Origin of the sequence: Mycobacterium simiae (assembly GCF_008370645.1) — a bacterium.
GTDB classification, from domain to species: Bacteria; Actinomycetota; Actinomycetes; order Mycobacteriales; family Mycobacteriaceae; genus Mycobacterium; species Mycobacterium simiae_A.
The window spans coordinates 1-57,671 of record NZ_VTZN01000005.1; the positions used below are offsets into that span (position 1 = coordinate 1).

The window sequence follows — 57,671 nt, forward strand, 5'->3', positions numbered from 1 at the left end:
CGCCGGAGCGCACGCGGCCCGCAGACCTTGGCGCAAAGCGAGTCAGGCTACACCGTTGCCGGCTCTTTCTTCACCGGTCCCAGCCGCCAAGGGCCGCCACCGAGCAGCTCGAGCTGTTGGTCGTGCAGCCTTTCCAGCGCGGGTCGGTGACTGACGCTGACAACGATGCAGTCCGGTAGTTCTGTCCGCAGCAATTCGTAGAGCGCGAATTCCAGGCCCGAATCCAGCGCCGACGTACTTTCGTCGAGGAAGACAGCTTTGGGTTTGGTGAGCAGGATGCGCGCGAAGGCAACCCGCTGTTGCTCGCCGGGAGACAACACCTTAGCCCAGTCTCGCTCTTCGTCTAGCCGGTCGCATAACGGCGCGAGAGCCACCTTGGTGAGCGTCTCCCGCAGTGTCGCATCGGGGATGGTCAGCGCGGAGTTCGGGTAGCACACCACGTCGCGTAGCGTGCCGAGCGGCACATATGGCAACTGCGACAAGAACATCGTTTCATTGTCGCCATCCGGACGACGCAAGGTCCCCGAGGCATACGGCCACAGCTCGGCTAGGCTGCGCAGCAACGTGGTCTTACCGGACCCGGATCGGCCGGTAATCACCAACGAGTCCCCGCAGCCTAGCCGCACATCGAGCGGATCGATCAGCCGATCGCCGGCGGGGGTGCGAACTTCGATGTCCTCAAGCACGACAGACTCGTCGTCGCTCGGCTGGGTCAGGACCGCCGGCAACGCGCGGCCCTTTTCATTGGCGTCGACCAGACCGTACAAGCGGATGATTGCCGCGCGGAAGGAAGCAAACGCGTCGTAGTTGTTACGGAAAAACGACAACGAGTCGTGAATATTGCCGAAGGCGATCGCCGTCTGGCTCACATCGCCGAATTCGATTTGCCCGGCGAACAATCGGGGGGCCTGGAGCACCCACGGCAGCGGAACGATCGTCTGGCTCACCGACAGATTCCAGCCATTGAAGGCGATGCTGCGGCGGACATACCGGCGGTAGTTATCGATAACCGGGGTGAAACGTTGGCTTAGCTGCGCCCTCTCCACCCGCTCCCCCCGATAGAAACCCACGGCCTCAGCGGCATCTCGCAATCGGACCAGCGCGTAACGGAAAGCGGCATTGAGCTTTTCGTTACGAAAGCTCAGCCAGATCAGCGGACGTCCGATGACGAACGAGATGATTGTGGCCACAAGTACGTAGCACAAAACAGTCCAAAACATTGCGCGCGGAAAATCGAAGCCAAAGATGGTCAGGGTGCCCGACAAGTTCCACAAGATCGCGGTGAACGAAATTACTGAAATAATGGACTGCACGGCGCCGAAGAGCAACGTGCTGCCGGTCCCGTGGGAGGGAGCATTCGGGGTGCCACCGACTCCAGCGGTAAAGATATCAATGTCTTGCTGAATGCGCTGGTCTGGATTGTCGATTGTTTCGTCGATGAAGAGATCCCGGTAGTAGGCCCTGCCGTCGAGCCAGTCTTTGGTGAGGTGATCGGTCAGCCACACTCGCCAGGCAATGATGAAGCGCTGTGTCAGATAGATGTCGGCCATGACCCGGGCGACGTGCATCACGGCCATGATGCTGAAGACCCGGATCGACATCCAAAATCCGCTCACCCCTGAGCGTTTCACCGCGTCATCACCGGCAGCAGTGCCTTGGAATGCCTTCTGCAAAGCTGTGTACATATCGTTGCCCTGGTAGCTGAACAGCACGTTCAAACGCACCGCCAGGACCACCGAAAGCAACAGCACACCAAGCATCAGCCACACGCGAATGCTGTGAGGTCCCACGAAGTACTCGCTGGTGATCCGCCAATACTGCGGCCCCCACGGTGTCAAGTACCTCAGCAGAACCAGCACAACCAAGACACAGACAACGCTGATCACCCAGGCTTTACCGACCCAATATAACGAATCCACGAATGCCCTAGACCAATCGATTGAGGGCGTAAACGGCTTCGGGCCCAAGGTTGATGCTCCTCACGGTCACGTTGTTCAGCTGGCTGCTCAACAGAAATCCTTCGGCGAAGGTACCCGAAGGAGGCGGCGGATAGGCTTTCCGACTATGACGGAGATGAGCACCGATGCCGCCGCTGCCCCGACCGTCCATGCCGGACGGCTCATCGCGCGCCGGCTCCAGGCCAGCAGCATCGACATGGTTTTCACGCTGTCTGGCGGCCACCTGTTTTCCATCTACGACGGCTGCCACCAGGAAGGTATCCGCCTTGTCGATACCCGCCACGAACAGACTGCGGCCTTCGCCGCCGAGGGCTGGTCGAAGGTCACCAGGGTGCCCGGAGTGGCAGCCCTTACCGCAGGTCCGGGCGTCACCAACGGCATGAGCGCGATGGCCGCCGCGCAACAGAATCAGTCGCCGCTGGTGGTGCTCGGTGGTCGCGCACCCGCCCTGCGCTGGGGAAGGGGTTCGCTGCAAGAGATCGACCATGTGCCATTTGTGGCACCGCTGGCTCGCTTTGCCGCTACAGCGCAGTCAGCCGCCGATGCAGGCCGGTTGCTCGATGCGGCACTCCGGGCAGCGCTGGGTGCCCCGTCGGGCGTGGCGTTCGTCGACTTCCCGATGGACCACGTGTTCTCCATGTCAGACGATGATGATCGTCCTGGCGCTCTGACAGACTTGCCCGTGGCCGCCCGCCCCGACGGTGACGCCCTGGACCGGGCGGCCGAGCTGCTGTCAGGGGCCCAACGTCCGGTCATCATGGCAGGCACCAACGTCTGGTGGGGACACGCTGAGAGTGCGCTGTTTCGACTTGCCGAGGAATGCCGGATTCCGGTGCTGATGAACGGGATGGCTCGTGGTGTGGTGCCCGCCGACCACCCGCTGGCTTTCTCGCGCGCGCGCTCAAAAGCATTGCGCGAGGCCGATGTTGCGCTGATCGTCGGGGTGCCCATGGATTTTCGGCTGGGATTCGGCGAGGTGTTCGGTTCGCAAACCAAGCTGGTAGTAGCAGATCGCGCCGAACCCGAGCGGGGGCATCCGCGGCCTATCGCGGCCGGCCTCTACGGCGACCTGACCGCAATCCTCTCGGCACTGGCCGGACCCGCCGGCACCGACCATCAAAACTGGATCGATGACCTTCGGACGGCCGAGACCGCGGCCCGCGACCTGGAGAAGGTCGAACTCGCCGAGGATCGAATTCCGCTGCATCCGATGCGGGTATACGCCGAGCTGGCGCCGTTGCTCGACCGCGACGCCATCGTCGTCATCGACGCGGGCGATTTCGGGTCCTACGCAGGCCGAGTGATAGACAGCTATCTGCCCGGCTGCTGGTTGGATAGCGGTCCGTTCGGCTGCCTTGGTTCGGGACCCGGCTACGCGCTGGCCGCCAAACTGGCGCGTCCCGAACGCCAGGTGGTGCTGTTGCAGGGTGACGGCGCATTTGGGTTCAGCGGCATGGAATGGGACACCTTGGTCCGGCACAACGTGCCGGTGGTGTCGGTGATCGGCAACAACGGAATCTGGGCGCTGGAAAAGCACCCCATGGAGGCGTTGTACGGCTATTCAGTGGTGGCGGAGTTGCGTCCCGGCACCCGCTACGACGAGGTGGTTCGCGCGTTGGGAGGCCACGGCGAGCTGGTGTCGGCGCCCGCCGCCCTTCGTCCGGCGCTGCAACGTGCCTTTGCCAGTGGTCTGCCGGCCGTCGTCAACGTCCTCACTGACCCCAGCGTCGCGTACCCGCGGCGGTCGAACTTGGCTTGACGGGCCGTAAGCGGCCTTGGTTTGGCCGTCGTGTCCCAGCCCAACACGCGACCTCACGTTGGTCGATGGGTCCGCGTACCGTTGGGCTGTGTCCAAGACCACCCGCAGGCAACCCGACCGTCTCAGTAGCCGGTTCTGGCGACTTCTGGGCGCCAGCACGGAAAAGAACCGCCATCGGTCCCTTAGCCAGGTGACCGCAGCAACGGAGTACGACAAAGAAGCCGCCGACCTTACCGACGAAAAGCTGCGCAAGGCGGCAGGGCTGCTCGATCTCGACGATCTCGCGGACTCCGCCGACGTTCCGCAGTTTCTGGCGATTGCCCGGGAGGCAGCCGAGCGAGCAACCGGACTGCGCCCGTTCGACGTGCAGTTGCTCGGCGCACTGCGCATGCTTGCCGGTGACGTGATCGAAATGGCGACAGGTGAGGGCAAGACGCTCGCCGGCGCAATTGCGGCCGCCGGCTACGCGTTAGGCGGCCGGCACGTCCACGTCGTGACCATCAACGACTACTTGGCCCGCCGCGATGCGGAATGGATGGGCCCGCTTCTGGAGGCGATGGGCCTGACGGTGGGCTGGATTACCGCAGAGTCCAGCAGCGCGGACCGCAGGGCGGCATATAGCTGCGACGTCACTTACGCCTCGGTCAATGAGATTGGTTTCGACGTCCTGCGCGACCAGCTGGTCACCGACGTCGAGGACCTGGTATCGCCCAATCCGGACGTGGCCCTGATCGACGAGGCCGACTCCGTACTCGTCGACGAAGCGCTGGTGCCGCTTGTCCTGGCCGGCACCACCCACCGTGAGACGCCACGGCTAGAGATCATCACGCTGATTGGTGAGCTTGTCGGCGGCAACGACGCCGACGAGTACTTTGCCACCGACTCCGACAACCGCAATGTCCACCTAACCGAGGCCGGTGCCCACAAGGTCGAAAAGGCGCTCGGCGGCATCGACCTGTACTCCGAGGAGCACGTCGGCACCACGCTGACGGAGGTCAACGTCGCCCTGCACGCTCATGTGCTGTTGCAGCGCGACGTGCACTACATCGTCAGAGACGGTGCCGTACACCTCATCAACGCCTCACGCGGGCGCATCGCACAACTGCAGCGCTGGCCGGACGGGCTACAGGCCGCCGTCGAGGCCAAGGAAGGTATCGAGACGACCGAGACCGGGGAGGTACTCGACACAATCACGGTGCAGGCGCTGATTAACCGCTATGTCACCGTGTGCGGCATGACGGGCACCGCGCTGGCCGCCGGCGAGCAGCTACGCCAGTTCTACAAACTCGGTGTGTCACCGATACCACCGAACACGCCCAATATCCGCGAGGACGAGTCCGACCGGGTCTATATCACCGCCGCGGCCAAGAACGATGCGATCGTCGCGCACATCGCCGAAGTCCACGAGACCGGGCAACCAGTGTTAGTGGGCACCCGTGACGTCGCGGAATCCGAGGAATTGCATGAGCGGCTGCTGCGTCGCGACGTTCCCGCGGTGGTGCTCAACGCGAAAAACGATGCCGAAGAGGCCCAGGTGATCGCCGAGGCCGGCAAGTTCGGCACCGTCACCGTATCGACACAGATGGCCGGGCGCGGCACCGATATCCGGCTCGGCGGATCAGATGAGTCCGACCACGACCAGGTCGCCGAACTGGGTGGGCTGCACGTGGTCGGGACTGGCCGCCATCACACTGAGCGGTTGGACAACCAGCTGCGCGGTCGTGCTGGGCGCCAAGGTGACCCCGGGTCGTCGGTGTTCTTCTCGAGCTGGGAAGACGACGTCGTGCTGGCCAACCTCGACAGCAACAAGCTGCCCATGGACACCGACGAGGACGGCCGGATCGTCAGCACCAAGGCGGCCGCGCTGCTCGATCATGCCCAGCGCGTCGCGGAGGGGCGGATGCTGGACGTGCATGCCAATACCTGGCGGTACAACCAGTTGATCGCACAGCAACGCGCCATCATCGTCGACCGGCGAAACACCTTGCTGCGTACGGCAACTGCACGTGAGGAACTTGCTCAGCTGGCGCCCGAGCGGTATGAGGAGCTGTCGGAGGCGATCAGTGTTGAGCGCATGGAGAAGATCTGCCGGCTCATCATGCTCTATCACCTTGACCGCGGCTGGGCCGACCATCTGGCCTACCTGGCCGACATCCGCGAAAGCATCCACCTGCGAGCGTTGGGCCGCCAAAATCCGCTCGACGAGTTCCACCGGCTGGCGGTCGACGCGTTCGCATCGCTTGCGGCCGACGCGATTGAAGCGGCTCAGCAGACGTTCGAAACCGCAAACATCCTCGAAGAGGAGCCTGGACTGGACCTGTCCAAGCTGGCCCGGCCGACATCGACGTGGACATACATGGTCAACGACAATCCGCTGTCCGATGACACGCTGTCCACGCTGAGTTTGCCTGGTGTGTTCCGCTGAGGCTGCCGGTGCCCCCGCGAAGTCCGAAGGTGTCGTTAGGTGCCGGTGTCGGAGCGGTGGGCTACGCGCCGAACCGTTTACCGGACCGTAGTGTTGCCGAGCTAAGGTCACGGCTCATGGAGCCGCTGCCCACGCAGGATCGCGTGCTGACGGTACCCAACATGCTGAGCATCATTCGCTTGGCGCTCATCCCGGTATTCGTCTACGTGATGCTGGTTGCGCACGTCGATGGCTGGGCGGTGGCAATCCTGGTATTCAGCGGTGTGTCGGATTGGGCCGACGGCAAGATCGCGCGGCTGCTGCCCAACCAGTCGTCGCGCCTGGGCGTGCTGCTGGACCCGGCCGTCGATCGGCTATACATGGTTACGGTACCGATCGTGTTGGCGCTCAGCGGAATCGTTCCGTGGTGGTTTGTCCTCACACTGCTGGCCCGCGACGCTGCGTTGGCTATGACGCTGCCGCTGCTGTGGAGCCGCGGATTGTCGGCGCTTCCGGTCACCTACATTGGCAAGGCGGCAACTTTTGCTCTGATGGCCGGCTTTCCGGTGGTGCTGTTGGGGCAGTGGAACGCCCTGTGGAGCCGAGTACTTGAAGCCTGTGGTTGGGCATTTCTGATCTGGGGTATGTATGCGTACCTGTGGGCATTTGTGCTGTACGCAGTGCAGATGACGTTGGTGCTGCGTCGGGTGCCTTCGATCAAACAGCGGGCTTGCCAACCCGTCGCGCCAAGGCGACGTGACGATGGCTAAGCCGGAGCTGCTGCTTGGCGGTTATGACCCCAACGCCGGCTACAGCGCCCATTCGGCGGCGCGGCCGCAGAGTAACCCGGTGCCGTCGCTGCTGCGCGCGCTGCTGTCGGAGCATCTCGATCCCGGTTACGCAGCAGCCGCGGCTAAGCGGGACCGCTCGAGCACGCCCCCAGATGGTCGTGGCATGTTCGGCTGGATGTGGCAGGCTATGGCGGCAGCGCTGGTGGCGGCGGTGTTCGCGGCCGCTGTCGCGCAAGCCCGGTCAGTTGCGCCAGGAGTGCGGGCCGCCCAGCAGTTGTTGGTTTCCAACGTCCGTTCGACTCAGGCCGCAGCAGCCAAGTTGTCTCAGCGGCGCAATCTGCTGTCCGCGAGAGTCGATGAAGTTCAACGGGTCGCTTTGGCCGACGACGCCGAGGGGCAACGGCTACTGACCCGTCTGGATGCCCTGAGCTTGGCGGCTGCCAGCACATCGGTCATCGGCCCGGGTTTGACGATAACGGTGACCGAGCCGGGTGTGGGGCCTAACCTTTCCGACGCTTCCAAGCAACGGGTCAGCGGCAGCCAGCAAATCATCCTCGACCGCGACCTGCAGCTCGTGGTCAATTCCTTATGGGGCAGCGGTGCGGAGGCAGTCTCGGTCGACGGCGCGCGGATCGGACCAAATGTGACCATCCGGCAGGCCGGGGGAGCGATCCTGGTGGACAACAACCCCACGAGAAGCCCCTACATGATCCTCGCGATCGGACCGCCACACGCGCTGCAAGATGCTTTCGAGGACAGTCCCGGTATGCGTCGTCTTAGGCTGCTGGAGATCTCCTACGGCGTCGGAGTCAGCGTGAATGCCGGCGACGGTCTCACACTGCCGGCCGGTGCGATCCGGGATATCAGATTCGCCAAGCAGGTTGGGTCGTAGTGAGACGAGTGGTGGTGGTAGTGGCCCCGATGGGAGAGCCACCGACCGGAATCCGACCGACATGATTGGTATTGCGGCCCTAGCCGTGGGCATCGTACTGGGTTTGGTCTTTCACCCCAGCGTGCCCGAGGTAATCCAGCCATATCTACCGATCGCGGTGGTCGCTGCGCTCGACGCCGTGTTCGGCGGTCTGCGTGCCTACCTAGAGCGGATCTTCGACCCAAAGGTTTTTGTGGTGTCGTTCGTGTTCAACGTCTTGGTGGCAGCCCTGATCGTTTACGTGGGCGATCAATTGGGGGTTGGCACACAATTGTCAACGGCGATCATCGTCGTATTGGGCATACGCATCTTCGGTAATACGGCCGCTCTGCGGCGCCGACTCTTCGGAGCATGACAGAGGTGATGTCAGCGTGAGCCAGGACCCCCGCGACGGCGCCAACGACGAAACCCGTGGCACGACAACCCGGCGTGGTCGCCATGAATTGCCCGCCGACCGCCCCCGCCCCGAGATCGGGCCGTTGGGCCGGATGGGAGTTTCTGCACTCGTGCGGGACGGTCGCTCGCGGATGCTGTTCGGGATGCTCGCGATCATGCTATGCCTGGTATTGGGGGTCGCTATCGCTACTCAGGTGCGCCAGACCGAGTCGGGTGATTCTTTGGAGACGGCTCGTCCCGCAGACCTGTTGGTGCTGCTCGATTCACTGCGGCAGCGGGAGGCCACGCTCAACACGGAAGTGGCCGACCTGCAGAACACCTTGAACGCGTTGCAAACATCGGGCAACAACGACCAGGCCGCCATCGAAAGCGCCCAGGCCAGATTGGCAGCGCTGTCAATCCTGGTGGGCGCCGTCGGAGCCACCGGGCCCGGTGTCACGGTGCGGATCGACGATCCCGGACCAGGAGTGGCGCCGGAAGTGATGCTCGACGTGATCAACGAGCTGCGGGCCGCCGGAGCCGAGGCGATCCAGATTAGCGATGCACAACAGTCGGTGCGGGTCGGAGTCGATACCTGGGTCGGGGGTACGCCAGGCTCGCTAACCATCGACACAAGAACGTTGTCGCCGCCGTATTCGATTCTGGCAATTGGTGATCCACCAACGCTGGCCGCGGCGATGAATATTCCCGGCGGCGCCGAGGACAGCAGCAAGCGCGTCGGCGCACGGATGTATGTGCAACAGTCCGACCGGGTTGAGGTGGCCGCCTTGCGGCAACCGAAACCGCACCAATACGCTCAGCCCGTCAAATGAGCACCGACCAGAACAGGATTACCGTGAGCGATGTCCCACCCGATCTGCATTACACCGCCGACCACGAGTGGGTTCGCCGCACCGCCGAAGACACCGTGCGAATCGGGATCACCGACTTCGCGCAGTCGGCGCTAGGCGACGTTGTCTTCGTTCAATTGCCTGACGTGGGCACCCAAGTCACCGCCGGGGAAGCCTTTGGCGAGGTTGAGTCCACCAAGTCGGTGTCAGACCTGTACGCGCCGGTATCAGGCACGATAGCTGCCGTCAACCGTGATCTGGAAGGCACGCCACAGTTGGTGAATACAGACCCCTATGGCGGCGGCTGGCTGCTGGACATCAGGGTCGACAACTCAGCCGGAGTGGAGTCTGCCCTGGCAGCGTTGCTCAGCGCTGAGGCCTACAACGGCACGCTAACCGAATGACGGTTGCTAGGTCCGGCCACAACTCTGCGCGTCAGAATGCGTACCGTGCGATTGACCTAGGAGAAGCCGGGGTTTCGGGCTTACGATCCTGCAATGGTGAGCACCTTGCCGCCGGGGGCCTACCCTCGCGCGGTACGGTCGAGACATTAGCGTTAGCAGGCTTGAGAGGCAGCAAAAGGTAGTACAGGCGGTAATCCGAGGGAGAAACCGGCCGACCGGCCCGGTCAGACAAACTCCACAGCGGCCAGTGAGGAGCAGCGGGTGACGGACATGGACAACGACCAGACCTCTGACGAAGTCACCGTGGAGACGACCTCGGTCTTCCGCGCGGACTTTCTCAACGAATTGGAGGCTCCCGCGCAAGCGGGCACCGAGAGCGCGGTATCTGGCGTAGAGGGACTCCCGGCCGGTTCGGCGCTACTGGTCGTCAAACGGGGACCCAACGCAGGGTCGCGGTTCTTACTCGACCAGCCCATTACCTCCGCCGGCCGGCACCCCGATAGCGACATCTTCCTCGATGATGTGACCGTGAGCCGTCGCCACGCTGAATTTCGTTTGGAGGGCAACGAGTTCAGCGTCGTCGACGTTGGCAGCCTGAACGGCACTTACGTCAACCGGGAACCGGTGGACTCGGCTGTCTTGGCAAACGGCGACGAAGTTCAGATCGGCAAGTTCCGGTTGGTCTTCTTGACCGGTCCGAAGCAAGGTGACGACGAGGGGGCACCGGAGGCAAGTGAGCGCACCCGATAGCCCCGCATTGGCGGGGATGTCAATCGGGGCGGTGTTGGACCTGCTGCGACCCGAATTCCCCGACGTCACGATCTCCAAGATTCGGTTCCTAGAGGCCGAGGGGCTAGTGACGCCGCGGCGCGCCGCATCGGGTTACCGGAGGTTCACCGCGTACGACTGCGCACGACTGCGCTTCATTCTCACCGCTCAACGAGATCACTATCTGCCTCTCAAGGTGATCAGGGCGCAGCTGGAAGCCCAGCCTGACGGTGAGCTGCCATCGTACGGATCTCCCTACGGCGTACCGCGATTGGTGTCGATTGCGGACGACGGCATCGAGGACGTCGGATTCGACCGGGGCGACGCGTTACCCACGCGCATCCGACTCAGTAAGGAAAATCTCCTGGAGCGCTCAGGGGTCGATGACGAGCTGCTGACCGCTCTCTTGAAGGCCGGGGTGATCACCACTGGGCCGGGCGGCTTGTTCGACGAACACGCGGTTGTGATCCTGCAATGTTCCCGGGCACTATCCGAATACGGAGTGGAGCCGCGACATCTACGCGCCTTTCGCTCTGCGGCCGATCGCCAATCTGATCTGATAGCTCAAATCGCCGGCCCGCTAGTCAAGGCCGATAAGGCCGGAGGACGTGACCGCGCCGACGACGTGGCACGGGAGGTCGCCGCGCTCGCGATCACTTTGCACACCTCGTTGATCAAGTCGGCCGTACGCGACGTTCTGCACCGCTGAGGATTAGACTTTCATCAACGGCTTGGCGTCGCGCTGAGTGGGACATGTGCGGCAGGTGCGGAGGGCAGACACATATGGCTGAAGTTCGGGTTGTCGGCATTCGCGTAGAGCAACCGCAAAATCAGCCGGTACTGCTGTTGCGCGAGGCCAACGGTGACCGGTATCTGCCAATCTGGATCGGCCAGTCCGAGGCCGCCGCCATTGCCCTGGAGCAGCAAGGAGTCGAACCGCCCCGACCGCTAACGCATGACCTGATCCGGGATCTCATTGCCGCACTAGGGCATTCGCTCAAGGAAGTCCGCATCGTGGATCTGCAGGAAGGCACTTTTTACGCCGATCTGATCTTCGACCGGGATATCAAAGTTTCTGCTCGTCCCTCCGACTCCGTGGCGATCGCGCTGCGCGTGGGAGTTCCCATCTACGTGGAGGAGGCCGTGCTGGCGCAGGCCGGCCTGCTGATCCCCGACGAGGGCGACGAGGAGGCCGGCAGCGCTGTTCGCGAGGACGAGGTGGAGAAATTCAAAGAATTCCTCGACAGCGTGTCACCGGACGACTTCAAGGCCACCTAACCCAGCCGGGCGACGATGCAGCCCGCGAAGCGGGCTGCGGAGAAGCCCGGCAATCAAACCCAGCCGGGCGACGATGCAGCCCGCGAAGCGGGCTGCGGAGAAGCCCGGCAGGCCCTTGGCAGGAGGACTAGCAACGTCACGGATGCGTCTCATCACTCATAGTGCATTCTCGACACGCCTGGAGGATGGCGTCCAGGATGCCGCGCACGGGCCATACTTTGTTGAAGACTTGAACGTCAACTGGCGCACCGCAACAGTTCACAGCGTATGCTCTGAAGGCACTCGGACATGAAAAATAATGTGGTTGCCGTGACAGCCAGTGACGCAGCTAGTGACAAGAGCGCGATCGGCGAGAGGAAACACCGTGAGCGAGCAGCCACGTCAAGAGCAGCTGGATCTTGCAGACCAGGCGGGTACCGCGACTGACAGTGGCAACAGTGGCACTACCGACAAGGGTGGCGCGACCGAGCCCGTGCAACCTGGCTTGTTCCCCGACGATTCGGTACCCGATGAGTTGGTCGGCTACCGCGGGCCCAGTGCCTGTCAGATCGCCGGCATCACCTATCGCCAGCTCGACTACTGGGCACGCACGTCGTTGGTTGTTCCTTCGATCCGTAGTGCGGCAGGATCCGGAAGCCAGCGACTTTACTCGTTCAAAGACATTCTGGTTCTCAAGATCGTCAAGCGGTTGCTCGACACCGGCATCTCGCTGCACAACATCCGAGTTGCCGTCGACCATCTGCGTCAGCGCGGTGTCCGGGATCTGGCCAACATCACTTTGTTCTCTGACGGCACGACGGTGTATGAATGCACGTCGGCTGAGGAAGTCGTCGACCTCCTGCAAGGCGGCCAGGGTGTGTTCGGGATCGCCGTCTCGGGCGCGATGCGCGAGCTCACCGGCGTTATCGCCGACTTTCACGGTGAGCGGGCCGATGGTGGTGAGTCGATCGCCGCACCAGAAGACGAGCTGGCTTCCCGCCGCAAGCAGCGCGACCGTAAGATCGGCTGACTGCGGGAGGTCATAGCATGCGGCTCGGCATGCGCTGTCGCGACGGGAAGCGGCGGGCCGAGTAAACTGAATCACGCATCGCTCTGGCGCGGGAGAGTTCTGTGGCCGCCAGCTACAGACGCCGAAGGAGCAATACCTCTCCGACAACCTCTCAGGCACCCGGACCGCGTTAGATGACGATGCCTCTGGAAAGCGGTGATGCCCGTTGTGGTATCACCCGCCGATGGGGAAAGGCGCCGACAAGCCGGTGGTGCCGAATCTCTCAGGCGCCTGGTGCACGGGTGAAGACAGAGGGAGAGGGCCGCTAGTCCGTTGCCCTTCAGGAGTTCACCGTGTCCGAGCATTCAACGTTTGCCGACCGCCATATCGGGCTGGACATCGATGCCGTCAGGACCATGTTGTCAGTCATCGGTGTCGACAGCCTCGATGACTTGGCAGTCAAGGCCGTCCCGGCCGGGATCCTGGATACCCTCACCGCAGCGGGCACCGCGCCGGGATTGGACCGGTTGCCGCCCGCCGCCAGTGAGGCCGAGGCGCTGACCGAGCTGCGGGCGCTGGCCGACGCCAACACCGTCGCAGTATCGATGATCGGGCAGGGCTACTACGACACGTTCACCCCGCCGGTGCTGCTGCGCAACATCATGGAGAACCCGGCCTGGTACACCGCCTACACGCCCTACCAACCTGAGATAAGTCAGGGTCGCCTGGAAGCGCTGCTCAATTTCCAGACGATGGTCACTGATCTGACCGGCCTGGAGATCGCCAACGCGTCGATGCTCGACGAAGGCACCGCTGCCGCCGAAGCCATGACGCTGATGCACCGCGCCACCAGCAGCCCCTCGAACCGGCTGGCCGTCGACGTCGACGTGTTCACCCAAACCGCCACGGTATTGGCCACCCGCGCCAAGCCGCTGGGCATCGAGGTCGTCACCGCCGACCTGCGCAACGGCCTGCCCGCAGGCGAATTCTTCGGCGTCATCGCCCAGCTGCCCGGCGCCAGCGGCCGGATCACCGACTGGAGCGCGCTGGCGGCGCAGGCCCACGATCGTGGCGCACTGCTGGCCATCGGCGCCGACCTGTTGGCCCTGACGCTGATCACCCCGCCCGGTGAGATCGGCGCCGACGTCGCGTTCGGCACTACCCAACGTTTTGGCGTACCAATGGGATTCGGCGGCCCACATGCCGGGTATCTGTCCGTGCACGCTAAGTATGCCCGACAGTTGCCTGGACGGCTGGTGGGGGTTTCCGTCGACAGCGATGGGAACCCCGCCTACCGACTCGCGCTGCAAACGCGCGAGCAACACATCCGCCGCGATAAGGCAACCAGCAATATCTGTACTGCCCAGGTGCTGCTGGCGGTGATGGCCGCGATGTACGCCAGCTACCACGGCGCCGAAGGGTTGACCAGCATCGCACGCCGGGTGCATGCCCATGCCGAAACCATCGCCGGTGCGCTGGGTGATGCGCTGGTGCACAGCAAATTTTTCGATACCGTGTCGGCACGCGTGCCGGGGCGTGCTGACGAGGTGATCGCGGCAGCTAAGGCCAAGGGCCTCAACATGTGGCGGATCGATGCTGACCACGTGTCGGTAGCCTGTGACGAGGCCACCACCGACGCTCACGTCAAGGCGGTTTTGGCGGCGTTCGGCGCCGCAGCCGCCGAACCGGCCGGCGCGGATATTGCGACGCGCACCTCGGCGTTCCTGACCCATCCCGCGTTCACGCAATACCGCACGGAGACGGCAATGATGCGCTATCTGCGCGCGTTGGCGGATAAGGACATTGCGTTGGACCGCAGCATGATTCCGCTCGGCTCATGCACGATGAAACTTAACGCCGCCGCCGAAATGGAGTCGATCACCTGGCCGGAGTTCGGGCGCCAACATCCTTTTGCGCCGGCATCGGACACGCCGGGGCTGCGCCGGCTCATCGCCGACTTGGAGAACTGGCTGGTGGCGATCACCGGTTACGACGCAGTCTCCCTGCAGCCGAACGCGGGTTCGCAGGGGGAGTACGCCGGTCTGTTGGCGATCCAGGCCTATCACGCCAGTCGGGGCGAGTCGCATCGCGACATCTGCTTGATCCCTTCCAGCGCACACGGCACCAATGCCGCCTCGGCCGCACTGGCCGGCATGAAGGTCGTTGTGGTGGGCTGTCACGATAACGGTGACGTTGACCTTGACGATCTGCGCGGCAAGGTCAGCGATCACGGTGACCGGCTCGCCGCACTGATGATCACCTACCCGTCCACCCATGGGGTGTACGAGCACGACATCGCCGAAATCTGTGCGTCGGTGCACGACGCCGGGGGCCAAGTGTACGTCGACGGCGCCAATCTCAACGCTCTGGTTGGTCTGGCCCGACCGGGCAGATTCGGCGGCGACGTCAGCCACCTCAACTTACACAAGACGTTCTGCATCCCACACGGTGGCGGCGGTCCGGGCGTCGGCCCCGTGGCGGTGCGTTCGCATTTGGCCCCATTCCTACCGGGCCACCCTTTCGCCTCCGCGTTACCACAGGGCCACCCGGTATCTTCGGCCCCGTATGGGTCGGCTTCGATATTGCCGATCACCTGGGCGTATATCCGCATGATGGGCGCCAAAGGCCTGCGGGCGGCATCGCTTCATGCGATCGCGTCGGCCAACTACATCGCGCGCCGCCTAGACGAGTACTACCCGGTGCTGTACACCGGAGACAACGGGATGGTCGCCCACGAGTGCATACTCGACCTGCGCGGTATCACCAAGGCGACCGGCGTCACCGTCGACGATGTAGCAAAGCGGTTGGCAGACTACGGTTTTCACGCGCCGACGATGAGCTTCCCGGTGGCTGGAACGCTGATGGTGGAACCCACCGAAAGCGAGAGCCTGGCCGAGGTCGACGCATTTTGCGACGCGATGATCAGCATCCGCGCCGAGATCAACAAAGTCGGTGGTGGTCAGTGGCCAGCTGACGATAACCCGCTACGGAACGCACCGCATACCGCTGAGTGCTTGCTGGTGACCGATTGGGGCCACCCCTACACCCGGCAGGAGGCCGCCTACCCACTCGGCGTTACGTTCCGGCCCAAGGTCTGGCCACCGGTGCGCCGTATCGACGGCGCATACGGCGACCGCAACCTGGTGTGCTCCTGTCCGCCGATGGAGGCGTTCGCTTGACGGCTTTCAGCCGAATCGGTCGACGATCGCGGCGGCAATCCGGTCGGGCTCATCCTCTTGAATGAAGTGCTTGGCGTGTGGCAACTCGACCAGGACGTGATCGGGAAATGTCGCGCGCATCCGAGGCAGCATCAGTCCGGGTCTGAACGCGAAGTCCTTCATGCCCCATACAAAAAGGGCGGGCTTGGTGCCCAGTTTGGACGGCACTTCCCGGGCCAGCCGCGACAAGAGGGGGCCAGCCGCCAAGATTTCCTTCGGCATCCTGGCAACCCCCGCCCGGTCCGCCGGAGTGGGCTGCACAGCGCGGTAGTGTTCCATCACCGCGTCACTCGGCGGGCGCTGCGTTCCCGCCGGTATTAATCGCTCCACGAAGAAATTGCGCTGCACGATCGCGTACTGCAGCGGCGGGCTGGACATCACCCTGCTGAACACTTTCATCGTCAGAGTGTCGGCCGGCCAGAACCAGGTGTTGCCCAACACGATGCCGCGTACTCGATCAGCTCGCTCGACCGCGACCGCTGTGCTGATCGGACCGCCCCAGTCCTGACCCATCGAGACGTAACCTTCCAGACCGAGGTGGTCGACAAACTCGCCCACCACCTGTGCATGCTCTTCGATCTTGTACCCGAAACCCGCCGGGCGCTCCGATAGGCCGAACCCGAGATAATCCATTGCGATACAACGGAAACGTTCCCGCAGCGCCACGATGATGTTGCGGTACAGAAAGCTCCATGTTGGGTTGCCATGGCACAGTAAGATCGGTGGGCCTTCGCCCTCATCGATGTAATGCATGCGTCCGCGCGAGCTGTCGAACCAGCGCGACTGAAAAGGGTACAGCTGGGGATCCGGGATGAAATCACGGTTCATTGCCCTCGTTAGCCTCCTTCGATGCTGTTCATGATGGTATGCCCGATCTGTGACATCACCGAGTGTTCGAGACTGGCGTGACCGTGGCCGCTGGCTACACACCGCAGTGGGGAAAGTGTTTCTGCGATCGGGGCCGGGGCAAGACCCGACTGTCCTGCTACTGCACGGCTATCCGTCCAGCTCCTTCGACTTTCGGGCGGTGATTCCGCACCTGGCCGGTCAGGCCTGGTTGACGTTGGACTTTCTCGGCTTCGGCTTGTCCGACAAGCCTCGTCCGCACCGCTACAGTCTGCTGCAGCAGGCTGATCTGGTGCAGCGCGTGGTCGCCCACGCCGCAACCGGCCCGGTCGTGGTGCTGGCACACGACATGGGCACGTCGGTGACCACCGAACTGCTCGCTCGGGACCTCGACGGGCGCCTGCCGTTTGACCTGCACCGCGCGGTCCTCAGCAACGGCAGCGTCATCCTGGAGCGCGCCAGCCTTCGTCCGATCCAACAGGTGCTGCGAAGTCCGCTGGGACCCATCGCGGCCCGAATGATCACGCGCGGCGGGTTCACCCGGGGTTTTGGCAAGTTGTTCTCGTCCCAGCATCCGCTGTCACCGGACGAAGCCGACGCCCAGTGGGAGTTGTTGTCTTACAACCACGGCCATCGGATACCACACCTGTTGATCAGTTACCTGCAGGAGCGGGTGAAGTATGCGCAGCGCTGGCACGGTGCGGTACGTGACTGGCCCAAACCGCTCGGCTTCGTCTGGGGCCTGGATGATCCGGTAGCGACAACGAACGTGCTGGACGGACTACGGGAACTGCGACCGCAGGCCGCCGTCGTCGAACTGCCCGGCTTGGGCCACTACCCGCAGCTCGAGGATCCCGCGGCCTATGCCGCGGCGGCGCTCTCGCTCTTGGTCGGCGATCGGGGGCTACCCGGCTCAGCTTAAGAAATTGTTGATCGCGGCCGCGAGCTCCGGGGTGGCCGAAGTCGGCAAGTTTTGGTAGGTGCCACCGCTGAGTTGGGCGACGGCTTCCCAGGTTGCTCGGTCCGGATCAGCACCGAAATCGATGATGTTGACCGCGATGGGCTTGGCCGGGTCCGCGCTGGTGCGGATGAAATCCTGTAGGCCCGCTCCGTCGAGGGTTTGATCGGTGTGCGGCCCCCCGGTCATCACCAGGATCGAATTAGCTTGGCCAGCACGGAAATTGGTCTGAACATCCTGGTAAATGATGCGTAGCGTGGTGAATGACACCGCGCCGCCGCTGGACGGATACTGCTTGTCGAGCGCAGCGATCAGTGCTGCCGAGCGGGGCTGGCCGTTTACTGGGTCAGCCAACGTTCCGGTCGGCACCTCGACGCGACCCTCATGACCGTCGAACGTCCACAGTCCTATGGCCGCACTTGGCGGTAGCGTCTTGAGCCGATTTTCCAGCGCCGCAATCACATTGGCGAGCCGCGTCTTGCCACCCTCGTCGCCAGGCTGCGACTGGTCAAGCATAACGGTGGCCGCCACCCCGATTGACGGTGTGGCCATCACATCAGCGAGGGTGGCACGCATCCCGTCATCGCCGATCGACAGCGCAGCCGGCAGGGCCGCGAAGCTGGTGACTGGGCTGCTCGGCGGTTTGACGCCGCCCACCCGGAAACCCGCCTTGGCCAGCTTCGCGAGTTGTTCGGGTTTTTGCATGTAATGGACAAAAGCACTAGCGGCTGTAGTTTGCTCCTGCGACAGCCACGAGCCGCTGAGCAGCACCGTTGGGTAGTCGGCTATCGCAACCGGCCCGGGCGGCTGCCAGAAAGCCAGCGTTTTCTTCGCATCGGATAATGATTGGGCGCGCTGGAACAGCTGCTGTTCGGTGGTGACCACCGCGTGTACCGGCGCGGCTGCGACGTCGGTTGCCTTGATCAGCGTGTTCATTGCCTCGCTCAGCGACTCCTCGGCCAGCTTGGGCTGGGCAGCCATCAAGGTCCGCACCGCGCCGGTGCCTGCGGTCGGGGGCGCTCCTGCCGGTGCCGATGCGGCCGCAATGGCTTCGCCGGCCAAGAACGCGGCATCGCCGTTGCCTCCGATTGGCATCGCAAGGCGCAGCGAACCCCAGGCCGGCAAGTTCACGCTGGCCATCGAGTTGGGGTCGGCCTGCAAGGCCGGCAACGTCACCCAATTTTGGCTAGAAAGCGCCTGCGCAAGTTCGGGGCGGATGGCAAGCTGCACCGGTGACGTCACCAATGAGCGGCTGTCACTGATGGTTTGGTTACCGGTAGCCGCCGACAGGCGTGCCGCCGAGATGGTGCTGCCGGGGATCCATAATCCTGGCTGCCCGCCCAACTCGGAGGGCCACTTACCGATGAAACCACTGAGGACAGCGTCTGAATCAGCAGCTTTGACAGCCACCGTCACACACCGATCGCCAATCGGGCCCGCCGAGGCGTTGTAGCTGTCGGCGAATTCCTTGACCCGGTCAGCGATCGAGGGGTCGGCGACGACGGCGACGGTGTCTTTGCCGCCAACGCAGCGTGCCGCCGCAGAGTGCGACCGGTGTGACAAGGCGTCGCCGAAAAAGCGCCACACGATCACCCCGGCTACTACCACCACGACCACGACCAGAGCCACGATCACGCCGATACTAACTCCGCGCCGTCCGCCCGTGCTACGGTGGCCGCCCTGCCAGCTGCTCAGTTCCCGGTGGCCCGGGGTGCGATACAGCGGCGGCGGGGGAGTTGCCAACGGCCCGGCACCCTCTGGTAGCGAGCTCGCCGGGCCCGACCCGAAGTCGGGGTACTCGTCTGCCGCGACGGGTGGCTCATGATCTCCGACGACCAGCGACTGTTCATCCTCGGCATAGGGGTTCTCCCCTGAGACATGGCCTTTGCCCCAGTAGCGACCTTCACTAGAGAAATCGTCCGACTCGGCCTCGCCGTAGTCGCCGAAGGATTCTGCGTCCGACGGCTCGAACGACGACTGATTGTCCCCGTCCTGATGCTCCGCTGCGTTCTCGTCGGATGGTCCATTAGCGGAATCCTCCGGATCGGGCAAACTGTGCCTACCCATACCGGTGTCAGCGTCCTCTCCGTTTGAAGGTGCCCGACGTCGCGCCGGCATCAACCACGGATATGGTCCGATTGGTCCGGCTCTTCAGCGGGCCGCTAACGGCCCGCATCGTCACCTATCCGTGCCTTCAGCTCGCGTCGACGGCGATGCAGGATCGGCTCGGTGTAGCCGTTGGGCTGCTGGGCGCCGGTCAAGATTAGGTCCTGGGCGGCTAGGAAGGCGATGCTGTCGTCGAAGTCGGGCGCCATGGGGCGATATGCGGGATCCCCGGCGTTTTGCTTGTCCACCAAGGGCGCCATCCGCTCCAGGCTGGCACGCACGTCCTCGCTGGTGATCACGCCATGTCGCAGCCAGTTGGCTAGCAATTGGCTGGAGATCCGCAGAGTGGCTCGGTCTTCCATGAGTGCCACGTTGTGGATGTCAGGCACCTTCGAACAGCCGACGCCCTGGTCAATCCAGCGCACCACGTACCCCAGGATCGACTGACAGTTGTTGTCGACTTCCTCGCGGATCTCCTCGGGAGCCCAGGCCAGTTCCTTGGCCAACGGAATCGTCAGCAACTGGTCGATGGTGGTACGCGGCTTGCCCTGAAGTTCTTCCTGCACCGCGAAGACATCCACGTAGTGATAGTGCATGGCGTGCAGGGTGGCTGCGGTGGGGGACGGCACCCAGGCTGTGGTGGCGCCGGCCCTGGGCTGGGCGATCTTCTGCTCCACCATGTCAGCCATCAGCTCGGTCATCGCCCACATGCCCTTGCCGATCTGGGCCTTGCCGGTGAAACCGGCGGCTAGGCCGATGTCGACGTTGGCGTCCTCGTAGGCCTTGATCCAGGCGGTGTTCTTCATCGCACCCTTGCGGATCATCGGGCCGGCCTCCATCGACGTGTGGATCTCGTCGCCGGTGCGGTCCAGGAACCCGGTGTTGATGAATACGACACGGTCCGCCGCGGCTTTGATGCACGCCTTGAGGTTGACGGTGGTACGCCGTTCCTCGTCCATGATGCCGACCTTCATGGTGCCCTGCGGCAAGCCCAGCACGTCTTCGACCCGGCTGAACAGCTCGCACGTGAATGCCACCTCGGCTGGGCCGTGCATCTTGGGTTTCACGATATAGATGGAACCGGTGCGACTATTCGCCAACGGCCCGTTAGCTTCTCCAGTTCTAAGACCGTGTATAGCGATCAATCCGGTGAATAGCGCATCCATGATGCCTTCGAAGACTGCGCTACCGTCCGCCCCTGCATTTTCGAAGACGATGGCGTCGTTGGTCATCAAGTGGCCAACGTTGCGGACAAACAACAGGCTGCGTCCAGGCAGTGTCAGCTCGCCGCCATCGGGAGTGGTGTAGGTGCGGTCGGAGTTGAGCACGCGGGTGAAATTCTTGCCGTCCTTGGTGACCTGCTCGGCCAGGTCACCCTTGTTCAGGCCGAGCCAGTTGCGGTATCCGTGCACTTTGTCATCCGCATCGACCGCCGCGACTGAGTCCTCGAAGTCCATGATCGTGGTGATCGCTGATTCTAGGATCACGTCATTGACACCAGCCCGATCGGTGGCGCCGACCAGGGATTCCGGGTCGATCAGAATTTCGATGTGCAGCCCGTGGTTGACCAGCAGCACCGACGTCGGCGACTCGGCCGAGCCGGTATAACCGGCGAGCTGGCTAGGTTCAGCCAAACCTGAGGACGAGTCCGCCAGAGCCACCACCAGCTGGCCGTCTTCGACTCTGAAGCTGGTGACATCGGCGTAGGAACCCGCGGCCAGCGGCACGCTGTCGTCAAGAAACTTGCGGGCGTAGGCGATCACTTTGCCGCCGCGGATCTTGTTGTAGCTGGTGCCTTTTTCGGCGCCGTCGGTTTCCGGGATGACATCGGTGCCGTACAACGCGTCGTAGAGGGAGCCCCACCGGGCATTGGCGGCATTCAACGCAAATCGCGCATTCAGTATCGGCACCACCAGCTGCGGACCGGCGGTCTTGGTGATCTCGTCGTCGACGCCGGACGTAGTGATGGTGCAATCTTCTGGTTCGGGCAGCAGGTACCCGATGTCGACGAGAAACTGGCGATACGCCTCCGGATCCAGGGGTTCAATGACGCGATGACGGTGCCACTTGTCGATTTGCGCTTGCAGCTCGTCGCGTGCGTTGAGCAAATCCTGGTTCTGCGGGGTGAGGTCGGTGATCACCTTGTCGACGCCGGCCCAGAAGCTGTCTTGGTCGACGTCGGTGCCGGGCAGGGCCTCGTTGTTCACGAAGTCGTAGAGCACTCTAGCGACGCGCAAGTTGCCCGCCGACACTCGATCTGTCATCGGTTCTCCTCCATAATGGCCATCGCTTTGGCCCCGCTGGGTCCTACTGGCTCCCGCTAGCTATGGCCATCAGCCTACCGACCAGGAGCCTGACGAGCCTATCCGGCCGCCCGCTGGAGCAGGTCACGGCGCGCCCACGCCTGGACCGCGGCAAAGCCCGGCGCCCTACCGACCGGCCGCTGGCAACATATGCGGGTAGCCCGGTTGCCGCAGGTACCCCGCCAACCGCAGGCCGCGGTAGGTCAATCCCAGGCCGCCTTGTCCCGCATGGTGCCGACTAAGTCCTCCACCAGATCCTCGAGCGCCACCATTGCAACCACCGCGCCGTCGTCGGAGGTTACCAACGCCAAATGGCTATTGCTGCGCCGCATCCGTGACAGACCATCAGGCAGCGGCAGTGCTCTGGGCAGCTGCGGCAGCGGACGGACCGCACCCAGGTCGATAACTGTTCGCGGATCGTCGCCAAGTGCCAACACATCTTTGATGTGTAGGTATCCAAGGAACTTGTCGTCGTGGTCCAACACCGGGAACCGCGAGTAGCCGGTATCGGCCAAGGCCTGTTCGACCGCACCAATCGTGGGCCCAGAACCCGCAACAGCGGGCCGTACGACCCGAACTCTGGCGAGCGGGACTGCGACATCGCCGACCACCCGGGTGCGAATCCGCAGTGCGCGGGTCAGCCTGGTGTGCTCCTCGGGATCCAAGAGACCTTCGGACACCGATTCGGCGATCATCTCGGACAGTTCCACCGTGGATACCGTGATATCGAGTTCATCTTTTGGCTCCACGCCCATTGCCCGAAGTATTGCGTTTGCGCACTTGTTATACACGTGGATGAGCGGGCGGGCCGCGCGCACGTAGGGCAGGTAGATCGGCACAAGCAACATGGCCGTCCGTTCCGGACCCGCCAGCGCGATGTTTTTTGGCACCATCTCACCCAATAGCACGTGCAGCGTCACCACGATGGCCAGTGCGATCGCGAAGGACAACGTGTGCATCAACCGTGGATGGATACCCGCCAGCCCGAACAAGGTGTGTAGCAACTCGCCCGCCGCTGGCTCGGCGATGCGGCCAAGCAGGATCGAGGACACCGTGACGCCCAGCTGCGCTCCCGCCAACATCGACGGCAATTGTTCGCCGGCTCGGATCACGATCACCGCACTCGTCCGGCCCTGCTCGGCCAACGCCTCCAGGCGGTCCCGGCGGGCCGAAATCAGTGCGAACTCTGCTCCAACGAAAAACGCGTTGGCTCCGATTAGCAGGACCGCCAACGCTATTGCCAAGCCGGGGCTCATTGATCGCCCCGTCCTGCGCCGGTATCGCCGTGGGCGCCAAGCTCGGCCAACTCGAGTTGGTCGATCCGGCGGCCGTCCATCTGAACAACCGTGGCCCGCCAGCGCACCGTTTGATCGGGCAGGCCGTCCTGATCCAATGCGGGAAGGTCAACCGTTTCGCCGGCCTCCGGAAGGTGTCCCAGCTCTCGAAGTACCAAACCGCCGATCGTCTCGTAAGGCCCCTCGGGGGCTCGATACCCAATGGCGGTCGCCACTTCGTCGATGCGCAGTAGGCCCGAGACCCGCCATCCGCTACCGGCCGCCACCACATCTGGGGTCGCGTCATCGTGTTCGTCGCGGACATCACCGACGATTTCTTCGATCAGATCTTCGACAGTGACCATGCCCGCCGTGCCGCCATACTCATCGACAACCATCACGGTCTGCAGCGGGTTGGCCCGAATCTCGGCCAGCACTGCATCCCCGTCCAGCGTTGACGGCACCGCCGCGACCGGTTTCGCGATCGTCGTCAATCGCGTACCCGCCCGTTTGGCCGGCGGAACTTCGAACGCCTGCTTGACATGGACGATGCCGACCGTCTCGTCAAGGTCACCTTGCACGACGGGGAAACGGGAAAACCCCGACGTGGCGACTGCCTCGACCAAGTCAGCGATAGAGTCATCGGTCTGCAGCGCCACGATCTTCGACCGCGGAGTCATCAGTTCCTCGGCTGTCAGCGCGCCGAACTGCAGCGATCGGCGCATTAACGACGCGGTGGAATCATCCAGTGAGCCGCTGCGCGCGGAGGAGCGCACCAGCGACACCAATTCTGGCGGTGTGCGGGCAGACCGCAATACCTCGGCTGGTTCCAGGCCCAGCCGGCGCACGATCCAGTTTGCGGCGCCATTAGTCAACCGGATTGCGGGCGTGAAGAGCACCGAAAATAGCCACTGGGGAAGCGCTACCGACCGAGCGGTGCGCAGCGGCCGCGCTACAGCCAGGTATTTGGGGACCAGTTCACCAAACACCATCGACAGCGATGTCACGACTACCAACGCCAAAAACACCGTGACCGCGTCGGCTAGCTGATCGGATATGCCGATCACCGTGAGAGCTGAATATGGCAACGCGTCAACCAACGGTTCGGTCAAGTAACCAGTCGCCAGGGTGGTGATGGAGATACCCAACTGCGCGCCCGACAGCTGGAACGACAACCTGCGGTGTGCACGCAGAATGAACCGGTCCCGGGTGTTGCCGCCCCGGGCATTCGCCTCGACGGTGCTGCGGTCGAGCGCAGTCAAGGAAAACTCGGCCGCGACGAAAACCGCGGTGCCGACGGTGAGCGCCAAGATCGCCACAATGCTCACGACGGTGCCGGTGAACATCATGGGCAGCCCGGGTGTCGTGCTGGGGACGGCCTGCCCCGGAAGCCAACGGCTTCGGCGGGTGCCTGTGGCACGTCACACCTTTCGCTCGGTCCTGCAGCGCGGCGCGGCAGGAGTGAAGTCCATATGGTAACGAAACCGTCTGGCACGACCCAGTCCTCGCAGTCGCGGCTTTTCACCAGCCGGCAGGCAGGGGATGACCCTCGGCGAACCCCGCCGCCGACTGCACACCGATCACGGCCTGCTCGTGAAGCTCCGCCAGGTTCAATGCACCAACGTAAGTGCAGGTGCTGCGTAGCCCGGACGTGATGTGGTCGATCAGGTCCTCGACGCCCCCGCGGTGGGGATCAAGTTCCATCCGTGACGCCGAGATGCCCTCTTCGAACAACGCCTTGCGGGCGCGGTCGAAGGCGCTCTCCGCGGTGGTTCGAGCGACTACCGCCCGCTTGGACGCCATCCCGTAGCTTTCCTTGTAAGGCTGGTCGTCGTGGTCACGCATGAGGTCGCCCGGAGACTCGTAGGTGCCGGCGAACCACGACCCGATCATGACGTTCGACGCGCCCGCTGCCAGCGCCAGCGCGACGTCACGAGGATGGCGAATACCGCCATCGGCCCAGACGTGGCCGCCGAGCTGCCTTGCCGCAGCGGCGCACTCGACCACCGCGGAAAATTGTGGGCGTCCGACGCCGGTCATCATCCGGGTGGTGCACATGGCGCCGGGGCCAACACCCACCTTGACGATGTTCGCTCCGGCGCTCAGCAGATCTCGCGTTCCTGCTGCCGACACCACGTTCCCCGCTGCCAGCGGCACACCCAAGCCCAGCGCCGACACCGCGCTGATGGCATCCAGCGTCTTAACCTGGTGCCCGTGTGCGGTGTCGATGACCAGCACGTCGACGCCTGCCTCGACCAGGGCATGGGCCCGGGCGGCCACCTCGCCGTTGATGCCGACGGCCGCACCGACCCGAAGCCGGCCAGCATTGTCAGTAGCCGGCGTGTAGATACCGGCGCGGATGGCGCCGGTGCGAGTCAACACTCCCGCCAATGTGCCGTTCGCGGTAGTCAGTACCGCGACGTCGATGGGGGCGTGCTCTAGCAGGTTGAAGATCTTGCGCGGCTCGGTGTCCATTGGAGCGGTCACGAAGTCCGGTGCGGCGATATCGCGCACCCGGGTGAAGCGGTCCACACCCAGGCAGGACGACTCCCGTACCAAGCCAATCGGGCGGCCCTCGAACACCACCACCGCCACACCGTGCGCGCGCTTGTGAATCAGCGCCATGGCATCAGAGACCGAGTGATCGGGCTCCAGCACTACCGGGGTGTCGAGCACCCGGTCACGGCTTTTGACGAACTGCACCGTCTGAGTCACGGCTGGTATCGGCAAATCCTGAGGCAAGATCACGATGCCGCCGCGACGGGCCACCGTTTCGGCCATCCGCCGCCCGGCTACCGCGGTCATGTTGGCGACGACCACCGGAATAGTGGTGCCCGAGCCGTCGGTAGTCGACAGATCCACGTCCAACCGCGATGCCACCTCCGAGCGATTCGGCATGATGAACACCTCGTTGTACGTCAGGTCGTACCCGGGTCTGTGCCCGTCCAGAAACCTCATTGGTGATGCAACTCGCTAGGCCGATACTTCGCTTCGGTCTCCACTCCATTGGGTGTGGAACTTACCTGGTTCGTCGATCCGCCCGTAGGTGTGCGCGCCGAAGAAGTCGCGCTGAGCTTGCGTGAGTGCGGCTGGCAGCCGCTCGGTGCGCAGCGCGTCGTAGTACGACAGAGCCGACGAGAACCCGGGGGTTGGAATACCCAGCTGCGCGGCGGTCGACACTACCCGCCGCCAGCTGTCGATGCCCGATTCGACCGCGCCGCGGAAATAGGGCGCGACGAGCAGACTAGCCAGTTCAGGCTCGGCATCGAACGCTTCCTTGATGCGGTTGAGGAACTTGGCCCGGATGATGCAGCCGCCACGCCAGATGGTCGCCAGGTCGCCTGGTGTGATGCCCCAACCGAACTCGGCGCTACCGGCTTGAATCTGGTTGAAGCCCTGTGCGTAGGCCACGATCTTCGAGGCGTACAAGGCTTGGCGGACGTTTTCGGTGAAGGTGTCAGGATCGGTGGGCTTGTCGCCGAGCTGTCCAGCAGCCAGCCCGCGCGCGGCCGCACGCTGCTCCACGGCTCCCGATAGTGCACGGGCGAAGACTGCCTCAGCGATCCCGGTCACGGGGACCCCGAGGTCCAGGGCGGACTTGACCGTCCAGCGGCCGGTGCCTTTTTGTTCGGCTTGGTCGAGGATGACGTCAACGAGTGGCTTTTTGGTTTTGGCATCGGTTTGGCGGAGCACCTCGGCGGTGATCTCGACCAGATAACTGTCTAGGTCTCCCTTGTTCCACTCGGTGAATACGTCGGCGATCTGCGGGGCGCTCAACCCCAACCCGTCGCGGAGCAGCTGGTAGGCCTCGCCGATGAGCTGCATGTCGGAGTACTCGATGCCGTTGTGCACCATCTTGACGAAGTGCCCAGAGCCGTCCGGTCCGATGTGGGTGCAGCATGGCACACCGTCGACATGCGCGGAGATTTCCTCGAGCAGCGGGCCCAGCGATTCGTAGGATTCGGCAGGTCCGCCGGGCATGATCGACGGCCCGTTGAGGGCCCCCTCTTCGCCGCCGGAGATTCCAGCCCCGACGAAGTGCAGTCCACGTGCGCGCATCGCCTTTTCCCGCCGAATGGTGTCGGTGTAGAGCGCATTACCGCCGTCGATGATGATGTCGCCGGGTTCCATGGCGGCGGCGAGCTCGTTGATAACAGCGTCGGTGGGGTCGCCGGCCTTGACCATGATCAGCACGCGCCGCGGAGGCTGGAGCGTCGCCAGGAATTCCGGGATGGTCTCCGAGCGCACAAACTTGCCCTCCGACCCGTGCTCTTTCAGCAGCGCATCGGTTTTGGCGACAGACCGGTTGTGCAGGGCCACGGTATAGCCGTGCCGGGCGAAGTTCCGGGCGATGTTCGAGCCCATCACGGCCAGGCCGGTGACGCCGATCTGCGCAGTGGCGGTGATCGATTCCGACGAACTCATGTCTCGCCTCTCGGTCGGGCCGGGTCAAATTGAGGAACGGGTGCCGGGGTTCTTCGGCGAAGTCTCTCCGACCCACTGTGGCACAGGGGCGTCGCGTTGCTTCACGGTGTGTCGTCCTGCGTTTAGCGGCTGAACAGCCGCTGCAGCTCGGTGAGCCACGGTACGGCCAGCGCAACGGTGGGCACCACCAGTACCGCGGCCGCCGCCAGGTATGCGGCCGCGGACAACGCCAGGCTGTTGGGGCGGCCCGACAATCGCCGCACCCGCAGCACCGTGCTGGGACCTCCCGCGGCCAGCGCGCCAGACGGCGCTCCCGAAGCCGCGCAGGCGACCAGAGCCCGGGCCAGCGGTGCTCGACCAGCAGCGCGCACGGCGGCGTCGTCGGCCAGCAGCTCCACAAGTAGCTGCACCGCGCGCAGCGCGTTGGCGCTGCGGACCAGCCGCGGGAAGGCCGCGTGCACCGCGGTGAAAGCTTCCAGCACGAGGTCATGGCGGGCACGCAGATGTGCCCGTTCGTGGGTGAGGATTGCCGCGACTTCGTCGCTGTTCAGCGTGTTTAGTGTCCCTTCGCTGACCACGACCCGGCTGCGCACGCCAGGCAGGCAATACGCAAGCGGTTGCGCGACGTTCAATACCCGCAGGTCGCGCGTCCGCGCGCAGGGCTGCGTCAGCGCTGTGCCGTGTCCCACGCCGACCAGGTCGACCACCATGCGGTGGTGGGCTCGGCGTCGGCGAGTGGCGATGCCCACTCGCACGACGGCAACCATCAGCCGCACCCCGACCAGCACGGTAAGTGCGAAGACAGCAAGATATGCCGCCCAGAGCGGCCAGCCGAGCCGGCTGTGAGCGTCGACAACGCCGGCGGTGGGCCGCCCGTCCGCGCCGGGCATGAGCAGCCGGCTAGCGATCGCGATGCCCGCGCTGAACGCTGAAAGCACCGCGGCCAGGGCGATGGCTTGCCACAGCACCATCACCGCGCGCGGGGCGCGCAGGGGCCACACCGCTCGGGCCAACAAGGCTGGTGTCGGGCCAGCCAGCAGCACCGCGAGGAGGGTGAAGGCCAGCGCTGACACGCTGCTAGTTTCCCTTAGTTCTCCGCCGGAGCGCTAGCGGTTGGCCCAACGCGATGGCTCGCTTCCAACTCGGCCAAAGCACGCCGAAGCGCTGCTGCCTCGTCGGCGCCGACCCGCTCCACGAAGTGGACCAGTGCGGCCTGTCTACTACCGGAGTCCTCGGCCTGGGCCAGCGCATCGACCATGAGACCCGCGACCAGCTCGTCGCGCCCGTGTACGGGCGCGTAGCGGTGGGCCCGATCGTCGCGGAGTTGGGAAACCAGATTCTTTTTCGCCAACCGCTGCAGAACGGTCATCACGGTCGTGTAGGCAAGGTCTCGTCGCGCCGACAACGCGTCGTGAACCTGGCGAACAGTTTGGGGTTCCGGCGTGGACCATAGATGATCCATGACGGCGCGTTCCAAATCCCCCAGCCGCATCAGTTTGGCCATAGTTCGTTATCTCCATCAGCGTTGAGACCAGCGTACTCCCGCTTACTACTGGGTGTCGTACGCACTGCCCACGGAAGTCGGAATCGGCCGCGGCGGTCTTCGCACTGCGATGCTTGCGAAATTAGGGCAGCCTTGCCTATGCTGAAGGGCGGTCGAGCAGAAATGGCCGCGCCGGAGTCCTGAGGGCTGCAGTGACCCCCGGTCTACTCGATCGGCGAGCCCCGTGTCTGCTGCACGGGGCTCGCCTGTTTCTGATCCAACGGTGCCCGGGCGCTAACCGACCTACGGGGATCGGCCCGAGACGCCTATGGTGTAGACACAAGAACGTGCCATCGCCGCCGCGCCCGGATGCCTCCGTTATCCCGCCGAATTTCGACGCCCCGTTTGACACCCAATTGGGTCTGCAGTTCACCGAACTCAGCCCCGATGGCGCCCGCGCGCAGCTCGAGGTCCAACCCAAGCTGTTGCAGCCCATGGGCATCGTGCACGGTGGTGTCTACTGCTCGATGATCGAAAGCATGGCCAGCACGGCCGCATTCACCTGGCTTAGCGCCCATGGCGGCGGCGGCGTGGTCGGCGTCAACAACAACACTGATTTCTTGCATGCCATCCGGTCCGGGATGGTGTACGGCGTCGCCGAACCATTGCACCGGGGACGGCGCCAGCAGCTGTGGCTCGTCGTCATCACCGACGACACGGATCGGGTAATAGCCCGGGGTCAGGTGCGGCTACAAAACCTGGAGCCGCCCGCCGGATAAGGGCTGAACGTGGCTCAGGGTGTCCGGGTGTCAATCCCATCATGGCGTGGCAGGATCAGAGGTCATGCGTCTTTCGCCGCACGAGCAAGAGCGGTTGTTGCTGTCTTATGCCGCTGAGCTGGCCCGGCGGCGCCAGGCGCGCGGCTTGCGGCTCAACTACCCCGAAGCGGTGGCGATGATCTGCGACCACGTTCTGGAAGGCGCCCGCGACGGCCGCACGGTCGCCGAGTTGATGGTCAGTGGTTGTGCTGTGTTGGACCGTGATGACGTGATGGAAGGGGTGCCGGAGATGCTCGCCGACGTACAGGTGGAGGCGACCTTCCCAGACGGCACCAAATTGGTCACCGTCCACCACCCGATCCCGTGATTCCCGGCGAGATCCGCTACGGCGTTGGCGACATCGAGATCAATGCGGCCGCGCCACGCCTAGAGATTCAGGTCGTCAACAACGGTGACCGCCCGGTGCAAGTCGGAAGTCATGTCCATTTCCCGCAGGCCAACCCGGCATTGGCGTTTGATCGTGCGGTCGCACACGGCTATCGCCTCGACATTCCGGCGGCCACTGCGGTCCGCTTTGAGCCCGGCGTGCCGCAGATCGTCGCGCTGGTTCCGCTGAGCGGGCGGCGCGAAGTGCACGGGCTGACCCTGAATCCGCCCGGACGGTTGGACGTGTGATGGTCCGGCTGTCGAGGGAGCGCTACGCGCAGCTATTTGGCCCGACCACTGGCGACCAGATTAGGCTGGCCGACACCAACTTGTTGGTGGAGATCACTGAAGACCGTTGCGGCGGGCCGGAATTGGCCGGGGACGAGGCGGTGTTCGGCGGGGGAAAGGTGCTGCGCGAGTCGATGGGCCAGGCACGGGCCACCCGCGCCCAGGGCACGCCCGATACCGTGATCACTGGTGCGGTGATCGTCGACTACTGGGGAATTATCAAGGCCGACATCGGTATTCGCGACGGCCGCATCGTCGGGATCGGTAAGGCCGGCAATCCGGACATCATGGCCGGCGTGCACCGGGACCTGGTAGTGGGGCCGTCCACCGAGATCATCGGCGGCCACGGGAGAATCGTGACCGCAGGTGCCGTCGACTGTCACGTGCACCTCATCTGTCCGCAAATCATCATCGAAGCACTCGGGGCCGGCATCACCACCATCGTGGGCGGCGGCACCGGGCCTGCTGAAGGCAGCAAGGCCACCACGGTGACGCCTGGGGAATGGCACCTGGGCCGGATGCTGGAAGCTTTGGATACCTGGCCGGTGAACTTCGCCTTGCTCGGCAAGGGCAACACCGTGAACCCGGACGCGTTATGGGAGCAATTACGCTGTGGTGCATCAGGTTTCAAGCTGCACGAGGACTGGGGGTCGACGCCGGCGGCAATCGACACCTGCCTGACCGTAGCCGAGGCCGCCGGAGTCCAGGTAGCACTGCATACCGACACCCTCAACGAGACGGGTTTCGTCGAAGACACCCTCGCGGCGATCGCTGGTCGTGGCATTCACACCTACCACACCGAAGGCGCCGGCGGCGGGCACGCACCTGACATCATCACTGTCGCATCACACCCGAATGTGCTGCCTAGTTCCACCAATCCCACCCGCCCGCACACCATCAACACACTCGACGAGCACCTGGACATGTTGATGGTGTGTCACCACCTCAACCCCCGGATCCCTGAGGACTTGGCGTTCGCCGAGAGCCGGATTCGCCCCTCGACCATGGCCGCTGAAGACCTTCTGCACGATATGGGCGCGATCTCAATGATCGGCAGCGATTCCCAGGCCATGGGTAGAGTCGGCGAGGTGGTGCTGCGCACCTGGCAGACCGCGCATGTGATGAAGGCCCGCCGCGGAGCGCTGGCCGGCGACGAAGCGGCCGACAACACCCGGGTCCGCCGCTATGTCGCCAAATACACCATTTGCCCGGCCATCACGCACGGTTTGGACCATCTCATCGGCTCAGTGGAGGTGGGCAAGCTGGCCGACCTGGTGTTGTGGGAGCCGGCGTTCTTCGGAGTCCGACCACATGCGGTGATCAAGGGCGGTGCGATCGCCTGGGCGGCGATGGGTGACGCGAACGCGTCGATACCAACCCCGCAACCGGTGCTGCCCCGGCCGATGTTCGGCGCCGCCGCCACAGTAGCGGCGGCCACCTCGGTGCACTTCGTGGCGCCACAGTCCATCGAGGCACACCTAGCAGACCGGCTCGCGGTCAATCGACCGCTAGCGGCAGTGGCCGATGTGCGCGCTCTCGGCAAGGCCGACCTGCCGCTCAATGACGCGCTGCCCAACATCGAGGTCGACCCCGACACCTTTACCGTGCGCATCGACGGCGAAGTCTGGCCAGCCCAGCCGGCCGCCGAACTTCCTATGACACAACGGTATTTCTTGTTCTGATGGCCCCGCTCGCGACGCTTCTGACTCTCGCCGATTCGCGACTGCCCACCGGCGCCCACGTGCATTCCGGCGGACTTGAAGAGGCCGTCGGTAGCGGCACGGTGACCAACTTGGTCACCTTGGAAGCGTTCCTCAAACGACGAATCCGAACCCACGGGTTGGTCACGGCCTCAATCGCGGTCGCGGTACAACTGGGCGATCTGGCTCTCGATGACGCCGACCAGGAAACAGACGCCCGCACACCGGCTCCCGCGGCTCGAGAGGCATCACGCAAGCAAGGCCGTGGACTGGTTCGGTTGGCCCGACTGATCTGGCCGGACCCGACGTGGGACGATCTGGGCCGCCGGCCGCATCTGGCGGTGGCAGCCGGGCGCGTGGGCGCGCTGAGTGGCCTGCCCACCGAAGACAATGCGCTGCATGTCGTTTACACCACGATGACCGGCTCAGCCACGGCCGCCCAGCGGCTGCTGGCGTTGGATCCCGCGGAGGTGGCCGCATTGACCTTTCGACTATCCGGACTGTGCGAACAGACCGCGGTCGAGGCGACCGTTGGACTGGCTGACTTGTCTGATCCGCTGCTCGACACGTTGGCGCAGCACCATGCCGAGCGTGAGCGTCCGCTCTTCTTTTCTTGAAAGGCCCTACGTGACAACACATTCGCACGCTCATCCGCATTCTCATACCGACCGGCCCAAGCGGGTCCGCCAACAAGGCGAGCCGCTGCGCATCGGCGTCGGAGGTCCAGTCGGCTCCGGAAAGACAGCGCTCGTTGCGGCGCTATGCCGGCAATTGCGCGACGAGCTGTCGGTGGCGGTGCTGACCAACGACATCTACACCACTGAGGACGCCGACTTCCTACGCAAGCATGCGGTCCTGCCCGACGACCGGATCGCCGCGGTACAGACCGGCGGCTGCCCGCACACCGCGATCCGCGACGACATCACCGCGAACCTGGACGCCATCGATGACCTGATGGCCGCGCACGATGCCCTCGACCTGATCCTGGTCGAGTCCGGAGGCGACAACCTCACGGCCACCTTTTCTTCGGGCCTGGTGGATGTACAGATCTTCGTCATCGACGTGGCCGGTGGCGACAAGGTGCCGCGCAAGGGCGGGCCGGGGGTGACCTATTCGGATCTTCTGGTAGTGAACAAGACTGACTTGGCTCCCTTGGTGAACGCCGACCTGCAGGTGATGGCCCGCGACGCCGGCGCGGTACGCGGTGGGCGGCCAACCGTACTGCAATCGTTGACCGAGGACCCGGCGGCGACCAAAGTGCTGGAGTGGGTTCGCGCTCAACTGGCCTCGAACGTTTAGTGGCGGCTGATGCACTCCCAGGTCGTGCTGGTCGCGACGCGTAACCGCTTGCCGCGCATCGAATACCGCGGCGGCATTGCGGCCCGTTGCATCGCGCCCGACACCGTATATCTGCTGTCGACGGCGATGAATCCGCTGGGCGGTGACTCCGCCAACATCCGGGTGATCGTGGAGGAAGACGCTAGGCTGCGGCTACGCAGCGCAGCGGCCGCCGTGGTTCTGCCCGGCGCCGAAACATCAACATCGAGGTCCAGCTGGGACATCGAGGTGACCGGAACCCTTGATGTAGACCTAGCGCCGACGGTCGTTGCCGCCGCGGCCAGGCACATAACGAGCGTGGTGCTGAACCTGCACAGCGCGGGTCACATCCGCTTTCGCGAGCGCGTGCAAATCGGCAGATGCGGTGAGGAGGAGGGGTTTTGGTCGGGGTCACTGCACGCCGACCGAAATGGTCGTCCAATGCTGCGCCACCGGGTGGAACTGGGCGCCGGATCGCTGGCCGATGACGTCATAGCGGCGCCCCGTGCCACCATCAACGAGCTGCGCTATCCGGCAACAACATTCACTGCCGCCAGGCATGGTGCCACGCTGCTAACACTGGCCGGCGGAGGCACGCTGAGCACATGGCAGGGTGATCGGTTACCGGCTAGCTCGCCCTCTTCGCCGCCGGGCGATGCGCCTCGGCGGCCAACACTTCCAGCTGTTCAAGCCGAGTGCGGGCGAAGGCCTGCTGCTCGGTGATAGTCAGCTGGCCCCGTCGAGTACTCAGAAACGTCACCGTCCACGACAGCAGCGTGCTGACCTTTGTTTTGAACCCAACCAGGTAAACCAGGTGCAGGACCAGCCACGCCAACCAGGCAATGAAGCCGCTGAGTTCCAGCGGACCGATCTTGGCCACCGCCGAAAACCTAGACACCGTCGCCATAGAGCCCTTGTCGAAGTACTGGAATGGCTCGCGCTCGGCGGGGTCGGCCCCAGCGAGCTCAGCCTTAATCGTGCTAGCGACATACTTGGCGCCTTGGATGGCGCCTTGCGCGACACCCGGCACTCCGTCAACGGCAGCCATATCGCCGATGACGAAAACGTTCGGGTGGCCAGGAATAGACAAGTCGGGCAGCACCTGGACTCGGCCAGCCCGGTCGAGCTCAACGGAGGATTGCTCGGCTAGATCCCGGCCCAAATGGCTGGCCTGAACTCCGGCGGACCACACCTTGCATGCTGATTCGATGCGCCGGATAGTGCCGTCGGAGTCTTTCACGGTGATGCCGTTGCGGTCGACGTCGGTGACCATGGCACCCAGCTGAATCTCCACGCCCAACTTCTGCAACCGAGCGGCCGCTCGCGCGCCCAACTTCTCGCCGAACGGCGGCAACACCGCCGGGGCCGCGTCGAGCAGTATCACCCGCGCCTTGGTGGAGTCGATATGCCGGAAAGCGCCTTTCAAGGTGTGGATGGCCAATTCAGCTATTTGCCCCGCCATTTCAACGCCGGTGGGTCCGGCCCCAACGACGGTGAACGTCAGCAACTTGGTACGCCGCTCCGGGTCGCTTGAACGTTCGGCCTGCTCGAACGCGGCAAGGATCCGGCCCCGCAATTCCAGCGCGTCGTCGATCGACTTCATACCCGGCGCGAACTCGGCGAAATGGTCGTTGTCGAAGTACGACTGGCCTGCCCCCGCAGCGACGATCAAGCTGTCGTACGGGGTCTCGTAGGTGTGGCCAAGCAGCTCCGACACAACGCACTGCTTGGCCAGGTCAATATGGGTGACGTCGCCGAGCAGCACTTGAACGTTGCGCTGCCGGCGCAGAATCACACGGGTGGGTGGGGCAATGTCTCCTTCGGAGACGATGCCGGTCGCGACTTGGTAAAGCAACGGCTGGAAGAGGTGATGTGTTGTACGCGCGATCAGCTTGATGTCAACGTCAGCTCGCTTGAGCTTCTTTGCCGCATTGAGTCCGCCGAACCCAGATCCGATGATGACTACGCGATGCTTTGGACGGGGTTCAGCTGTGGGTTCCTGCTGGGGACTCATCTTCCGCTGCTCCTGACGGGATCTCCTCGACGGCAAACTACAGTTAGCTACCACGGTAGCCAACCGTCGGCGCGCCCGCCCAGGCACTCACCTGTGTATTTAGCCACACTCAGCGAATTGCGCTGGTGGAAGCGTGTTTACCGACCGAGTAGGGGCCGCATCGCCTCGGCAGCAGTGGTGATGAGTCCGGGCGTGTAGCCCTGCGCAGCGAGGTTGATGATCACACCGTCAATGCCGACGTCGAGCACTTTTGTTTGAACTTGGTCAGCGATCCGAGCCGGGCTGCCTATCACCATGCGCCTGCTCATTTCGGCGGGGAGCTGATCTGGTTTGGCCTTTTCGTCGATCACCACCGTCAACATCACACTGGTCTCCAGCGTCGACGGATCTCGGCCGGTTTCTTGGCACCGAGCGAGAACGGCCGCCATCTTTCGAGGCAGTTCATCAAGCGGCGCGACAATGTTGAGATGGTCGGCCCAGCGGGCGGCGATTCCGAAAGTCTTCTTTTCACCGCCACCACCGATCAGGATGGGGATGCGGTCACGGTAACGCGGCTCTGCCAGCGCGGATTCGGTGGTGTACCAAGCCCCCGAGACTGTGGGCCGCTGGCCTTTGATCATCGGGTCGAGAATCTGCAACGCCTCCTCGAGTCGGTTGAACCGATCGGTAAAGGTACCGAACTCGAAACCGAGCTGGCGATGCTCGAGTTCATACCAGCCGGCGCCGATGCCGAGGATTGCCCGGCCGGCGCTCACCACGTCCAGAGTCGTGATGATCTTGCCCAGCAAGGCCGGGTTGCGGTAGGTGTTGCCGGTCACCAAGGTGCCCAATTGCAGCCGATCGGTGGCGGTGGCCAATGCGCCGAGGGCCGTGTAAGCCTCTAACATCGGCTGGTCAGGCGTTCCCAAGATGGGCAGTTGATAAAAGTGGTCCATCAGAAAAAGCGAGTCAAAGCCGGCGGCCTCGGCTTCGCGCGCCTGGGCAATGACTGACGGGAATAGTTTTTCGACGGTAGAGCCGTAAGAGAAGCTAGGGATCTGAAATCCAAGCTTGATCGCCACGGTGTCTAGCGTAGCGATCAGGTCGGCTGACGCACTGCGCCTAGCCGAAGTGGGCCAGTGCGCCGTGACTTACATGCAGTGTCTGGCCGGTGATGTGGCGAGCCGCAGCCGTGGTGAGAAAAAGCGTCAACCGGGCGATCTCGGCCGCTACGGGGGCGGGTGCGCGGGAAAGACCGTCGTAACCGGGCTGCACGCCACGCCCGCACGCAACCACGTTGACCGTGATACCGCGGGTGCCGTAGATCTCGGCCTGTCCGGCAACCCAATTGGAGAGTGCAGCTTTGATCGCTGCGTCGACGCTGCCCGCGGGCGGGTTCTCCGCGACGACGCTGATGATGGAACCGCCCGAGCGCAGATGATCACCCACACATTGGACTGTCAGTACCGCCGAAAGCACGGTTGCGTCGAGCGAATTGCGCCATGCGGTAGCGGTGTCGGACAGGGCATAAGCCCGCGGGTCACCGGCATTCCAGGTGGGCGCCGGCACAGTGACGATGGTGTCCAGGTGATGGGGGAAAAGACCGCGAACCTCGGTCAGGCTGGCTGGGTTGGTGGTGTCGCAGACGATGGCATCCGCGTCGAGCTCCTTGGCAACAACCTCGAGGTCATCTGCGCGGGCACCTACCAGAGTCACTGTGTGACCGTCGTCGCGAAAACCCTCGGCCACCGTGCGCCCCAAATCGGTATCCCCGCCAGTAACGAGCACCTCCACTGCCATGACCTCCTCGTGTTCAACGCTGAACCCAGACCCCTGGTTGGCCAGCGCATGCTCGCACTCGGCGCGCCAAACATGTTCTTGACGGTTTACACATCACGGAACCTTGCCTGGTATCTCAGCGCGATCGGCGTCAACCGGAATACATGTTACTGGACAGTAGCTATTAGGCGAAATTCCCGCACCGCTACGACGCGCAGGTGATTTACCGAACTCTTGGGATGAAAGGGCACATTCGGCCGCGCATTCCTGGCGACTTGGGGCTGAGCGCTGCGCTGTTAAGTTTGACCAATGCGTCGGGTCGGATTGCGCGCCGGTTTGGTATCGATGCTGGTGGTGGGCAGCCTGTCGGCGTGCCATCCGAACTCGCAGCCGTCCCATGGCGCGGGGTCAATTGTGGTGTTTGCGGCTGCCTCGCTGAAGCTTGCCTTCACTCAGATCGGCGAGCAGTTCAAGCAGGTCAACCCTGGCGTCGGCGTCGACTTCGATTTCGCGGGCTCGTCGGAACTGACGACTGCGCTGGCCCACGGCGCGATTGCCGACGTCTTCGCCTCGGCAGACAGCGCGCCGATGGACACCGTCGCCAAGGCCGGATTGGTGGCCGCCGGTCCGACGAACTTTGCCGCTAACACGCTGGTCATCGTCACCTCGCCGGGAAATCCGAGGCAGCTTGGTTCATTTGCGGACCTGGCAAGACCGGGGCTCAGCTTGGTGATCTGCCAGCAACCGGTGCCCTGCGGATCGGCCACCCGGCGCATCGCAAATACCACCGGGGTACGCCTCCATCCGGTGAGCGAGGAACTCAGCGTGACCGAAGTCCTGAATAAGGTCATCACCGGAGAGGCGGATGCTGGGCTGGTCTATGTCACCGACGCACTCGGCGTCGGCAGCAAAGTGACCGCCGTCAAGTTCCCTGAGGCCGCCGGCGCAGCGAATGTGTATCCCATCGCGGTTCTGAAGAAGGCGCCGCAGCCTGCAATGGCGCAGAAGTTCGTGACCATGGTGACGACTGGGACGGGTCAGCAGATCCTAAATCGGTCCGGATTTGTGAAGCCCTGACGAGCTGCTGTGCACCCGACAACGGATCTGCCCCGCTGGGTTTACCTCCCTGCCGCAGCGGGGACGGTTTTCGTGGTCTTGCCGCTAATCGCGATTGGCGTCAAGGTCGATTGGCCAAATTTCTGGTCGCTGATCATCAGCGCGTCGGCAAAGACAGCACTTCTGCTGAGCCTGAAGACTGCCACCGCGAGCACTGTCCTGTGTGTGTTGCTGGGAGTGCCGATGGCGTTGGTGCTGGCCCGCAGCCGGGCGCGGTTGGTGCGGCTGCTGCGACCGCTGATCCTGTTGCCGCTGGTCCTGCCGCCGGTTGTGGGTGGAATCGCGCTCCTCTACGCGTTCGGCCGGCTCGGCTTGCTCGGACAGTACCTAGCGGCAGCCGGTATCAGCGTCGCCTTCAGCACAGCAGCAGTGGTGCTAGCACAGACCTTCGTCTCGCTGCCGTTCCTGGTGATATCCCTCGAGGGGGCGGCTCGCACCGCGGGAGCCGACTACGAGGTGGTGGCCGCGACCCTGGGGGCGCGACCAAGCACCGTTTGGTGGCGGGTCACCCTGCCGCTGCTGTTGCCGGGCGTGGTGTCCGGAGCGGTGCTGGCATTCGCTCGGTCGTTGGGGGAGTTCGGCGCGACGCTGACGTTCGCCGGCTCTCGGCAAGGCGTCACCCGCACGCTTCCGCTGGAGATCTACCTGCAGCGAGTGGACAATCCAGATGCGGCGGTCGCATTGTCACTGCTGCTGGTCGCGGTGGCGGCGCTGGTCGTGTTCGCCCTGGGAGCCCGAACGTTGACCGGGATCACCGGCACTGACACCAGATAAATCCGCTGTCTATCAGCCGAATTCGAGCAGCGCATACACGCCGCGGAATCGTTTCGTTGGCGGGAACCGCCAGAAGGCGGGATAGAGGGTCCGAAAGAACAGACCCCTCCCCTTGGGCATCGGCACGTCGTGCACCGCCTTGACTCCAGACATGGTGTTGACCAGATCAGTCAGCTGATTGACCGAGAGGCTGAACGGCATCGGCGGTACCCGGTAGCGCTTGGAAGAACGCATGCCTTTCGGTGCGACCTTTTTGACGAAGGTCGGCGGTAGATCGAAGAACATCTGCCCGCCGGGAAAACGCGTGGCGCACTCAGCGATGAGGTGCATCGCCTGTGATGGCTGTAGGTACATGAGAAAGCCCTCGGCAGTAATGAAAACGCCATCGCCGCTTTCGACGTGGTCCATCCAGCTGTAGTCCAGGGCCGATTGCGCAAGGTTAGTGATCCGCCCGGAACGCGGCAACAGGCGCTGGCGAAGGTCGATCACCGGCGCCAGATCAACTGATAACCAGCGGAATTGCGCAGTCGGTAGTGCGCTGCTCACGCGCCAGCAGCTAGTTTGAAAACCCTCGGCCAAAGCAACAACGGTGGCGTTGGGTCGCTTCGCGAGGTACGTGACCGCGCACCGATCGACCGCTAACGAGCGAAGTGCCATCTCTTGGCCCCTGCGTCCAAACTTTGCGAAGTCGAAATCAATGCGCTCGACAAGTTCAATCGCCATCGGGTCGTTGATGATCGCGTTGGGCCGCCCAGCCTGATAAGCCCGCCCGTTGAGGGTTAGCAGTGCTGTTTCCGATACGCCGCTTAGCATGCTGGCGTCGATCTTGTCGTTGGCTGGAATACTCATCATGCCAACCTTAGCTGGGACAAGTACTGCGAAATCTTCGGCGGATCGCCCTGGGTTCGTCGGACGACTGCAATTGACAACAAGCCTCGCCGCCTCACCCTTCATACCCCTAGGGGTATATACTGAAGGCTTGCCGCCGCTTTGGGCCACCCTAACCAAGGAGCATCCATGGCACGAGTCGTTATCCTCGGAGCCGGCATCGCCGGGCATACTGCCGCGCTCCACCTGCGCCGATGGCTTCCCCCGGCCCATGAGGTCGTCGTCATCTCGCCGAATGCCGACTGGAACTGGATTCCATCGAACATCTGGGTCGGCGTCGGCCGGATGGAACCGGCCAAGGTCCTGATTCCACTCAAGCCGATCTACAAGCGCAAAGGCATCCTCTTCCACCAGGCGCTGGCGACCGCCATTCGCCCGGAGGGCACTGGTGAGCAGGGATCGCCGACGGTGGACTTTACCTATACCGATGAGGCACGCTCCGGCGAGACCGGCAGCCTTAGCTACGACTACCTGATCAACGCCACGGGCCCACAGCTGAACTTCGCGGCCACGCCCGGCCTCGGGCCTAACGGGCACTCATTCTCGGTATGCACCGCTGCCCACGCCGCCGAGGCTGCCAAGGCGCTCGAGGCGGTCATTGCCAAGCTGCAGGCCGGCCAGACACAACGCCTAGTCATCGGCGTCGGCCACGGCACCTGCACCTGCGAAGGCGCGGCGTTTGAGTACACCTTCAATGTCGAGCACACGCTGCGCTCGGCCGGGGTAAGGGGCCTGGCCGAGGTTGTCTACCTCACCAACGAATACGAGCTGGGCGACTTCGGCGTCGGTGGGATGAGCTTCGTCGAAAAAGGCTTCATGCAGTCCAGCCGGCTGTGGACCGAGTCGCTGTTCCGCGAGCGCGGCGTGAAGGCCATCACACAAGCCCACGTGCACGAGGTGATGGACGGCAAGTTGCGATACGAGCAGCTCGACGGCAAACAACACGACCTCGACTTCGACTTCGCGATGCTGCTGCCGCCGTTCAAGGGCGCCAGCCTGGCCGCGTACGACAAGGACGGCAACGACATCACTGCCACTCTCTTCGCGCCGTCAGGCTTCCTCAAGGTCGACGCGGATTACTCGGTCAAGCCGTACGAGCAGTGGTCGGCCGAAGACTGGCCGCACACCTACGAGTCCCTCGCCTACCCAAACATCTTCGCGCCGGGAATCGCGTTTGCGCCGCCACACCCGATCTCCCGCCCGCGCAAGAGTGCAGCCGGGACAGTCATAACGCCCAGTCCACCGCGCACCGGCATGCCGTCGGGCATCATGGCCAAGACTGTCGCCCAAACCATCCGGGACCGGATTACCAAAGACGCCGCGGCTCCTGCCCATTGTGCTTCCATGGCGACTATGGGCGCTGCGTGCATCGCGTCGGCCGGTACCGGCTTGCGCGCGGGCTCAGCCGCCGCGATGACGATGTTCCCGGTCGTGCCAGACCCGGTGCGGTATCCGCAGACCGGCCGTGACATCGCCGGAACTTCCGGCGAGCTCGGCCTGGCCGGCCACTGGATCAAGGTGCTACTGCACTACCTATTCATCTATAAGGCCAAGGCCAGGCCGTTCTGGTGGCTGATCCCTGAATGACCGAAGATTGGAGAGCGCTCCCATGGATGACGACAACATCTACTCGGAGGTGGACGTCCGGACCGCCGAACGCATTGCCGACGCTCCGCTGCCCACCCGTGCGAAGCTTCGGATGCGTCAGAACCTCTTCGTCCAGTTTTGGCGTTTCACGCGCATCAATCTCAGGATGATGCGGATCATTTTCAGCGGACACGGTTGACCTGCCCCGCGCCGGCGCCCAATCACTCACCGCGCCGAGATTGCCACCGGGGCTGTGCTCACTGAGCCGACCACAACCGTCACTGCAATCTCGGCGTAGCGACTGGCTGTGCTGCGGTCGATAGCGTCGCTTATGGTGTGAGCCATGTGCCGCAGCTGTGTGATTGACATGCCGCGGCGGTGGCAGCCGGGCGGCAGCTCGACCTGCCAAAGCCGTTGACCGACATCGTGCCGGGGGCAGTGCTGTGGTTTCTGGCACGGTGGCACCGCTCGCGATATCAGGTGTGTAACCGGCCTTGAGCGGATTGCAGCTGCGCGCGTTCATCACCGGCCGTCTGAACGTTGAATTCTCAGTGTCGGCAGGCGAAGTGCTGGCCATCCTCGGCCCCAACGGTGCCGGCAAGTCCACCGCCCTGCATGTCATCGCTGGGTTGGTGCGGCCCGACACCGGCCTGGTGCGCCTGGGAGACCGCGTGTTGACAGACACAACTGCCGGGATCAATGTGGCGACACACAACCGCCGGGTCGGGCTGCTCCTGCAGGACCCGCTGCTGTTTCCACACATGAGCGCGGCCGCCAACGTGGCATTCGGGCCGCTCAGCCGTCGCCGGATGTACCGGTTCAGTAGCGCCCGACAGAAGCAAGCAGCACTGCGCTGGCTCAGCGCGGTGGACGCCGATCAGTTCGCCGACCGCAGGCCGCGGCAACTATCAGGTGGTCAAGCCCAGCGGGTCGCCATTGCGCGGGCACTAGCGGCGGAACCCGACGTGCTGCTCCTCGACGAGCCGCTGACCGGGCTCGATGTAACGGCGGCCGCGGCGACCAGGGCGGTCCTGCGCAGCGTGGTAACCGACACCGGGCGCGCTGTCGTGCTGATAACCCATGACCTGCTGGATGTGTTGACGCTGGCTGATCGAGTGCTGGTGCTGGAATCCGGGAAGATCTCCGAGATCGGCCCGGTGGCCGAGGTGCTCGGCGCGCCCCGGAGTCATTTCGCGGCTCGCATCGCGGGTGTCAACCTGGTTAGCGGGACCATTGGACCTGACGGCGCGCTGCAAACCCCCTCCGGCGCTCACTGGTACGGCAAGCCGACCGGGGATCTCAGCTGCGGTCAAGATGCCATCGCGGTGTTCCCGCCGACTGTCGTGGCGGTGCACCAGGAACGGCCCCACGGCAGCCCCCGCAATACGGTGGAAGTCACCGTATCTGAGTTGCAGACCCGCGGACCCGCCGTCCTGGTTCGCGGTCCAGACCAGCCCGACGGCGCGCCGGGCCTGGCCGCAAATATCACCATTGACGCCGCCGCCGAGTTGAAGCTAACGCCCGGCACGTCGGTCTGGTACAGCATCAAGGCTCATGAAGTGGCGCTGTACCCGGCACCGCACCGATCGCGCACCTAAAGCGATGGGAGACACCGGGTAGGCCATCCTTGCTTCACGGCAATAACGCGGTAGGTTGTCGCCATGCATCAGGTGGACTCCAACACGAGATGTCGCAACGGACTGCGGGCCGCCCTAGCGATCGCCGCGGTGTGCGGTGCTAGCGTCCTCACCCTTGCTCTGCCCGCGACCTCCAGCGCAGACCCCGAGCCGGCGCCGGCGCCGGCAACTACGAGCGCTGTGCCGCCGCCATCGACCAGCGCAGCGACACCGGCTCCGGCGCCGGCCACGACAACCACTCCGGCTGCGCCGGGCACCCCGTCTACACCGAATGCCCAACCAGCAGACCCGAACGCGATACCGCCGGCCGACCCCAATGCGCCCACACCTGCTGTCGACCCGAACGCACCCGAGCCAGGGCGGATCACCAACGCCGTCGGCGGATTCAGTTTCGTCGTGCCCCCCGGCTGGGTCGAGTCAGACGCCTCCCACCTCGACTACGGGTCGGCGCTGCTGAGCAAGGTAACCGGCGAGCCGCCCACCCCCGGGCAGGCGCCCCCGGTTGCCAACGACACTCGCATCGTGTTGGGGCGGCTGGACCAGAAGCTATATGCCAGCGCTGAAACCACCAATCCGAAAGCAGCAGTTCGGCTGGGCTCGGATATGGGTGAATTCTTCTTGCCCTACCCCGGCACGCGAATCAATCAAGAAGCCATTCCCCTCAACGCCAACGGATTATCGGGAAGCGCGTCGTATTACGAAGTCAAGTTCAGCGATCCGGCCAAGCCCAACGGCCAAATCTGGACCGGCGTGATCGGTTCACCCACGAGTGCGCCGAACGCGGGACCGCCTCAGCGCTGGTTTGTGGTGTGGCTTGGGACCGCGAACAACCCGGTAGACAAGGGAGCAGCCAAGGTTCTCGCGGAGTCGATCCGACCTTGGACACCGCCGCCTGCCCCCCCACCAGGCGAGACCGCAGCCGAACCGGGAGCACCGGCGCCGGCGCCCGCACCGGCCCAGGCTCCCGCCGCTGGAGTAACTCCCGCCACCACGCCGACACCGCAGCGGACCCAACCGGCGTAGTCGCCCGGCGGGAGTGGGTGTCGCCGCGAGATCGACCTCACCGTCGTTTAGCCAAACGGTGTATACCGGGATCACGGCCCAGCAGTCGAGGGTGCCTTTGCCATTGATCTCAAGGAGACGCGGATGGACGTCATAGCGGCAACCGAATTCCTAGCCCGGTCAACCACGCTGACTAGCGTCGGTTGGATCGGCTACATCATCATCGGCGCGATCGCCGGCTGGATCGCAGGCAAGATTGTCAAAGGGGCTGGGTCCGGCATCTTGATGAACATCGTGATCGGCATTGTTGGCGCGTTGATAGGCGGGTTCCTGCTCAGCTTCTTCGTCGACACCGCAGCCGGCGGCTTTTGGTTTACCTTGTTCACCGCGATCCTAGGCTCGGTGCTGTTGCTCTGGGTCGTCGGCATGGTGCGCAGGCGCTAACTGGGCCAAGCGCTGCACCCGCGGGCGCTTACCCAGGTGTGCCGCAAGGCATCATGGACTGATGGCGTCGCTTACCGCCACGACGACGATGACCAGCTGGCAGGTACGTCGACCAGGGCCGATGATTACCGACCCGCTGGAGCGAGTGACCACGGTGGTGCCGCGGCCAGGGCCGTCGGAGTTGCTGGTGGCGGTGCACGCGTGCGGGGTTTGCCGTACCGATCTGCATGTCGCGGAGGGCGACCTTGCTGTGCACCGCCAACGGGTCACCCCCGGACACGAGGTGGTCGGGGAGGTCGTCGAAGTCGGCGCCGCTGCCGGTGACGAGTTTCGAGTTGGGGACCGGGTTGGTATCGCTTGGCTGCGCCACACCTGCGGCGTATGCAAGTACTGCCTGCGCGGCGACGAGAATCTGTGTCCCAAGTCCCGCTATACCGGCTGGGACGCCGACGGCGGATATGCCGAATTCGCCACTGTTCCAGTATCTTTCGCGCATCACCTGCCCCGCGGCTACGCCGACAGCGAGCTGGCGCCGCTATTGTGCGCCGGCATCATCGGATACCGCTCATTGTTGCGCGCCGAGCTGCCGCCCGGTGGTCGGCTGGGTCTGTATGGTTTCGGCGGCAGCGCCCATATCACCGCGCAGGTCGCACTGGCCCACGGCGCGGAGGTGCACGTAATGACCCGCGGGCCCGACGCGCGCGAGCTGGCGCTCGAACTCGGCGCCGCGTCAGTCCAAGGCGCCGCCGATCCGCCGCCGGTGCCGTTGGATGCGGCGATCTTGTTCGCTCCGGTCGGGGACCTGGTACTGCCCGCGTGCGAAGCGCTGGACCGTGGGGGCACGTTGGCGATCGCGGGCATTCATCTCAGCGACATCCCATCCCTGAATTACCATCAGCACCTGTTCCAGGAGCGCCAGATTCGATCGGTCACATCGAATACTCGGGCTGATGCGCGCGCCTTTCTTGACTTCGCCGCGCAGCATCACATCCGGGTCACCACTCCCGAATATCCATTAGGTCAGGCCGATCGTGCGCTGAGCGACCTCAGCTCGGGCCGCATCGCGGGTGCAGCTGTGCTACTGGTTTAGCCGCGACTCAGGTGGTCAGGTTCCAGACCACCGCTGCGGCTAGGGCGCCCAACCCATTCAGTGACCAATGCAGCGCGATCGGCGCGATCAGGCTCCCGCTGCGCCGGCGTAACCAACTGAACACAAAGCCGGCCGCGCCGGTGGCCAACACCGCCAGTGTCACTCCGGCCAGCATTCCGATAATTCCGCCGCCGAACAGCCGGGTGAAGCCGACGTTGTTGCTGGTCAGTCCCAACGACGTGGCGACATGCCAAAGACCGAATAGCAGCGAGCCAGCCATCGCGACGCCGCGAAAGCCCCAGGCGCGATTCAGCGCCCCGTGCAAGACACCGCGAAACGCCAGCTCTTCGGGAATGACGGTCTGTAGTGGAATGATGATCATTGAGGCGATCAGCGCGCCGGAGACGGTGGCATAGCGGTTGTTTAGGAACATCGGCCGAGTAATCGGCAGCAGCACTCCGAGCGCGATGACCGACATCACGACGGCAACAGCGACCAGCGCATATACCACGCCGGATTTCCAGTGTTGGCGGCCCAGGCCGAGTTCGGCCCAGCCCAGCCCCCGGTACCGGACCAGGATCACCAAACCGAGGGCGGCAGCCGGGACGGTAGCAATGCTCGCCCATGGCGTGGTGAAGTGGGCGACCAAGTTCGTCAACACCAGCACCACGACAACCACGGTGATATCGGCATGGATTCGTAACCTGCCGAGTCCCGGCGTCGGCACGATCGGCGCGCCGCGCTGAGCGCTGGCGGAGGCTGTGTCCGAGGCTGAGTCACGCATCGTGGCGAGTCTACCCGCGCTTAGCCGCACGTCCGTTTTCGTTGACTTCGAACAGGGGATTGGGCCGCGCTGCCGGCATCCGCCCGCCGGGGCCACGGGCCTCAATTGTCCTTCGGTGCAAGCCGGCGGCGCGCGTAGGCCGCGACCTCGTCCGACAGCGCGTCTGCCTGTAGTAGCCGGGGCAGCAGCTCGGGTTCAGACATCCGGGCGCGAAAGACCAGGCCGATGGTCACGTCATGATCGGGGCGCTGATCGATCGTGATTTCATCGCCGGCGCGTACTGTTCCGGGTGAAATTACGCGCAGGTATGCACCAGGTTTTCCAGCCTGAGTAAACATCTTGATCCAATGGCTCAGGTCCAGGAACGCCGAGAAAGTCCGGCAGGGTGTCCTAGGCGCGCAGACCTGCAGTATCAAGCCGTCGGTGCCGATACACCAATGCTCACCGATTAGTGCCCCGGTCACATCGACGCCCTCGGTAGTCAAGTTCTCCCCGAACATTCCGTGGGACAGGCTGCGGCCGAGTTGCGTTTCCCAAGTGTCGAGATCTTCCCGGGCATATGCGTAGACCGCCTGGTCATTGCCGCCATGGAGTTTCTGGTTGCCGATGGTGTCGCCGACGAGTCCGCTGCCGAGGCCACCACGCATCGGTCCTGGTGCGCGCACCAGGACCGGCTCAGATACCGCAGCCTTGTCGATGCCCGTCAACTTCGACTGCGCGCGCCAATCGGGATTGGTTCGGACACGAGCCACGTTGACCGACAACACATGCGCCACCGGAATAGGCTAACGCTGGACAAGAGTCTCGCTCATTCCGCTCGTTCGACTCCCAGGCTCAATGGGTCGTCTCGCTCCCGTCACTCACCTGCGTTCGTTCCGCTCGCTCGACTCCCAGGCCCAGCCGGAGATCTGCGGGTCGTCTTCGCCATGCTCGCGCGTGTATTGGCGGGCCGCGAGCCGGGCGTCGGCCATCCGCTGGCGCAACACAGCTGCTCGACTAGCCAGCCCGTCCACGCGGTCGATGACATCGATGACCAAGTGGAAGCGATCCAGGTCATTGAGCATCACCATGTCAAATGGTGTCGTCGTGGTCCCGCGCTCCTTGAAGCCGCGCACATGGATGTTTGGGTGGTTAGCACGGCGATAAGCGAGGCGGTGAATCAACCAGGGGTAGCCATGGTAGGCGAAAATGACTGGCTTGTCGCGAGTGAAGAGCGCGTCGAATTCCGTATCGGGTAGGCCATGGGGATGCTCAGATTCGGGCTGCAGCCGCATGACGTCAACGACGTTGACTACCCGCACGCCCAACTCGGGCAGTTCACGCCGCAGCATGGCGGCGGCCGCCAGCGTCTCTAGCGTGGGAATGTCACCGGCGCACGCCAGCACCACGTCGGGCTCACCCGCCGCCGTGCTCGCCCATTGCCAGATGCCGAGCCCACGGGTGCAGTGCGCAATGGCCTCGTCCATGTCGAGGTAGGCCAGGGCGGGTTGCTTGCCGGCGACGATGACGTTCACATAGTTGCGGCTGCGCAGGCAGTGGTCTGCCACCGACAACAAGGTGTTGGCGTCCGGTGGTAGGTAAACCCGCACCACCTCGGGACGCTTATTAGCGACCAGATCGATGAAACCCGGATCTTGATGCGATGCGCCATTGTGATCCTGGCGCCACACGTGGGAGCTCAGCAGGTAATTCAGCGACGCGATCGGCCGGCGCCACGGCAGCTCCCGGCTAGTCGACAACCATTTCGCGTGTTGATTGAACATCGAGTCGACGATGTGCACGAAGGCCTCGTAGCAGTTGAACATGCCGTGGCGGCCGCTTAGCAGGTAGCCCTCCAGCCAGCCCTGGCACAGATGCTCAGACAGCACCTCCATCACTCGACCGTCCGGCGCCAGATGGTCGTCGCCGGATATCACTGCTGCCGACCATGTCCGATCGGTGGCTTCGAACACGTCGCTCAGTCGATTCGACGCGGTTTCGTCGGGGCCCATCAGGCGGAATCGGTCGGGGTTGCGACGGATCACATCCCGCAGAAATGTGCCCAGCACTCGGGTGGCCTCATGGGTTTGGGTCGCCGGGTGATCCACCGGCACTGCGTAATTGCGGAAGTCTGGCAAATCGAGGTCGCGTAGTAGCAGCCCGCCGTTAGCGTGCGGGTTGGCACTCATCCGCCGATTCCCGGTGGGCGCCAGCGCCCGCAATTCAGCCCGCAGTCTGCCCGCGGCGTCGAACAGCTCATCGGGCCGGTAGCTACGTAGCCACTCCTCAAGTTGACCGCGGCGTGCGGCGCTATCGTGGGTCTGGGCAAGCGGAACCTGATGGGATCGCCAGGTGCCTTCGACCTGCTTCCCGTCGACCTCCTTCGGCCCGGTCCAGCCCTTCGGTGTGCGCAATACGATCATCGGCCACACCGGTCGCCCGCCGCTCTCGCCCTCACGGGCAGCGTGCTGAATCGCCGCAATATCGTCGAATGCGTCATCGAGCGCACCCGCCAACTGCTGATGCACAGCAATCGGATCATCCCCAACGACCATGATCGGCCGGTATCCGTAACCGCGAAACAGCGATTCCAACTCCTGATGCGGAATCCGATCCAGCACAGTCGGATTGGCGATCTTGTAGCCGTTGAGGTGCAGGATTGGCAGCACTGCCCCGTCGATCGCGGGGTTGAGGAACTTGTTGGAGTGCCAGCTGGCGGCCAATGGCCCAGTCTCGGCCTCGCCATCACCAATAACGCACGCGACCACTAAATCGGGGTTGTCGAAAGCCGCGCCGAACGCATGCACCAGCGCGTAGCCGAGTTCGCCGCCCTCGTGAATCGACCCCGGAGTTTGAGCCGCCACATGGCTGGGGATACCGCCCGGGAAGGAGAACTGCCGAAACAGCCGGCGCAATCCCTCGGTGTTTTCTCCGATGCTGGTGTACACCTCGCTGTAGGTGCCTTCGAGGTAGGCATTGGCGACCAAGCCGGGGCCGCCGTGCCCCGGGCCGGTGACATAGATGACGTTGGCGTCGCGGTTGCGGATTATCCGGTTCAGGTGCGCATAGATGAGGTTGAGTCCTGGCGTGGTGCCCCAGTGTCCCAGCAGGCGCGGTTTGACGTGCTCGGCCAACAGCGGTTCGGTCAGCAGCGGATTGTCCAGTAGATAGATTTGGCCGACCGACAGGTAGTTAGCCGCACGCCAGTAAGCCCCTATGCGGGCCACTTCGTCGTCGGAGAGGGTAGCGGTCGGCTGCGTTGCAAGGCTCACTCGGCCGATTGTGCGCACCTTTGATGAATGCCCAATTGACGGCGGATTTATCCTTCGCCGCGAGCGCGGGCCTCATAGGCCCTACGCTGGGCGACATTGATGTCCTCGGTGAACACATGCTCGCCACCAAGGATGCGGTTCAGCCCCTCAGCCACCCAGCGGGGCATGAATTTCTGCGACACGACCATCGCGCCGGCTGCCCTGGTGACCCGCACCCGGGGCTTGGGGTGGGCTATCAACTTGACGATCGCGTCGGCAATGTCGCTCGGCTCAGCGTTTTTGAACCCCTTGACCCCGGCGGTGCCGGCGGTCAACTCGGTGTTGACGAACGTCGGCGACACCATCGAGAATCTCACTCCGGCTTCGCGGTACTCGAGCCGCGCCGAGTCCGTGAACGCCACCACCGCGTGCTTGCTCGCGCAGTAGGTGGCAAGTCCGGCGGCGTAGAGTTCCCCGGCAAGCGAGGCCACGTTGATGACGTGCCCCTGGCCGCGAGGCACCATCCGCTGCACCGCAAGTTTGCTGCCCAAGATGACCCCGAACACGTTGATATCCAAAATGCGCCGGGTAACCGCGTCCGGCTCATCGATGATGCGTCCGACGGGCATGATGCCGGCGTTGTTGACCAGCACGTCGATCGGGCCCAACTGGCGCTCGACTTGATCGAGAAAATCTGAAAACGACTCCCGGTCGGTGACATCGAGTTTGCCGTAGACGTCGAGCCCGAGGTCAGCCCCGGACTCCTTCACCGTCGCCTCGTCGACGTCGCCTATCGCGACCTTGGCGCCCAACCCGTGCAGCACGGTTGCGGTGGCTAACCCAATTCCCCGCGCGCCGCCGGTGATCACGATTACTTTCTCGCGGACCTTGTTCCGGACCTTGGGACCGATGGACTCGGTGTCTGCCATGTGCGTCCCCTCAACGGCATTTAACGGGTGTCAACTACGCGACTCGGTAAGCACATCACTCGGACCGCGTGTTGCGCAACAACCACACTGGGGTGGTTGGGTGGCTGGGCGGGCGGAGGGCATCGATACTGCAACGATGACCGAGGTGCGCACGGCCGTTCCAGCGGATGCCTACGCGGTGGCCCGAGTGCACCTCCGGTCCTGGCGGTGGGCGTACCCGGGCCTTATCGACCAGGACTACCTCGACAAGCTGACCCCCGAGGTTTTCACCGCCCGATACACCTTTGGCAGGATCGGTGTCCAACTGCCGACCACGTTGGTCGCGGTCGACGGCCTTACCGTCCGTGGCTTTGCTACCACCGGATTGAGCCGGCACCCGGACCTACCCAACTATGGCGAGCTGATGGCGATCTACGTCGATCCCGCGCATGCAGGCACCGGAATTGGTCGTTTGCTGATCACCGCTGCGCGCGGGAGGCTACGCCGAGTGGGTGTCATGCATGCGTCGCTGTGGGTGCTCGACGGCAATGTGCGGGCCCGGCGATTCTACGAACGCGATGGGTGGTGTTTCGACGGGACGCGCCGGCGGGAGATCATCGGCGCTTCCGCGGTCGACGAGGTGCGCTATCGACGCACGTTGGTCTAACCGTGGCGGGACGACGCGGATAGCGCCGCAACGTTGTCCCGCCCGCGACCCGCCGCCGCTGCGCACATGGTGTGTCGCGCCGGAGGCGAGTCCGGCCGCGCCGGGCATGCCAACCCGAGGTGATTCGACGACGACGCTGGTGCGCTGGGCGGGGTCGCCCTGCCGGGTACCGTGTGCGGATGGCCGACAGATTGCTCGCGGCGGTGCGCGTCCTCGATTTGTCCGACGGCTCGTGCAGCGGTGGGGCCGAGTCAATCAGCCGCTTGCTCGCCGATCTGGGAGCCGACGTGCTCAAGGTGGAACCTCCCGGCGGCAGTCCGGGCCGCGCCGTCCGACCCACGTTGGCCGGAGCCAGCATTCCGTTCGCCGTGCACAACGCCAACAAGCGCAGCGCGGTGCTGGATCCGCGCGACGAGACAGACCGCCAGCGTTTCCTCGAGCTTGCCGCCAGCGCCGACATTGTCGTCGACAGCGGCCGGCCCGGCCGGGCCGCCGCGTACGGGACCTCGTGTGCCGAGCTGGCCGATCGCTACTCCAACTTGGTGGCGCTGTCGTTCAGCGACTTCGGCTCGTCCGGCCCGAAATCATCGTGGCGGGCCACCGATCCTGTGTTGTATGCGATGTCGGGCTCGCTGTCGCGGTCAGGCCCCACCACCGGTACCCCGGTATTGCCGCCCGACGGCATCGCCTCCGCGACCGCCGCCGTCCAAGCCGCCTGGTCCGCACTAGTCGCGTACTACAACAAATTACGTTGCGGCACAGGGGATTACATCGACTTTTCGCGGTACGACGCGGTGGTCATGGCACTAGACCCGGCTTTCGGGGCGCACGGACAGGCCGCAGCCGGTATCCGCAGCAGCGCGCGGTGGCGGGGACGTCCCAAAAACCAGGATGCCTACCCGATCTATCCGTGCCAGGACGGCTATGCGCGGCTTTGCGTGATGGCCCCGCGACAATGGCGCGGCCTGCGACGCTGGTTGGGGGAGCCACAAGACTTCCAAGACCCCAAGTACGACGTGATCGGCGCGCGTTTCGCCGCGTGGCCCCAGATCGGCGAGTTGGTGGCGGCGCTGTTCGCCGATCGGACCATGAAAGAGCTGGTCGCGGCCGGACAAGGGCACGGGGTGCCGATCGCGGCTGTGCTGACACCGTCGCGAATCCTAGGCTCCGAGCACTTCCAGGCGGTGGGAGCCATCACCGATACCGACCTCGTTCCCGGCGTGCACACCAAGGTGCCGACTGGATACTTCGTGGTCAACGGGCAGCGTGCCGGCTTTCGTACCTCGGCTCCCGCCGTCGGACAGGACAACCCCCGCTGGCGTGCCGCTCCGGCGTCGATGCCGCCACCCGCAGCCGAGGTGGGTGGCTACCCCTTCGAGGGGCTGCGGATCCTTGATCTCGGCATCATCGTCGCCGGCGGCGAGTTGAGCCGACTGTTCGGCGACTTGGGCGCCGAGGTGATCAAGGTCGAAAGCGCCGACTTTCCCGACGGGCTGCGACAGGCCCGGATCGGTGAAGTCATGAGCGAGTCGTTCGCCTGGACACATCGCAATCACCGCGGGTTGGGCTTGGACCTGCGTAGCAGCGAGGGTAAGGAGATTTTCGGTCGACTGGTCGCTGAGGCGGACGCCGTCTTCGCTAACTTCAAACCGGGAACCCTTGCCTCTCTTGGCTTTAACTACGAAAAGCTGCGTGCTCTCAACCCGCGAATTGTGCTTGCGGGCAGCAGCGCGTTCGGCAACCAAGGGCCCTGGAGCACCCGGCTCGGCTATGGCCCGTTGGTCCGCGCCACCACCGGGGTCACCAGCGTGTGGACCTCTGGGGATGCCGCCGCCGACGGCGCCCGACACGCCTTCTACGACGCGACGACGATCTTCCCTGATCACGTCGTGGGACGGATCGTCGCCATCCTCGCTCTGGCGGCGCTGATCCACCGCGATCGAACCGGGACCGGAGCGCATGTCCACATTTCGCAAGCCGAAGTCGTGGTCAACCAACTGGACACCCTGTTCGTGACAGCAGCCGCACTGGCCGCGGGCGTCACGGACATCTGCAACGACATCAGCGTCCATGCGGTCTGTCGCTGCGCCGGCGACGACGAATGGTGCGTCATCTCGATCTGCTCCGACGGCGACTGGCGTCGCGCGGCAACAGTCTTTGGCCGCCCCGAGTTGGTTGACGACCCGCGCTTCGTGACCGCCGCGGCGCGGCTTGCCAACCGCGCCGCGTTGACAACAGTCATGTCGGCCTGGACGAGCACTCGCAGCCCGGCACAGGCGGCCCAAGCCCTACAGTCCGGCGGTGTAGCTGCGGGACCGATGAACCGCCCACCAGATCTGCTCGAAGACCCTCAGCTGATCGAGCGAAAGCTCTTCCGCGACATGCTCCATCCGCTCATTGACCGTCCGCTGCCGGCCGAGACGGGTCCGGCGCCATTTCGCCATATCCCGCAGTCACCCCAACGGCCGGCGCCGCAGGCGGGCCAGGACACCCGGGAAGTATGCCGGGAGGTGCTCGCCATGAGCTCAGACGAGACCGAGCGTCTGATCGCCCGCGGCGTGCTGTTCACTTCGACGCCGTCAAGGGCAGCGGGCCGGGAGGCGAATTGGGGCTCAAGGCCTCGAAACCTACCGCACGCTGAGATCGATCTATCGGACGATCCGGCGTAGGTCGCTCGCCCGATGCTGGTGTGCGGCTCGGCGCAGACCGGCGTTAGGTTCGAGTCATGCCCCTTGACCCCAGGACGCCAGTCCTCATCGGCTATGGCCAGGTCAACCACCGCGACGAGATCGACCCCAGCACCCGGTCCGTTGAACCGGTCGACTTGATGGTCGCCGCCGCCCGGGAGGCCGCCGGTTCCCGCGTGCTCGAAGCCGTCGACTCCATTCGCGTGGTGCATATGCTCTCGGCGCACTACCGAAACCCGGGACACTTGCTGGGCGAGCGCCTCAACGCCAGCACCCGCGCCGCGAGCTACGGCAACGTCGGAGGTAACACGCCGCAGTCGCTGGTCAACCAAGCCAGCCTGGACATCCAGCGCGGACGGGCCGGCGTCGTGCTGATTGCCGGGGCCGAAACCTGGCGGACCAGAATGGGGCTTAAGGCCAAGGGCAACCGGCTGGTGTGGACGGTGCAAGACGAATCCGTTCCGATGCCGGTAGTTGGCGGTGATGACCTGCAGATGGCCGGCGAGGCCGACCTGCGGATCATGCTCGACCGACCGTCCTACGTGTACCCGCTGTTCGAGCAGGCACTGCGGATCGCCAACGGCGAGTCGACAGCGGCGCACCGGAGACGGGTGGGAGAGCTGTGGGCCCGCTTCAACGCCGTCGCGGTCGAAAATCCTCACGCCTGGATCCGCTATCCGGTGACTGCCGAGGCAATATGGCAGCCGAGCCCCGACAATCGCATGGTCAGCTGGCCCTATACGAAGTTGATGAACTCCAACAACATGGTTGATCAGGGCGCCGCGCTGATCCTGACGTCGGTGGAGCAGGCGACGCGGTTGCGAGTCCCCGCTGAGCGCTGGGTTTACCCGCAGGCGGGCACCGCCGCGCACGACACCCCGGCGATCGTCGAGCGAGGTGAGTTGCACCAGTCTCCGGCGATCCGGATTGCGGGTGCGCGCGTGTTGGAACTCGCCGGCCTGGACATCGACGATGTCGATTACGTGGACTTGTACTCGTGTTTCCCGTCTGCTGTGCAAATCGCCGCGGCCGAGCTCGGGCTGCCCGTCGATGATCCGGCCCGCCCGCTGACCGTCACCGGCGGGTTGACCTTTGCCGGCGGGCCGTGGAGCAATTACGTCACCCATTCCATCGCCACCATGGCCGAGCGGTTGGTGGCCAACCCAGGTCGCCGCGGGCTGATCACCGCGAACGGCGGCTATCTGACAAAGCACAGCTTCGGCATCTACAGCACCGAGCCACCTTCGGCATTCCGCTGGGAAGATGTGCAAGCGGTGGTGGATCGCGAGCCCACGACGAGGGGGTTGGTTGAATGGGAGGGAGTCGGCACCGTCGAGTCCTGGACGACACCGTTTAGCCGGGATGGCCGACCGGAGCGGGCCTTTGTGGCCGTACGCACGCCCGACGGGGCGCGCGCCCTGGGCGTGATCACTGATCCCGCTTCGGCCGAAGCCACGGTGCAAGAGGACATCGCAGGCGCCAAGATTGCCGTCGAGCCCGATGGCAGCGCCACGCTGCAGTAACCGGCGGTGCCCACTCCAGGGTCACGGTCGCGACTCAATCCTCGCGGAAGTAGGGGCGGCGTGCTTATTGTCATGAGAAGACGTTGGGGAAGGTGGGCAGGGTGCACGTCCTGGTTACCGACGCCGCCGGGATAGCCGGGCGGCTGGTAGCACGACAGCTGATAGCGACCGGGCACACGGTCAGCGGCATCGCCTCATACCCGCACAACTGCCTGGACCCCAATGTCGATTTTGTTTGCGCGTCGCTGCGCGACCCGGTGTTGTTGGAACTGGCCGCCGAAGCCGACGCGGTGATTCACCTGGCCCCGGTCGAGGCCGACGCGCCGGGCACAGCCGGCCTCAACGGCCTGGCCCACGTCAGCAACGCTGCCTCCCGCGCGGGAGCCCGGCTGCTGTTCGTGTCCCAAGCAGCGGGGTCACCCGAGCTCTATCAGCAGGCTGAGACCTTGGTGACTAGCTGTTGGATACCCAGCTTGGTCATCCGCATCGCACCACTGGTCGGCCGCCAGCTCGACTGGATGGTGTGTCGGACGGTGGCCACTCTGCTGCGCAGCAAGGTGTCGGCTCAGCCAATGCGGGTACTGCACCTCGACGACCTGCTCCGCTTTTTAGTTTTGGCGCTGAGCACCGACCGCAACGGTGTGATAGACCTGGCCACCCCAGACACCACCAATGTAATCACCGCATGGCGGCTGCTGCGATCGGCCGAACCGCGCTTGCGTGCCCACCGGGTCCCCAGCTGGACACAACTGGTCCCACACATGGATACTGCTGCAGCGCAAGAAGATTGGAATTTCCAGTACGGCTGGCAGGCGACCGAGGCAATCGTGGACACCGGGCGCGGCCTCATCGGCCGCAAACTCGATCCGGCCGGCGCCACCATCGGGTCCGGTCAACTGGCGCTACCGGTAGAACCCGTACCACGGCTGATGCCCCCTGACGGCGCCACCTTGGGTTCGGCCGCGCCTGACGGGCTAGAGGGCGAGTTCGACGACCGGATCGATCCACGGTTCCCGGTCTTCAGCGCGACCAGTCTCGCCGAAGCGCTGCCCGGACCGCTGACCCCGATGACGCTGGATGTCCAGCTGGGTGCACTGCGCGGGGCAGGTCGGGCGATGGGTCGCGTGCTGGCCCTTGGCGAAGTGGTCGCCGACGAGTGGGCGAGCAGGGCGATCGCAGTGTTCGGTCATCGTCCCTACGTAGGGGTGTCGGCCAATATCGTGGCGGCTGCTCAGCTGCCAGGCTGGGACGAGCAGGCGGTCACCCGGCGTGCGTTGGGCGCGCAGCCGCAGCTTACGAACCTGCTGCCGTTTGGCCGACCTCAGTTGGCGGGCGGCGCGCTCGGGTCGGTCGCCAAGGTGGTCGTGACGGCGCGCTCACTGGCCCTGTTGCGTCATCTTCGCGCTGACACGCAGCGCTACGTTGCGGCTGCCGCAACAGAACACCTCGACGCCGAGCAGCTGAGCGCGCTACGGGATGCCAGTCTGGAAGTGCGGGTGCCCTTGTTGCGGGACCGCATTCACCAAGGCTGGGTCCTCACCGCACTGTGGGTCATCGACACCGGCATCACCGCCGCAACCCTAGAGCACACTCGCGCGAGCTCCAGCGTTTCCGGAGTCGGGGTGATCATGGAAAGCGACCGTAGCGCGGTAGAAACGGCGGCGCTCGCAGAAATCCTGCGTGCCGACGCCCCGCTGTGCGCGCTGGCCAGCGAAGGCAATGTCGCCAGCATCCGAGCACTGTCCCCGGCAGCCGCTGCCGCTCTCGATGCGGCCGTTTTCCAGCTCGCACACCGTGGCTGGGGAGAAGCCGAGCTGGCCAACCCCACGTTCGGCGACGATCCCGCGTTGCTGCTGAAAGCCGCCGCTGAAGCCGCTGCGGCACCCCCGGATCCGGCAGTGCAGGCAACCCTGTCTCAGCGCCTGGCTGCCA

50 protein-coding genes and 2 riboswitches (1 of these 52 running past the window's edge) are annotated in these 57,671 nt (G+C 64.3%); of the genes, 32 read left to right on the top strand and 18 right to left on the bottom strand.

All coding sequences use genetic code 11. From position 1 onward, the window contains the following. Positions 1 to 47: 47 nt before the first annotated feature. Complete coding sequence (locus F0Q45_RS01755; RefSeq protein ID WP_149652268.1) at positions 48 to 1,967, bottom strand: ABC transporter ATP-binding protein/permease; 1,920 nt, start codon at positions 1,965 to 1,967, stop codon at positions 48 to 50. 106 nt (positions 1,968 to 2,073) lie between these two features. Between F0Q45_RS01755 and F0Q45_RS01760 the strand changes: the two genes are divergently transcribed. The 12 genes from F0Q45_RS01760 to gcvP all read left to right on the top strand — a co-directional run bounded on the left by F0Q45_RS01760 (position 2,074) and on the right by gcvP (position 15,686). Beyond that, on the top strand, positions 2,074 to 3,717 hold the full coding sequence (locus F0Q45_RS01760; protein WP_149652269.1) for an acetolactate synthase: 1,644 nt from the start codon (positions 2,074 to 2,076) through the stop codon (positions 3,715 to 3,717). An 88-nt stretch (positions 3,718 to 3,805) separates the two neighbouring features. Beyond that, on the top strand, positions 3,806 to 6,142 hold the full coding sequence (gene secA2 / locus F0Q45_RS01765; protein WP_149652270.1) for an accessory Sec system translocase SecA2: 2,337 nt from the start codon (positions 3,806 to 3,808) through the stop codon (positions 6,140 to 6,142). 116 nt (positions 6,143 to 6,258) lie between these two features. Next, the gene (locus F0Q45_RS01770) at positions 6,259 to 6,891 is read left to right on the top strand and encodes a CDP-alcohol phosphatidyltransferase family protein (RefSeq protein WP_149652271.1); all 633 of its coding nucleotides are present in this window, start codon (positions 6,259 to 6,261) and stop codon (positions 6,889 to 6,891) included. Continuing rightward, positions 6,884 to 7,804: a DUF881 domain-containing protein gene (locus F0Q45_RS01775; RefSeq protein ID WP_149652272.1), complete on the top strand. Its 921-nt coding sequence runs from the start codon at positions 6,884 to 6,886 to the stop codon at positions 7,802 to 7,804. The genes F0Q45_RS01770 and F0Q45_RS01775 overlap by 8 nt, the downstream gene beginning before the upstream one ends. A gap of 61 nt (positions 7,805 to 7,865) precedes the next feature. Then, positions 7,866 to 8,198: a small basic family protein gene (locus F0Q45_RS01780; RefSeq protein WP_085158732.1), complete on the top strand. Its 333-nt coding sequence runs from the start codon at positions 7,866 to 7,868 to the stop codon at positions 8,196 to 8,198. Between the two features lie 16 nt (positions 8,199 to 8,214). After that, complete coding sequence (locus tag F0Q45_RS01785) at positions 8,215 to 9,051, top strand: DUF881 domain-containing protein (protein WP_149652273.1); 837 nt, start codon at positions 8,215 to 8,217, stop codon at positions 9,049 to 9,051. A gap of 23 nt (positions 9,052 to 9,074) precedes the next feature. Further along, entirely contained in the window at positions 9,075 to 9,473 is a 399-nt protein-coding gene (gene gcvH, locus F0Q45_RS01790) for a glycine cleavage system protein GcvH (protein ID WP_149652318.1), read from the top strand. A 270-nt stretch (positions 9,474 to 9,743) separates the two neighbouring features. Continuing rightward, complete coding sequence (garA, locus tag F0Q45_RS01795) at positions 9,744 to 10,223, top strand: glycogen accumulation regulator GarA (protein ID WP_373424904.1); 480 nt, start codon at positions 9,744 to 9,746, stop codon at positions 10,221 to 10,223. Then, positions 10,207 to 10,950 (top strand): transcriptional regulator FtsR, encoded by a 744-nt coding sequence (gene ftsR, locus F0Q45_RS01800; RefSeq protein ID WP_149652275.1) that lies wholly within the window; start codon positions 10,207 to 10,209, stop codon positions 10,948 to 10,950. Before garA ends, ftsR begins: the two co-directional genes overlap by 17 nt. A 74-nt stretch (positions 10,951 to 11,024) precedes the next feature. Continuing rightward, positions 11,025 to 11,519, top strand: coding sequence for a bifunctional nuclease family protein (locus F0Q45_RS01805; protein WP_149652276.1), 495 nt, complete (start codon positions 11,025 to 11,027; stop codon positions 11,517 to 11,519). Between the two features lie 364 nt (positions 11,520 to 11,883). Further along, positions 11,884 to 12,528, top strand: coding sequence for a MerR family transcriptional regulator (locus F0Q45_RS01810; RefSeq protein WP_188112747.1), 645 nt, complete (start codon positions 11,884 to 11,886; stop codon positions 12,526 to 12,528). Positions 12,529 to 12,607: 79 nt separating this feature from the next. Then, positions 12,608 to 12,705: riboswitch (glycine riboswitch) on the top strand. Beyond that, positions 12,706 to 12,829, top strand: a riboswitch (glycine riboswitch). It abuts the riboswitch before it with no gap. A gap of 31 nt (positions 12,830 to 12,860) precedes the next feature. After that, positions 12,861 to 15,686, top strand: coding sequence for an aminomethyl-transferring glycine dehydrogenase (gene gcvP / locus F0Q45_RS01815; protein ID WP_149652278.1), 2,826 nt, complete (start codon positions 12,861 to 12,863; stop codon positions 15,684 to 15,686). 6 nt (positions 15,687 to 15,692) lie between these two features. On the opposite strand, the gene F0Q45_RS01820 is transcribed toward gcvP, so the two are convergent. Continuing rightward, positions 15,693 to 16,553, bottom strand: coding sequence for a haloalkane dehalogenase (locus tag F0Q45_RS01820; RefSeq protein ID WP_149652279.1), 861 nt, complete (start codon positions 16,551 to 16,553; stop codon positions 15,693 to 15,695). 49 nt (positions 16,554 to 16,602) lie between these two features. Here F0Q45_RS01820 and F0Q45_RS01825 point away from each other — a divergent pair, with 49 nt between their 5' ends. Then, complete coding sequence (locus tag F0Q45_RS01825; protein ID WP_149652280.1) at positions 16,603 to 17,493, top strand: alpha/beta fold hydrolase; 891 nt, start codon at positions 16,603 to 16,605, stop codon at positions 17,491 to 17,493. Here F0Q45_RS01825 and F0Q45_RS01830 read toward each other — a convergent pair. From F0Q45_RS01830 to F0Q45_RS01865, 8 genes are all read right to left on the bottom strand, one after another. Continuing rightward, positions 17,485 to 19,596 carry a substrate-binding domain-containing protein gene (locus F0Q45_RS01830; RefSeq protein WP_149652281.1) on the bottom strand — a complete coding sequence of 704 codons (2,112 nt, stop codon included), beginning with the start codon at positions 19,594 to 19,596 and terminating at the stop codon, positions 17,485 to 17,487. The genes F0Q45_RS01825 and F0Q45_RS01830 overlap by 9 nt on opposite strands. A 95-nt stretch (positions 19,597 to 19,691) precedes the next feature. After that, on the bottom strand, positions 19,692 to 21,899 hold the full coding sequence (locus F0Q45_RS01835) for a malate synthase G (protein ID WP_149652282.1): 2,208 nt from the start codon (positions 21,897 to 21,899) through the stop codon (positions 19,692 to 19,694). Between the two features lie 242 nt (positions 21,900 to 22,141). Then, positions 22,142 to 23,194, bottom strand: coding sequence for a hemolysin family protein (locus F0Q45_RS01840; RefSeq protein ID WP_149652283.1), 1,053 nt, complete (start codon positions 23,192 to 23,194; stop codon positions 22,142 to 22,144). Further along, positions 23,191 to 24,561 (bottom strand): hemolysin family protein, encoded by a 1,371-nt coding sequence (locus F0Q45_RS01845; RefSeq protein ID WP_149652284.1) that lies wholly within the window; start codon positions 24,559 to 24,561, stop codon positions 23,191 to 23,193. Before F0Q45_RS01845 ends, F0Q45_RS01840 begins: the two co-directional genes overlap by 4 nt. Before the next feature lie 172 nt (positions 24,562 to 24,733). Continuing rightward, positions 24,734 to 26,170, bottom strand: coding sequence for a GuaB1 family IMP dehydrogenase-related protein (locus F0Q45_RS01850; RefSeq protein ID WP_149652285.1), 1,437 nt, complete (start codon positions 26,168 to 26,170; stop codon positions 24,734 to 24,736). A 15-nt stretch (positions 26,171 to 26,185) separates the two neighbouring features. After that, the gene (gene gndA, locus F0Q45_RS01855) at positions 26,186 to 27,637 is read right to left on the bottom strand and encodes an NADP-dependent phosphogluconate dehydrogenase (RefSeq protein ID WP_149652286.1); all 1,452 of its coding nucleotides are present in this window, start codon (positions 27,635 to 27,637) and stop codon (positions 26,186 to 26,188) included. 122 nt (positions 27,638 to 27,759) lie between these two features. Then, entirely contained in the window at positions 27,760 to 28,710 is a 951-nt protein-coding gene (locus tag F0Q45_RS01860; protein WP_149652287.1) for a M56 family metallopeptidase, read from the bottom strand. A 14-nt stretch (positions 28,711 to 28,724) separates the two neighbouring features. Continuing rightward, on the bottom strand, positions 28,725 to 29,141 hold the full coding sequence (locus tag F0Q45_RS01865; protein ID WP_149652288.1) for a BlaI/MecI/CopY family transcriptional regulator: 417 nt from the start codon (positions 29,139 to 29,141) through the stop codon (positions 28,725 to 28,727). Between the two features lie 326 nt (positions 29,142 to 29,467). On the opposite strand from F0Q45_RS01865, the gene F0Q45_RS01870 reads away from it, so the two are divergent. From F0Q45_RS01870 to F0Q45_RS01900, 7 genes are all read left to right on the top strand, one after another. Next, complete coding sequence (locus tag F0Q45_RS01870) at positions 29,468 to 29,899, top strand: PaaI family thioesterase (protein WP_149652289.1); 432 nt, start codon at positions 29,468 to 29,470, stop codon at positions 29,897 to 29,899. Between the two features lie 64 nt (positions 29,900 to 29,963). Then, positions 29,964 to 30,266: an urease subunit gamma gene (locus tag F0Q45_RS01875; RefSeq protein ID WP_149652319.1), complete on the top strand. Its 303-nt coding sequence runs from the start codon at positions 29,964 to 29,966 to the stop codon at positions 30,264 to 30,266. Then, positions 30,263 to 30,574: an urease subunit beta gene (locus F0Q45_RS01880; RefSeq protein WP_149652290.1), complete on the top strand. Its 312-nt coding sequence runs from the start codon at positions 30,263 to 30,265 to the stop codon at positions 30,572 to 30,574. Before F0Q45_RS01875 ends, F0Q45_RS01880 begins: the two co-directional genes overlap by 4 nt. After that, positions 30,574 to 32,295: an urease subunit alpha gene (locus tag F0Q45_RS01885; RefSeq protein WP_149652320.1), complete on the top strand. Its 1,722-nt coding sequence runs from the start codon at positions 30,574 to 30,576 to the stop codon at positions 32,293 to 32,295. The genes F0Q45_RS01880 and F0Q45_RS01885 overlap by 1 nt, the downstream gene beginning before the upstream one ends. After that, a complete protein-coding gene (locus F0Q45_RS01890) occupies positions 32,295 to 32,930 on the top strand; it encodes an urease accessory protein UreF (RefSeq protein WP_149652291.1) in 636 nt (211 codons plus the stop codon). Before F0Q45_RS01885 ends, F0Q45_RS01890 begins: the two co-directional genes overlap by 1 nt. A 10-nt stretch (positions 32,931 to 32,940) precedes the next feature. Continuing rightward, entirely contained in the window at positions 32,941 to 33,612 is a 672-nt protein-coding gene (ureG, locus tag F0Q45_RS01895; protein ID WP_149652321.1) for an urease accessory protein UreG, read from the top strand. A gap of 9 nt (positions 33,613 to 33,621) precedes the next feature. Further along, positions 33,622 to 34,353 carry an urease accessory protein UreD gene (locus F0Q45_RS01900; protein WP_149652292.1) on the top strand — a complete coding sequence of 244 codons (732 nt, stop codon included), beginning with the start codon at positions 33,622 to 33,624 and terminating at the stop codon, positions 34,351 to 34,353. Here F0Q45_RS01900 and F0Q45_RS01905 read toward each other — a convergent pair. The 3 genes from F0Q45_RS01905 to F0Q45_RS01915 all read right to left on the bottom strand — a co-directional run bounded on the left by F0Q45_RS01905 (position 34,259) and on the right by F0Q45_RS01915 (position 37,423). Continuing rightward, on the bottom strand, positions 34,259 to 35,644 hold the full coding sequence (locus F0Q45_RS01905) for an NAD(P)/FAD-dependent oxidoreductase (RefSeq protein ID WP_149652293.1): 1,386 nt from the start codon (positions 35,642 to 35,644) through the stop codon (positions 34,259 to 34,261). The genes F0Q45_RS01900 and F0Q45_RS01905 overlap by 95 nt on opposite strands. Positions 35,645 to 35,781: 137 nt before the next feature. Further along, on the bottom strand, positions 35,782 to 36,705 hold the full coding sequence (locus F0Q45_RS01910; RefSeq protein ID WP_149652294.1) for an LLM class F420-dependent oxidoreductase: 924 nt from the start codon (positions 36,703 to 36,705) through the stop codon (positions 35,782 to 35,784). A gap of 40 nt (positions 36,706 to 36,745) precedes the next feature. Beyond that, complete coding sequence (locus F0Q45_RS01915; RefSeq protein WP_149652295.1) at positions 36,746 to 37,423, bottom strand: SDR family oxidoreductase; 678 nt, start codon at positions 37,421 to 37,423, stop codon at positions 36,746 to 36,748. A 288-nt stretch (positions 37,424 to 37,711) separates the two neighbouring features. Between F0Q45_RS01915 and modA the strand changes: the two genes are divergently transcribed. Together modA and F0Q45_RS01925 are read left to right on the top strand one after the other, a co-directional pair. After that, a complete protein-coding gene (modA, locus tag F0Q45_RS01920; protein WP_149652296.1) occupies positions 37,712 to 38,479 on the top strand; it encodes a molybdate ABC transporter substrate-binding protein in 768 nt (255 codons plus the stop codon). 9 nt (positions 38,480 to 38,488) lie between these two features. Continuing rightward, on the top strand, positions 38,489 to 39,292 hold the full coding sequence (locus tag F0Q45_RS01925; protein ID WP_149652297.1) for an ABC transporter permease: 804 nt from the start codon (positions 38,489 to 38,491) through the stop codon (positions 39,290 to 39,292). A 12-nt stretch (positions 39,293 to 39,304) separates the two neighbouring features. Here the strand turns inward: F0Q45_RS01925 and F0Q45_RS01930 are convergent, their stop codons facing one another. Continuing rightward, entirely contained in the window at positions 39,305 to 40,141 is an 837-nt protein-coding gene (locus F0Q45_RS01930) for a class I SAM-dependent methyltransferase (RefSeq protein ID WP_223163862.1), read from the bottom strand. Positions 40,142 to 40,309: 168 nt separating this feature from the next. On the opposite strand from F0Q45_RS01930, the gene F0Q45_RS01935 reads away from it, so the two are divergent. From F0Q45_RS01935 to F0Q45_RS01955, 6 genes are all read left to right on the top strand, one after another. Beyond that, a complete protein-coding gene (locus F0Q45_RS01935) occupies positions 40,310 to 41,767 on the top strand; it encodes an NAD(P)/FAD-dependent oxidoreductase (protein WP_149652298.1) in 1,458 nt (485 codons plus the stop codon). A 22-nt stretch (positions 41,768 to 41,789) separates the two neighbouring features. After that, on the top strand, positions 41,790 to 41,966 hold the full coding sequence (locus F0Q45_RS27455) for a hypothetical protein (protein WP_188112748.1): 177 nt from the start codon (positions 41,790 to 41,792) through the stop codon (positions 41,964 to 41,966). 295 nt (positions 41,967 to 42,261) lie between these two features. Further along, the gene (locus F0Q45_RS01940) at positions 42,262 to 43,365 is read left to right on the top strand and encodes a sulfate/molybdate ABC transporter ATP-binding protein (RefSeq protein ID WP_149652299.1); all 1,104 of its coding nucleotides are present in this window, start codon (positions 42,262 to 42,264) and stop codon (positions 43,363 to 43,365) included. Between the two features lie 63 nt (positions 43,366 to 43,428). Beyond that, a complete protein-coding gene (locus tag F0Q45_RS01945; RefSeq protein ID WP_149652300.1) occupies positions 43,429 to 44,427 on the top strand; it encodes an alanine and proline-rich secreted protein Apa in 999 nt (332 codons plus the stop codon). Between the two features lie 123 nt (positions 44,428 to 44,550). Further along, positions 44,551 to 44,850: a GlsB/YeaQ/YmgE family stress response membrane protein gene (locus tag F0Q45_RS01950; protein WP_149652301.1), complete on the top strand. Its 300-nt coding sequence runs from the start codon at positions 44,551 to 44,553 to the stop codon at positions 44,848 to 44,850. Positions 44,851 to 44,911: 61 nt separating this feature from the next. After that, on the top strand, positions 44,912 to 45,940 hold the full coding sequence (locus F0Q45_RS01955) for a zinc-binding alcohol dehydrogenase family protein (RefSeq protein ID WP_149652302.1): 1,029 nt from the start codon (positions 44,912 to 44,914) through the stop codon (positions 45,938 to 45,940). 7 nt (positions 45,941 to 45,947) lie between these two features. Here the strand turns inward: F0Q45_RS01955 and F0Q45_RS01960 are convergent, their stop codons facing one another. From F0Q45_RS01960 to F0Q45_RS01975, 4 genes are all read right to left on the bottom strand, one after another. Next, positions 45,948 to 46,724, bottom strand: coding sequence for a CPBP family intramembrane glutamic endopeptidase (locus F0Q45_RS01960; protein WP_149652303.1), 777 nt, complete (start codon positions 46,722 to 46,724; stop codon positions 45,948 to 45,950). A 101-nt stretch (positions 46,725 to 46,825) separates the two neighbouring features. Continuing rightward, entirely contained in the window at positions 46,826 to 47,500 is a 675-nt protein-coding gene (locus F0Q45_RS01965; protein ID WP_262490827.1) for an MOSC domain-containing protein, read from the bottom strand. Between the two features lie 84 nt (positions 47,501 to 47,584). Beyond that, positions 47,585 to 49,975 carry a phosphoketolase family protein gene (locus tag F0Q45_RS01970; protein WP_149652304.1) on the bottom strand — a complete coding sequence of 797 codons (2,391 nt, stop codon included), beginning with the start codon at positions 49,973 to 49,975 and terminating at the stop codon, positions 47,585 to 47,587. Positions 49,976 to 50,022: 47 nt separating this feature from the next. Next, positions 50,023 to 50,883, bottom strand: a complete 861-nt coding sequence (locus F0Q45_RS01975) for an SDR family oxidoreductase (RefSeq protein WP_149652305.1) — start codon at positions 50,881 to 50,883, stop codon at positions 50,023 to 50,025. A gap of 100 nt (positions 50,884 to 50,983) precedes the next feature. Here F0Q45_RS01975 and F0Q45_RS01980 point away from each other — a divergent pair, with 100 nt between their 5' ends. The 4 genes from F0Q45_RS01980 to F0Q45_RS01995 form a co-directional block, all read left to right on the top strand. Beyond that, on the top strand, positions 50,984 to 51,529 hold the full coding sequence (locus tag F0Q45_RS01980; protein WP_262490828.1) for a GNAT family N-acetyltransferase: 546 nt from the start codon (positions 50,984 to 50,986) through the stop codon (positions 51,527 to 51,529). A 179-nt stretch (positions 51,530 to 51,708) separates the two neighbouring features. Further along, on the top strand, positions 51,709 to 54,198 hold the full coding sequence (locus tag F0Q45_RS01985) for a CoA transferase (RefSeq protein WP_149652306.1): 2,490 nt from the start codon (positions 51,709 to 51,711) through the stop codon (positions 54,196 to 54,198). A gap of 56 nt (positions 54,199 to 54,254) precedes the next feature. Continuing rightward, entirely contained in the window at positions 54,255 to 55,739 is a 1,485-nt protein-coding gene (locus F0Q45_RS01990; protein ID WP_149652307.1) for an acetyl-CoA acetyltransferase, read from the top strand. A 101-nt stretch (positions 55,740 to 55,840) separates the two neighbouring features. After that, on the top strand, positions 55,841 to 57,671 hold the 5' portion of the coding sequence (locus F0Q45_RS01995) for a hypothetical protein (protein ID WP_149652308.1). It continues 266 nt past the right edge of the window; the window shows 1,831 of its 2,097 coding nt (coding positions 1–1,831); the start codon lies at positions 55,841 to 55,843; its stop codon lies beyond the right edge, outside the window.

What these genes read in the sequence shown, in the direction of transcription:
- F0Q45_RS01845 (WP_149652284.1), bottom strand. Translation starts at nt 24,561, where the DNA reads ATGATGTTCACCGGCACCGTCGTGAGCATTGTGGCGATCTTGGCGCTC.
- F0Q45_RS01935 (WP_149652298.1), top strand. Translation starts at nt 40,310, where the DNA reads ATGGCACGAGTCGTTATCCTCGGAGCCGGCATCGCCGGGCATACTGCC.
- F0Q45_RS01905 (WP_149652293.1), bottom strand. Translation starts at nt 35,644, where the DNA reads ATGAGTCCCCAGCAGGAACCCACAGCTGAACCCCGTCCAAAGCATCGC.
- F0Q45_RS01875 (WP_149652319.1), top strand. Translation starts at nt 29,964, where the DNA reads ATGCGTCTTTCGCCGCACGAGCAAGAGCGGTTGTTGCTGTCTTATGCC.
- F0Q45_RS01865 (WP_149652288.1), bottom strand. Translation starts at nt 29,141, where the DNA reads ATGGCCAAACTGATGCGGCTGGGGGATTTGGAACGCGCCGTCATGGAT.
- modA (WP_149652296.1), top strand. Translation starts at nt 37,712, where the DNA reads ATGCGTCGGGTCGGATTGCGCGCCGGTTTGGTATCGATGCTGGTGGTG.
- F0Q45_RS01835 (WP_149652282.1), bottom strand. Translation starts at nt 21,899, where the DNA reads ATGACAGATCGAGTGTCGGCGGGCAACTTGCGCGTCGCTAGAGTGCTC.
- F0Q45_RS01775 (WP_149652272.1), top strand. Translation starts at nt 6,884, where the DNA reads ATGGCTAAGCCGGAGCTGCTGCTTGGCGGTTATGACCCCAACGCCGGC.
- F0Q45_RS01820 (WP_149652279.1), bottom strand. Translation starts at nt 16,553, where the DNA reads ATGAACCGTGATTTCATCCCGGATCCCCAGCTGTACCCTTTTCAGTCG.
- F0Q45_RS01830 (WP_149652281.1), bottom strand. Translation starts at nt 19,596, where the DNA reads ATGGGTAGGCACAGTTTGCCCGATCCGGAGGATTCCGCTAATGGACCA.
- F0Q45_RS01930 (WP_223163862.1), bottom strand. Translation starts at nt 40,141, where the DNA reads ATGAGTATTCCAGCCAACGACAAGATCGACGCCAGCATGCTAAGCGGC.
- F0Q45_RS01985 (WP_149652306.1), top strand. Translation starts at nt 51,709, where the DNA reads ATGGCCGACAGATTGCTCGCGGCGGTGCGCGTCCTCGATTTGTCCGAC.
- F0Q45_RS01950 (WP_149652301.1), top strand. Translation starts at nt 44,551, where the DNA reads ATGGACGTCATAGCGGCAACCGAATTCCTAGCCCGGTCAACCACGCTG.
- F0Q45_RS27455 (WP_188112748.1), top strand. Translation starts at nt 41,790, where the DNA reads ATGGATGACGACAACATCTACTCGGAGGTGGACGTCCGGACCGCCGAA.
- F0Q45_RS01805 (WP_149652276.1), top strand. Translation starts at nt 11,025, where the DNA reads ATGGCTGAAGTTCGGGTTGTCGGCATTCGCGTAGAGCAACCGCAAAAT.
- F0Q45_RS01760 (WP_149652269.1), top strand. Translation starts at nt 2,074, where the DNA reads ATGAGCACCGATGCCGCCGCTGCCCCGACCGTCCATGCCGGACGGCTC.
- F0Q45_RS01900 (WP_149652292.1), top strand. Translation starts at nt 33,622, where the DNA reads ATGCACTCCCAGGTCGTGCTGGTCGCGACGCGTAACCGCTTGCCGCGC.
- gndA (WP_149652286.1), bottom strand. Translation starts at nt 27,637, where the DNA reads ATGAGTTCGTCGGAATCGATCACCGCCACTGCGCAGATCGGCGTCACC.
- F0Q45_RS01960 (WP_149652303.1), bottom strand. Translation starts at nt 46,724, where the DNA reads ATGCGTGACTCAGCCTCGGACACAGCCTCCGCCAGCGCTCAGCGCGGC.
- F0Q45_RS01885 (WP_149652320.1), top strand. Translation starts at nt 30,574, where the DNA reads ATGGTCCGGCTGTCGAGGGAGCGCTACGCGCAGCTATTTGGCCCGACC.
- F0Q45_RS01850 (WP_149652285.1), bottom strand. Translation starts at nt 26,170, where the DNA reads ATGAGGTTTCTGGACGGGCACAGACCCGGGTACGACCTGACGTACAAC.
- F0Q45_RS01890 (WP_149652291.1), top strand. Translation starts at nt 32,295, where the DNA reads ATGGCCCCGCTCGCGACGCTTCTGACTCTCGCCGATTCGCGACTGCCC.
- F0Q45_RS01780 (WP_085158732.1), top strand. Translation starts at nt 7,866, where the DNA reads ATGATTGGTATTGCGGCCCTAGCCGTGGGCATCGTACTGGGTTTGGTC.
- garA (WP_373424904.1), top strand. Translation starts at nt 9,744, where the DNA reads ATGGACAACGACCAGACCTCTGACGAAGTCACCGTGGAGACGACCTCG.
- F0Q45_RS01955 (WP_149652302.1), top strand. Translation starts at nt 44,912, where the DNA reads ATGGCGTCGCTTACCGCCACGACGACGATGACCAGCTGGCAGGTACGT.
- F0Q45_RS01975 (WP_149652305.1), bottom strand. Translation starts at nt 50,883, where the DNA reads ATGGCAGACACCGAGTCCATCGGTCCCAAGGTCCGGAACAAGGTCCGC.
- F0Q45_RS01840 (WP_149652283.1), bottom strand. Translation starts at nt 23,194, where the DNA reads ATGAGCCCCGGCTTGGCAATAGCGTTGGCGGTCCTGCTAATCGGAGCC.
- F0Q45_RS01770 (WP_149652271.1), top strand. Translation starts at nt 6,259, where the DNA reads ATGGAGCCGCTGCCCACGCAGGATCGCGTGCTGACGGTACCCAACATG.
- F0Q45_RS01915 (WP_149652295.1), bottom strand. Translation starts at nt 37,423, where the DNA reads ATGGCAGTGGAGGTGCTCGTTACTGGCGGGGATACCGATTTGGGGCGC.
- F0Q45_RS01945 (WP_149652300.1), top strand. Translation starts at nt 43,429, where the DNA reads ATGCATCAGGTGGACTCCAACACGAGATGTCGCAACGGACTGCGGGCC.
- F0Q45_RS01990 (WP_149652307.1), top strand. Translation starts at nt 54,255, where the DNA reads ATGCCCCTTGACCCCAGGACGCCAGTCCTCATCGGCTATGGCCAGGTC.